We start from the raw sequence: 57,344 nt of genomic DNA on the forward strand, positions 1-57,344 counted from the left end.
CGGACAGCGCTACGTCCCACGGCGACGCTCGAGTGAACATCTTCAGGTGATCGCGGTCGTGAACTTCAAGGGCGGCTCTGGCAAGACCACAACGACAGCGCATCTCGCACAGCATCTGGCCCTGACCGGGCACCGCGTGCTGGCCGTCGATCTCGACCCGCAGGCGAGCCTTTCGGCGCTGCACGGGTTCCAGCCGGAATTCGACGTCGACGAAAATGAGACGTTGTACGCGGCGATCCGCTACGACGAGCACAGGCGGCCGCTCAAGGAGATCATCAGGAAGACCAACTTTCCCGGCCTCGACATCGTGCCCGGCAATCTCGAACTCATGGAGTTCGAACACGATACGCCACGTATTCTGGCGCAGGGCAACAAGGACGACTACGGCCGGATTTTCTTCGCGCGGCTGGACGAGGCGCTCTCCTCCGTCGCCGACGACTATGACGTCGTGGTGATCGATTGCCCGCCACAGCTCGGCTTTCTGACGATGAGCGCGATCTGCGGGGCGACGGCGGTGCTTATCACCGTGCATCCGCAGATGCTCGATGTCATGTCCATGTGCCAGTTCCTGCAGATGCTGGGCGAGGTCTTGAACACCCTGAAGAGCGCCGGCGGCAACATGAACCTCGATTGGCTCCGCTATCTCGTCACGCGCTACGACCCGGCCGACGGGCCGCAGACGCAGATGGTTGCGTTCATGCGCTCCATGTTCAAGCAACATGTCCTGACCAATTCGATGGTCAGAAGTGTCGCCATTGCCGACGCCGCACTCACCAACCAGACCCTATACGAGGTCGACCGAAGCCAGTTCACCCGCGCAACCTATGACCGCGCCTTTGAATCCATGGAAGCGGTCAATGCGGAGATCGTTGAAATGATTCACAAAGCCTGGGGGCGTTGAGATGGCGCGCAAGAACGTTCTTTCGAACCTGATGGCACCGGCATCGGACAAAGTGACATCGACAAATCCTTCCCATGAAGAGCCCGCGCGTCAGCATGTTAGCTACAAGGGCCTCGGCGCACTGGGTGCCGTGACGCGCAGCATCGACGCACTTGCCGCCAAGGCGGATGCGGCCAAGGAAATGGAAGCCAAGCTGACGGCCGGCGAGGTCGTTATCGAACTCGAAGCTGACCAGATCGAAGACTCCTTCATCTCGGACCGGCTGGTGCATTCGGACGAGCAATTCCAGGAACTCGTCGAAGCGATGCGCATCCGCGGACAGGATTCGCCCATCCTCGTGCGCCCGCACCCCGAGAAGAACGGCGTTTACCAGATCGCCTTCGGCCACCGGCGCGCAAAAGCGGCCCGGTTGCTCGGCCGGCCCGTTCGTGCCGTCGTCAAGCTGCTTACCGATCGCGACCATGTCATCGCGCAAGGCCAGGAAAACAGTGCGCGTGCAGACCTGTCCTTCCTCGAGCGGGCAACCTTTGCCGGTGAACTCGAGGCACGCGGATTTGACCGCGAGACGATCATGGCCGCACTCAGCGCCGACAAGACGACCGTGTCGAAAATGCTTTCGGTGGTGAACCGCATTCCGAAGTCGGTCAGGGCCAGCATCGGTCCGGCGCTGGCCATTGGCCGCGACCGTTGGCACGAATTGGCGACGCGGTTCGACGAGTCGACCAACGAAGACAGGGCAATCGAGTTTCTGGGCCGCGAGCGGGTGCAAGGCCGAACGCCGGAAGACCGGTTCAATCTCGTCAGCAATCACCTGACCCAAAAAGAGGCACCGGAGACAAACAAACCCGCGGCCGAGGAATGGTCGCGCAAGGATGGCGCCGTTCGCGCCAGCATCAAGACCAATGGCCGCCAATACACGATCGCGCTGAAGGCCGCAGAAGCAGCCGCGTTCGGCCTTTACATCACCCAGAATCTGGACCGTCTCTACGAAGCGTTCCGCACGGAAGCCAAACAAGAATCGGAAGATTGATCCGCGGCGAATTCTCGCCTTGTTCGATATCGTTGCTGATGGCGCTCGTGCGGACGCTGGGGCGCCGCTAAAGCGGCGGGCCGATATGGGGCACGTTGATACCGCAAATTGCGGCCTGGAAACCGCATGTTAACCATGGGCTTATTAATTATGAGGGAGAAGATAAGGAACTCGATTCTATGCCCTCACCTGCCCCGGTCCAGCCACGCCGCCCTTCGATTGCCGCCGAAACCAGACCGGTCGTTCCATTTCCCGCTGAACGCCGGACGGCTCATGTCCGTCGCTGCGCTGGAGAACTAGGCGAGCTGAACGGCGAGGAAGCACGTCGCTATTGGCAGAAGGTTTGCCGCGAACTTGCGGACGAAATGCGCAAGTTCGGCTCGTGCGAAAACCAGGCACGCGAGGCCGTGTTCGCTTTCCAGGACGAAGTACAGCAGGAACTCCAGCGCAAGCATGCCGCAGGAGGCGCTTGATTTTCCCGAAATGGAAAGCTCGCGCTTGTTGAGCCGAGCTGATGCGGGGCGCCTGGGCGGGTTTTGCCATTCCCGTGCGCCACATCATCCATGGTGATTGCGGCAGGCTTTGGTGCCATCGATCATAGATCGGCCGCTTGACGCCAATTCGACATCCGAAAAAATCCCAAGGCATTCTTTTTCCATCCCAGAAAAGGATGGTGGGCAAGCCGCCGCGCGCAAAGGATGATCTCCGCTCGCCGCCGCCCAACTCTTCCCCTTCTCGAAAAGGGTCGCTAAGGATCAATAACGTTGATCAAAGGGGGACAGCCATGACAGAGACGGTTGCACAGGATATCCAGCGGCTTGAAGAACAGGAGCGGCTTCTTCGCTTCAGCCGGTTCAGCCCGGACGACGCGTGGGCGCTGGGCAATCAGCTGCGCGAAACGGCCCTGTCTATCGGTGCCGGCGTAGCGATAGACATTTCGCTACGGGATCGTGTGCTGTTCCATTGCGCACTCCCCGGCACCAACACAGACAATGTTGAATGGATAAGACGCAAGCGGAACACCGTGTTTCGGCTTTGGCATTCATCCTATCTCGTCGGACGGCGTCTGGCGCTTTCCGGGCGCGGACAGGAAGAAGCGCATAACCTTCCGTTGACGGACTTTGCGGTGCATGGCGGCGGCTTCCCGCTTTTTGTCGCGGACCTCGGTTGTGTCGGCGCCGTCACGGTTTCCGGCGTACCACAACGCGTCGACCATGCGATCATCACCGACGCGATCGCTGCTTTCCTGAAGGTCGACCTCGGCGACAGCCGGCTGCCCGACTGAGCCCCTCCCCTAGGAAAGAAGCGAGCCGCTCACTAAAATAGGTCACCGGCCTCTGGTCGGTGACGAACGGAAGAGGAGCCGTCTTTCTGTGAAGCTGCGTCATGCTCTGGCCTTCGCGGTCTTGCCGATCGTTATCCTCCTTGCCGTGTTGCAAGGGGGGGCGCTGCTCACGCGCAGCTACATGGATGAAGCGTCGTCACAGGCCGGTTCCGCGTTGCGCCTTGCGGTGGCAGCACTTGCCGGCCATCTCAGCCGATATGAGCCGTTGCCTGCCCTGATCGCCGATCACGACGATATCGAGGCGCTGCTCCAGTCGCCGGAGAGCCCTGCCCTACGGCAAACGGCAAACGAATATCTCAAGGAAATCAATCGACTGCTGGAGTCGTCCGATATCTATGTCATGACGCCGGATGGCAATACCGTCGCCGCCAGCAACTATGGCATGCCCGGAACCTTCGTCGGGCAGAACTTCAACTACCGCCCCTATTTCCAGGATGCGATTGCGGGTCGGCAGGCACGGTTCTACGCGCTCGGCACGACATCCCTGAAGCGGGGTTACTATTTTTCCTCCCCGGTAGAAGTGGCGGGAAAGATCCTTGGCGTCATCGTCTTCAAGGTCGATATCGATTCAATCGAGGGTTCCTGGCGCGGCGGTGAGTACAAGATCTTCGTCGCCGATCCCGAAGGCATCATCTTCATGACCGGCAGTCCGGAATGGCTCTATTCCGGCATCCTGCCTCTGGATGCACCGCGCCTCGCCCGCACGCAGACATCCCGACGTTATGCCGAGGCCGAGTTGAAGCCTTTGCCCGCGACGGAATCCGTTTACTACGGTCAACATTTGATGCAGATCCCCGGAAATGGAACGACGCGGGAATATCTGCGCCTGTCTCACTACATGCCGGAAGCCGACTGGACCGTGAATGTTCTTCTCGACACCGCATCGGTCAGAACGCAGGCGCGCACCGCGTTGATCGCGATCCTCTTGTTCATCTGCCTCGCCGCGCTGGGTGCCGCGGTGCTCTGGCAGCGTCGTTCCCGCGTAGAGGAACGGTTGCGATTGCAAGAAGAGACCCGGAACGAGCTGGAGCGACGGGTCGAGGAGCGCACGGCGGACCTCGCGCGGGTCAATGAGCAGATCGAGCTTGAAATCGCCGAACGGCGGTTGACCGAGCAGGAACTGCGCAAGACGCAGGGCGACCTGATCCAGGCCGGTAAACTCGCGGGCCTTGGCCAGATGTCAGCAGCGCTTTCGCATGAATTCAACCAACCGCTTGCTGCCGCCAAAAGCTACGCAGACAGTGCCGCGCTCCTCATCGACCGTGGCCGTGTGCCGGAGGCGCAGGACAATGTGCGCCGCATCTCCAGCCTTATCGACCGCATGGCATCGATAAGCCGCCACTTACGCAACTTCGCGCGCAAACCGAACGAGAAGCTCGGCCCGGTTCCCCTCCCCGACGTGATTGCGGATACGCTGGAGATTGTCGCGCCGCGGCTCAAGTCGGCAGATGCCGAACTTGTTGTCGAACTGTCGGGCACGGATCTTACCGTTAAAGCCGGCCCCGTGCGGCTCCAGCAGGTCCTGGTGAACATCGTCAGCAATGCTGCGGATGCGGTCGAAGGATTGAAAAATCGCAAGATTGTCCTCTCGGCATTTCGATCGGAAAACGGTGTTGTCGTCGAAGTGCGCGACCGCGGCGCCGGTGTGCCGGCGGCCATTGCCGAACGCATCTTTGACCCCTTCTTCACGACAAAGGGCGTTGGCAAGGGATTAGGCCTTGGCCTCTCAATTTCGTATAACATTATCAAGGACTTCGGTGGGAACCTGACCGTCTGGAACCACCCGGACGGCGGGGCTGTCTTCTCCATTGTTCTCGAGGCTTCGGCACCATCGCGGGAGGCGGCAGAATGAGTGGTTCGCGTATTCTTCTGATCGACGACGAAGAGGAAATGCGCCGATCCTCGGCCCAGGCATTGGAGCTCTACGGATTGGAGGTCGATACGTTTTCCAGTGCCGAGCGGGTGCTGGAACTCGTCGGTTATGCCTTCGACGGCGTCGTGGTCAGCGACATTCGCATGCCCGGCATGGATGGAATGACATTGCTCCAGCGCATTCGCGAGGTCGATCCGGAGGTGCCGGTCATTCTCGTGACGGGCCATGCCGATGTGCAACTGGCGGTCAGCGCCATGCGGGCAGGCGTCTATGACTTCCTTGAAAAGCCGTTCACCGCACAGCATCTGGCCGGCATCATTCGCCGCGCCATGGACCGCAGGAGCCTTGTGCTGGAAAACCGCCGCCTGCGGGCGGTCGCCGGCAAGCGGGACGATATCGAGGCGCGGCTGCCCGGTCGTACGCAGGTCATGGTGGATTTGCGCTATCGGGTGCGAGCAATCGGCGCGACGGATGCCGATACGCTGATCATCGGGGAGACGGGGGCCGGCAAGGAAGTGGTGGCCCGTGCCCTTCATGATATCAGCGCACGCGCCGACCGCCCGTTCATTGCCATCAATTGCGCAGCCCTCCCCGAAAACCTTATCGAGAGCGAACTGTTCGGGCACGAAGCTGGCGCCTTTCCGGGGGCACTGCGCCCGCGTTACGGCAAGTTCGAACACGGCCGCGGCGGCACAATCCTTCTCGATGAGATCGGCTCCATGCCGTTCGACCTACAGGCAAAATTCCTGCGTGTCCTGCAGGAGCGGGTCATTACGCGGCTGGGCTCGAACGAGCCTGTGCCGCTGGATGTGCGTTTTATCGCAACAAGCAAGGTGAACCTGGAAGCCGAGGTGGCCGCCGGCCGGTTCCGGGCGGACCTGCTTTATCGTTTGAACGTTGCGACGATGCATGTTCCATCGTTGGCGCAGCGGCGGGACGATATCCCCCTGCTCTTTCTCCAGCTCGTGCGCGAGGCGGCGGCGCGCTATGTACGAAACGACGTCGATGTGCCTGCCGAACTGATGACCGAAATTGCCGGGCGCAGCTGGCCCGGCAATGTGCGTGAGCTTCGCAATGCCGCTGATCGGCTTGTGCTGGGGCTGGATGCCGGTGTGGAAAATGCGCCCGTTGGCATCGGTCCGCAGCGCCTCTCGGATAAGGTGGCAGCCTTTGAACGCGGGCTGATTGCCAGTGCTCTGGCGGCCCATGGTGGCAGTCTGAAGCCCGTTTACGAGCAATTGGGCGTCTCGCGAAAGACGCTTTACGAGAAGATGCAGAAATACGGCCTCGACAAGAACATCAACATGGCGGCGTTTCAGGACGACATGTGACACCCTGATGGGTGGAAATCCACCCAAGCCGAAGCCACTTTGTTCCCAAACCTACCCACCAAGGCAGTTTACTGCGGTAAATTCGGGCCGGCGAATGCGGCCGTCGCTTGCTCTTGAGGCCGACAAAGCCCCTGTTGAGACATCCAGGACCGGCGCGGGAGGAGCCACGCCGGCTGGCCAATTCATCGGGAGGATTTGATGAAGACCATGAAAACCCTGTTTGGTATTTCCGCTGCGTTTGCCGTATCGCTGCTCGCCACCTCTGCCCTTGCCCAGACCTATCCGGAACGCACCATCACCATGGTGGTCCCCTTCTCTGCCGGCGGCCCGACCGATACCGTGACCCGCCTCGTTGCCGAAGCCATGTCGAAGGATCTCGGCCAGCAGATCGTCGTCGAGAATGTCGGCGGCGCTGGTGGCACGCTGGGTGCCGGTCGCGTGGCGAGCGCCGACGCGGATGGCTACACCCTGCTGCTGCACCATATCGGCATGGCGACGAGCGCCACGCTCTATCGCAAGCTTGCCTACGACACGCTGAACGCCTTCGAATATGTCGGCCTCGTCACCGATGTGCCGATGGCAATCGTCGCCCGCAAGGACCTCGAGCCCACCGACCTCAAGGGCCTGATCGACTACATGAAGGCCAACAAGGACACCGTGACGGTAGCAAATGCCGGCATCGGCGCGGCCTCGCATCTGTGCGGCATGATGCTGATGAGCGCGCTCCAGACGCAGTTCGTCACCGTGCCCTACAAGGGCACAGGCCCGGCCATGACCGATCTCCTTGGCGGCCAGGTCGATGTCATGTGCGACCAGACGACGAACACGACGAAGCAGATCCAGGGCGGAACGATCAAGGCCTATGCCGTAACCTCCCCCGCGCGTCTCGGCAACCTGCCGGATATTCCGACGGCCGAAGAGGCAGGCCTGCCCGGGTTCCAGGTCGGTATCTGGCACGGCATCTACGCACCCAAGGGCACGCCGACCGAAGTGACGGAGCGGCTTTCCAAGTCCTTGCAGCTCGCGCTGAAGGACCCGAACGTTGTCGCCCGGTTTGCCGAGCTTGGCACCGTTCCCTCGGCGGAAGCAGACGCAACGCCGGCCGCCCTCAAGGCGAAGCTGGAGGGTGAAATTGCCCGTTGGAAGCCGGTCATCGAGGCGGCTGGGCAGTTCGCCGACTAAGACAATCCCGGGTGAATGCAAGGCGACTTTCCGCCCGGAATTTGCGGAGACAAGGCTTGCATGGATCGGACCGTGGCGGTGTTGACCGCCGTCACGGTCTTTGACGTCTGCGCGGCCCATCCGGTCGCTGGAGGAGGGGATCCCATGAAACAACTAGAGTTCGACAGCACCAACGCGATCTGCGGCCTGACCTTTATCGCGCTTGGCGGCTTCTTCGTTTACCAATGCCTCAACCTGGAGCTTGGCACCGCATTCCGCATGGGGCCTGGCTTCTTCCCGCTGATCCTTGCGGTGATCCTGACCGGTCTCGGCGCGATCGTGCTGGTGCAGGCAACGCGTGTGAAGGGCGACCCGATCGGGCCGATGGCCTTGCGCGGGATGCTTTTCATTCTGCCCGCACCGATCTTCTTCGGGCTTACGGTGCGCGGTCTCGGCTTCGTCCCGTCGCTGTTCTTCACGGCGCTTATTGCAGCCTTCGCTTCGACGCGGATGAAACCGCTTATGGCGCTTCTGCTTGCAATCGGCATCACGGTCTTCTCGGTCGCGGTGTTCAGCTACGGACTCGGCCTGCCGTTCGAGCGGTTCGGCCCGTGGACGCGGCTCTAGGAGGCTCTCATGGATCTCATTAGCAACCTGGCGCTTGGCTTTTCCACCGCCGCCTCACCGGCCAACCTGGCCTTCTGCCTGATCGGCGTTCTGCTCGGCACGCTGATCGGCGTTCTGCCCGGCATCGGCGCAACGGCGACGATCGCCATGCTCCTGCCGATCACCTTCCAGCTGGAGCCGGTCTCCTCGCTGATCATGCTCGCCGGCATCTATTACGGCGCGCAGTACGGTGGCTCCACCACCGCCATCCTGATCAACATGCCGGGCGAATCCTCGTCCGCCGTGACGGCCATCGACGGCTACCAGATGGCGCGCAAGGGCCGGGCAGGGGCAGCACTTTCCATCGCTGCACTCGGCTCCTTCTTCGCCGGCACGGTATCGACCTTCCTTGTCGCAATCTTCGCCATACCGCTGACCGGCATCGCGCTGAAATTCGGCGCGGCCGAATACTTTTCCCTGATGGTCGTCGGCCTCGTGTCGTCGATTGCTCTGGCGCACGGCTCCATCGTCAAGGCGCTTGCCATGGTGGCGCTGGGCCTTTTGCTCGGCCTTGTCGGTACGGACATCTATACGGGCACGCCACGCTTTACCCTGGGCATCCGGGAGTACGCCGACGGGCTTAACTTCGTGGCCGTTGCGGTGGGTGTCTTCGGTATCGCGGAAATCCTGCGCAACCTCGAAGGCGAGAAGACCCGCACGGTCCTGATGGCAAAGGTCAGCGAGCTCTGGCCGACAAAGGATGATTTCAAGCGGATGGTCGGCCCCGTTCTGCGCGGCACGGCGATCGGCTCGGCGCTTGGCATCCTGCCGGGGGGCGGGGCGATCCTCGCGGCATTCGCCTCCTACACGGTCGAGAAGCGCATTTCCGACCGGCCGGAGGAGTTCGGCCAGGGTGCGATCGCCGGCGTTGCCGGGCCGGAATCGGCCAACAATGCCGGTGCACAGACGTCCTTCATCCCCCTGTTGACGCTCGGCATTCCCGCCAACCCCGTCATGGCGCTGATGGTTGGCGCGATGATCATCCAGGGTATCGTTCCCGGCCCGAACGTCGCCGTCGAGCAGCCGACCCTGTTCTGGGGCATCATCGCCTCGATGTGGATCGGCAACCTGATGCTGGTGGTACTGAACCTGCCGCTGATCGGCCTTTGGGTGAAGCTGCTGACGGTGCCCTACTACGTGCTGTTCCCCATCATCATGGCGTTCTGCTCGATCGGCGTCTACAGCGTGAACTCGAACGTCTTCGACCTCTATGCGGTCGCATTCTTCGGGCTCGGCGGCTACCTGCTGGTCAAGCTGCGCTGCGAACCGGCGCCGCTGCTGCTTGGCTTCGTGCTCGGCCCGCTGCTGGAAGAGAACCTGCGCCGCGCCATGATCCTGTCGCGTGGCGACCCGACGACCTTCGTGACGCGCCCGATCAGCGCCATCCTGTTGGTGATTGCCCTGGCAGTCCTGGTTGTCGTCTTCCTGCCGTCGGTCAAGGCGAAGCGCGAACAGGTTTTCCAAGAAGAAGACTAAGAAGAAGAACCTGCGGGGAAGGGAAGGGGCGGTGTCAAACCGCCCCTTCTCGCATTTTAGCGATATTGCATTGCCGCGAAATTCCCGCTAAAAAACTTGATAAAATTAGGAAGGAATAGTTCGCCGGATGACGTTCCAGCCGCGCATGCAGAACAGGATCGAAGGCTTTTCCGTGGTCGGCGGCCTCAATCGCCGGCACTGGAACGGGATCGTCGCCGATGTCTGGGATGTGGAATGCGCGGCCTATGCCGGCGGCTATTATGTCGGCCGGGACCCGCGTCTCTTCATCCTGCTGGACAAACGCGGCCCGGGTGCGTCCCGCATCCGCCTGTCACAGGAGGGGCCGGAAAGCGCCGCGGATTGGCAGCGCTGCCCGATTGCCTATATCCCCGCTGACTTCGAGATGTGGGCGGACCTTGCCGATCATCGGTTCCTGCGTCATCTCGACCTGCATTTTGACGTGGAAACGATCAGCAAGCGCCTCGCCGAAGACCTCGATCCGGAGCGTCTGGCGACACCGCAACTCTTCTTTTCCGACCCCCGCCTTCTCTCGCTTGCGCAGTTCATTGCTGCCGAATGCACCAATCCGCAGCCGCTGCATGATCTCTACGGCGACGGCCTAGCGCTTGCGCTGATTATCGACGTCATGAAGCTTGCCAAGGCGCCGGGCCGCAAGCGCAGCCGGCTTGCCGGCTGGCAACTGCGCCGCGCCACCGATTTCATTGAAGAAAACTGCCTGCGCAACATCAGGCTCGAGGAACTCGCCAACCTGATCGGGCTGTCGCAATCCCATTTCAGCCACGCCTTCAAGGCCTCGACCGGCGTGGCCCCGCATCAATGGCAGGTCAATGCCCGGCTGCGCCGTGCCAAGGACTTGCTTTTGCAGGGCGAACAACCACTGACCGCAATCGCCGCCGAATCCGGTTTTGCCGACCAGGCGCATTTCACCCGCGTCTTCCGCAAGAATTTCGGCACGACGCCTGCCCATTGGCAGAAGACGCAGCTCGCCTGAATGAAGGCGGGACGGGCGGATGTTCAGCGCCCGGAAAATTGCCCAAGAACGTTCAATTTTCGGCGAATGCGACAATCCCGACAATTAAATTTGAGTTAACCACTCATCTTATCGTTATCGGGGTGCCTGCGACGGGGCAGGCGTGAGTGGGGTATCCGTAAAATGAAGACGAAGCCGAAGAGAGAACGGCAGTTCAAGCTGACGCTGGCGTGCGGTACGGCCACAATCGCCCTGCTGGCGCCGCTTGCCGCGATCGCCCAGGATGCGAGCAAGCCGACCCTGCTGCAGGAAATCCGCGTCGAAGGGACTGACTCGAACACCGGCGTCGAACCGGTGCGCGGCGTGGTGGCGAAATCCACGCGGACCGGCAGCAAGACCGCGACGGCTCTCAATGAGATCCCCCAGTCGGTAACGGTTGTCGGTCGCGAGCAGATCGACGATCAGAGCCCACAGAAGATCGACGAGGCCCTGCGTTATGTTGCAGGCGTGAACCCGTCGACCTATGGCACGGATTCCGACACCGACTGGCTCTTCATCCGTGGCTTCCAGGCCGACCAGACCGGCATGTTCCTTGATGGGCTCTCCCTGTTCCAGACAGGGTTCGGCACGTTCCTGGTCGATCCCTTCTTCCTCGAACGGATCGAGGTCATCAAGGGCCCGAGCTCAGCGCTCTATGGCGGCGCCAGCCCAGGTGGCTTCGTCAATTTTGTCAGCAAGCGGCCGACGGACGAGCCGCTACGCTACGTCGAGACCGGCATCAACAGCTTCGGCAACGGCTATCTTGGGCTGGATTTCGGAGACAAGCTCGGCGACAACGATGCCGTGAACTATCGACTGACCGGAAAGATTTCGGGTGGCGGCTGGGAAACCGACAAGTCGGACGACTTCCGCGGCACGATCGCGCCCAGCATTACGTGGAAGCCGGACGAGGATACCAGCCTTACCATTCTCAGCTCGTATCAGAACGTCGACCTGACGCATACCAGCACGGGCTTCCTGCCGTATGAAGGTACGGTCGTAGACAGGGATGGCGTCGGCCGCATCCCGCGTGATCTGTTCTATGGTGACGAGAGCCACGACATCTACGAGCGTCAACAGGCGATGATCGGTTACGAGTTCGAACATACGTTCGACAACAACTGGACGGTTCGCCAGAACCTGCGTTACGCGAGCGTCTCTCTCAAGGAAGATGCTCTGTACACCAACGGATGGTCGTTCACCGACCCGACGAAGCTGGCCCGCTACCGTTTCGCGCACGATACGGACGTCGGCATCTTCACGGTCGATAATCAGCTCGAAGGTGAATTTGCCACCGGGCCTCTTGATCACACTCTGCTGCTTGGATTGGACTATCGCCATTATTCACTCGATCACACACAGGCTGTTGGATATAGGACGGACGATGGTTTGGACCTAGGCCCCCTTAACCCGGTTTACGGAGGGGTTGACATACCGGGGCTCAACAACCCCTATCTTGACCAGGATTTGAAGCGGGATCAGCTTGGGATTTATGCGCAGGATCAGATCAAGTTTGGCGATGGGTGGATTGCGACACTCAATGGTCGCTACGACTTCGTATCGACCGAAGTCGCTAACTACGACCATGCGACCAAGACGTTGAAGACTACTGACAGCGAAGAGGGTGAGTTTACGTGGCGGGCCGCGCTTGCCTACGAATTTGCAAACGGCCTGACGCCTTACCTCAGCTACTCGACGTCCTTCAATCCAACGACATCAACGGATGAAAAAGGCCGCCTGCTGCAGGCAGAAACAGGCAAGCAGTGGGAAGCTGGTGTCAAATATCAGCCGGATTTCATGGATGCTCTTATTACGGCAGCCTATTTCGACATAACGCGACAGAATGTATCCAGCACGATTACCGATCCGGATACTGGAATTCCAACGACGTCTGCCATCGGCGAGGTGAAGGCCCGCGGCTTCGAGACCTCGATCCAGGCGAATGTCACGAGCGGGCTTCAACTGATCGGCGCTCTGACCTATATCGACATGGAGGTCACGAAAGCGACAGGCGGATCGTTTGACGGTACGCCGGCTGGCAATACGCCGATCCAGGTTCCCGATCTCACTGCATCGCTGTGGGCCGATTATGCGTTTCAGGGTGATACGCTCGAAGGGTGGAGTGCCGCTGCGGGGCTGCGCCATATCGGCAAGTCTTGGGCGGACCGTGAAAATACGCGCAAGGTTCCGTCTGCGACGCTTGTCGATGCCGCTATCCGTTACAAGAAAGACAATTGGGGCGTTGCACTCAACGTCTCCAACCTTTTCGACAAGGACTACGTTGCGTCTTGCCAGGGACTAAACTCCTGCGGCTATGGCGCGGGACGCACCTTCATGCTCAAGGCAAGCACCTCCTGGTAACATCTTCGACGGCCGAAATGTCGGGCATCGCTGAGCATTAGACATAAAGACGCGCCAGGCTCTCTGGCGCGTCTTTTTGTTTTCAAAGAACCATAGAATAGACGTCTACCGCCACCCCAGGGCCGGGGCGACGTGCTTCAGAATCGCCTCGATGACATGGGCGTTGTATTCGACGCCCAGCTGGTTCGGTACGGTGAGCAGAAGCGTGTCCGCTTCCTTGATCGCCTCATCCTCGGCAAGCTGCTTGATGAGTTCTTCCGGTTGGCCCGCATAGGAGCGGCCGAAGATCGCCCGGGTCTTGTCGTCGATGAAGCCGACCGAATCCTCTTCCTTGCCGCCGCGGCCGAAATAGGCGCGGTCCCGGTCGTCGACGAGCGCGAAAATGCTGCGGCTCACGGAAACACGCGGCGTGCGGCTGTGGCCAGCTTCCTTCCAGGCCCCGCGATAAGCGCGGATCTGCGCCGCCTGCTGGACGTGGAAGGGTTCGCCCGTCTCATCGTTCTTCAAGGTCGAACTTTGCAGGTTCATGCCGTGTTTCGCAGCCCAGACGGCGGTGGCGTTCGAGCTTGCACCCCACCAGATACGCTCGCGCAGGCCTTCCGAATGGGGCTCGAGGCGCAAAAGACCGGGCGGATTGGGAAACATCGGCCGCGGGTTCGGTTGCGCAAAACCTTCGCCCTTCAGGATATCGAGAAACACTTCGGCGTGGCGGCGGCCCATGTCGGCGTCGCTCATGCCGTCCTGCGGCTCAAAACCGAAATAGCGCCAACCATCGATGACCTGCTCGGGCGAGCCGCGGCTGACGCCAAGCTGTAGACGTCCGCCGGAGATGAGATCGGCGGCACCAGCGTCCTCTGCCATGTAGAGCGGGTTTTCATAGCGCATGTCGATAACGGCCGTGCCGATCTCGATCCTCTTCGTCCTGGCGCCTATGGCTGCCAGCAACGGAAACGGGGAAGCGAGCTGGCGCGCAAAGTGGTGTACCCGGAAGTAGGCCCCGTCAGCGCCAAGCTCTTCCGCCGCGACGGCAAGGTCGATCGACTGCAGCAAGGTGTCACCCGCCGAGCGGGTTTGCGATTGAGGGGAGGGGGTCCAGTGTCCGAAGGACAGGAAGCCGATTTTCTTCATGAATGTCTGCCTCGACGCATGGCGTCCTTAGGAGTGTGATGGCCGGAAGATGGGATATCGAAGCCGGCTTGAAAAGGCGCGCTCCGCGAACGCAGTGTTCACCGATCGATGCTGAACGGGCGATCCGGTGCAAAGCCTTCCCGCGATTGCCGATTTCGATTTGCGCTTCGACCGGCACCGTTGAAGAGCAAAACTGGACGTTCTATCATCATAATCTGGGCGTTTAGGACCGGTCGAGGTGATGGATGAGGCGCGGCGATCGCACGCCATTTCCATCTAGCGGACATTAACTATGATATAGTGTCCGTTTGACAATTCGTTTACCATGAATTCAATGCGTTATGATCTTTCAAAATTGCCGCTGCACAGCCTGTTACCCCGCATCTGCGGCGCGACGGCTGCATTGGCGCGCCTCGACGAGCGCCTCGCCCATTCGCCGGTTGGCGAGGGCTGGATCGAGCGCATGCATTTCACCGATGCCTGTGCCTCGCTGTGGATAGACGGTGAACTTGTTCATCTCGAGGATCTTGTGCTGCACGATGACGGCCACGATATCCGCACGCCGACCCACGAACTCACAATCGCCCGCGATGTATTACGCACACGCCGGCGCATTGTCTTGCAGCCGCCGGATTGGGCGCTCGGCATAGAAAGCATACGCAGCCTGCGCGGCTTAGGTGGTGCTGACCCGATAGGGGATAGGCAGAAGGCATCTGCGCCTCTTGCTGGCGATGACCCCGTGGCTCGGGCGAAGGAAGGGGAACCGGACATGTCCGATCCCCTGGCGAGGGAACTCGCTGCGATGGATGCCGTGCTGGCACGATCAGACGCCGTCTTGTCGGGCGCCAGCGTTCCGCCGCGACGGGGTGGCCGGGAGAAGGACCCTCTCGTCTACGATCTTGATTGGGACGAGGATGCACGGCTGGAGGAATGGCGCGTTGCCGTCGATGAAAGCAGGGAATTGCCCCCGGCCCTGCGCGCCGTATTGCTGCTCGATGCCTGGAATACCCTGCAGGTCCTGCAGCATGCTCCATGGCTGGGGCGCCTTCTCGCGGCAGCCTGCCTGCGCGAAGCGGGCCTCACAACGGGGGCGCATCTTGCAGCCGTCAATCTCGGCATGAAGACCATCCGGCGCGAACAGCGTGTGCACCGCGACCGGGATACCCGCCTTGCCGCTCACCTCGATGGGGTGACGGCCGCGGTGACTATCGGCATGAAGGAGCATGATCGCCTGATCCTCGCGCGTCAGATGATGGAGCGTCGCCTTGTTGATCGTCGGACGTCCTCAAGGCTGCCGGACCTTATCGATCTCGTGCTCTCCCGCCCGATGGTGTCAACGGGCATGGTCGCGAGGGCACTCGGCGTGACACCCCGGGCGGCGCTGCGGATCGTGGAGGAACTCAAGTTGCGGGAGTTGACGGGCAGAGGACGTTTTCGCGCGTGGGGCGTCTTGTAAGGGATGAGGTTCCTGCCGCCGGCGGAATGCTCCAGGTGGCAGGCGGCAAGTGGTGCGCCTTCTGCATAGCTGCATTGCACAATAAATGTTTTCCAAACGGTCAAAAAACGAGCATAGTACCCTTAGTTGATGCACATGGCGGTCTCCTCCCAGTCCGCTGCATCAGCTGTTCCCCTCTGGAGGTTTAAATATCTCCACACTTCATGGGCCTCGGTTTTCCGGTGGCCCATTTTTTTTGATTTCGCGCGGAACTCGATCGCGATCGCCCGCACGCCCCTCTAGTTCACCATGAAGCGCGAGCTGAACGGCAGGCTTGCAGCCCCGATCGCCTTTGGCGCGGCGGATGTCTTGCCGACCACCGCATCGATGGTGGGGATTTCCCGGCGAATGAGATCGCAGAGCGCTTCGCAGGCCGCAGGGGGAATGAACGAGGAGAGCACGACGGTCTTCAACTCGATGAAATGCAGAAGCGACTGGACCGATCGGACGAGGCTTTGCGCGCAGGCCTGCTGCCAGGCGTCAAAGGCTGGCCCCATCGGCGGCCAGGCCTGGGATGGCGTCCAAAGCTTTTCCACCGCCGCATCGCCGGCTGGCAGGGTGCGTTCGAGCGCGAGCATGCCGACATCTTCGCTCAGCGGCGAATTGCCGTTGTAGATCTGGTGATTGAGCACGAGGCGGCTGTGCAGGCGGGCGCCGAGATAGAAGAACAGGAAATCCTGCAACTGTCGCGCGGCACCGAACAGGCTTTCACCACCGGCTGCTGCGGTGATGTCGTTCTGCACGAAGACCGGAAGGCCAAGCTCCGCCTCCATAAATCGGTGCAGGATGGCATGGTCTGGGCCGGCCTCAAGCGGTGGCGTCGGCAACGCCAGCCCAATGCCCGCAATGCGTCCCCGCCGGCTGTCTGAAAGGCTGGCAATCGCATTGCGGATTTCCAGTGCCAGCCCCTCCGACGCGTCGAAGACGCCGGCGGCCCTGTGCGGCATCACATGCTGGTGTTGTACATTGCCGATGAAGTCGACGACGACGATGTGGCTGTTACGATAGCCGACGCTGACACCGACGGAGTAGGCACCCTCCGGATTAAGCATGATGGGTGTCGTCGGTGGTCCGACGCGGCCTTTTTGCGCCTCGCCGCGCATGACAAGGCCTTCCTGCTCGAGCGAGCGCACGATCACCGAGATCGTCTGGGCCGAAAGGCCGGTCTTCTCGCCGATTTCAAGTCGCGTCGTCGCCTCGTTCTGCAAAAGCAGCGAGAGCACGAGACGCTCGTTGTAGCTGCGCACGCTCAGCGAATTGAGGCCGCTCGCGCGGTCGGCGATGCGAAGCGGATTGGGGGGCGCAAATCGCATGTCAGGCAAGGGGGCGATCCTTCCCGCAAAGGGCGGCGTCGTTCCGGGTGGGGGTGCGCCTACGCATCTGGCCACCCGATTGCCGCCACTTCCTGCGCCAGGGCCTCCCCGAGGCGGCGGTGAGCCTCCCCGTCGATATGGAAACCATCCGCCGGCGAACATTGGCAGGCCGTGCCCGCATCGAAGAAATGCACCTCCAGCGAATCTGCCATGATTTCAAATTCGAGCGCCAGCTTGCGGGATTTTTCCTGCGCGCCGGAGAAGATCGCCTCCCATTCCCGCAGGTCGTCGAGCATCGGCGGCGGCGCCACGATCATGATCTCCGGATCATGACCCGCGGGCCCGGGCGAAAGCTCCCGGATATCGTGCACGAGGCAGCCGATGCCCATGGCGACCTCCGAGGGCGGCATGTTGAACCGCCGCTTCAGGTCGTTGGTTCCCAGCATGATGATGATCAGATCGAGCGGCGCATGGCTTTGCAGGCAGGGGCGCAGATAGGTTCGGCCGTTCTTCAATGCCCCTTCGATCGGGTCGTCATGCACCGTCGTGCGGCCGCTGAGCCCCTCCTCGATGATCTGCCACCCGGCACCGAGCGCGCCCTCCAGCACGCCGGCCCAGCGCTCTTCGCGGCGATAGCGCTCAAGCGGCCCGCGACCCGGAATCTGGCCGTAGGTGTTCGAGTCCCCGAAACATAGAACGGTCCGCTTCACTGTCTCCTCCACCGTGCCGGCTGATCGCATCTGCGGCGCAGACTTCGCATCCGGGCGGGCGATTTGCAAGGATCGCTAATTATTCATTCAGTCTGAATAACTATTGACAGCACAAAGCGCCAGTGATTTTGTGTCGGCCGGAGGAGAGCTTCAGGTCGTTTCAGGCTGCGAGCGAGTGCGTGACGAAGGTCACGGGCTGCCGATATCGCATGCCTTTTCGCCCGCCTTCCTTTCGTTTGAGGCCTGCTTTTGGAGGAAAAGTATGAGCAGCATCATCAGGAAAATCGGCATCACGGCCCTGTTGGCCGGCGTGGTCTTTGCCCATAGCAGTCTGGCGCAGGAGGTGCCCCTGCTCGACGGCGTGACGACCCGGGCAGAAAACAACCCAAGCGTCGAAGAGGGTAAGTACAAGAAGGATGCCCCCTGGGTCATCGGCATGAGCAGCTTCGGCGTCAATGCAAATACCTGGACGGTGCAGGTGGCGCACGAAGCGCAGGCCGCCGCCGACCGCGATACGCGTATCACCAAGTTCGTTCTGCTCGATGCCGGCTTCGATCAGAAGAAGCAGGTCGCCGATATCGAGGACCTGATCGCCCAGAAGGTGGATGCGATCATCGTCCAACCGGTCACCTCAACCTCGGCCAATGCCAGTATCGAGAAGGCCGTAGAGGCGGGCATTCCGGTCGTGCTTCACACGGGCCGCATCGAATCCGACGCCTACACGACGGAGATCCAGGGCGGTGCCGAGCATTTCGGCAAGGTGATGGGCGACTTCCTCGTCAAGGAACTCGGCGGACAGGGGAATATCTGGGTGCTGCGCGGCCTGGCAGGCCACCCGGAGGACACCAACCGCTACAACGGCCTCAAGCAATCGCTCGAAGGCACCGGGATCAAGATCACCGCCGAGGAACATGGCGACTGGCAATACGACAAGGCCAAGAAGGTCTGCGAGACGCTCTATCTCAACGATCCGAATGTCGCCGGCATCTGGTCGTCCGGCGCGGACATGACGCGCGCCTGCGTCGACGTGTTCAAGCAGTTCGGCGCCACGATCCCGCCGATTTCCGGCGAGGGCAACAACGGCTTCTTCGGCCAGTGGATCGCCGACAATTTCAAGTCGATCTCGTCGGAATACAGCCCTGCCCAGGGTGCAGCGGGCATCCGCGCCGCCGTCGCGCTGCTGGAAGGCAAGGCGCTCAAGAAGCACTACGACTACAACCCGCCGGGCTGGGACCTCGAAAAGGTCAAGAAATACTACCGTGACGATCTTTCGGCCAATGTCTGGTGGCCGTCGGAACTCTCCGAAGAGCAGCTCAAGCAGTTCTACGCCAAGCAGTAGCGTGTGCTGCAGGGAGGCAGGCGGATCGCCTGCCTCCGGTCGCGGTTGGGAGGGGCCAGTGACGCATCTCATTGAAATGTCCGGAATATCCAAGGCGTTCGGCGGAAGTGCTGCGCTCAGGAACGTGTCGCTGGCGCTCGCACCCGGCACGGTGCATGCCCTGATGGGCGAGAACGGCGCCGGGAAATCGACGCTGATGAAAATCCTGGCCGGCGTGCACCAGCCGGACAGTGGCGAAATCCGGCGCGCCGGCCGAACGGTCAGCTTCGCCAATCCGCGCGCAGCCCTTGCCGCCGGCATATCCACGGTGTTTCAGGAACTCTCGCTGCTGCCCAACATGACGATTGCAGAAAACCTGTTTCTCGGCCGCGAGCCCATTGGCCGCTTCGGCGGCATCGACCGGCGGCGGATGCGCGAGGAGACGAAGGGAGCGCTTGCCCGCCTCGGCCTCACGCTCGATCCGGATACATTGGTGTCGGAACTTTCCATCGCCGAACGGCAGTTCGTCGAGATCGCCCACGGCATCGATGCGGACGCCGACATCTTCATCCTCGACGAACCGACCGCCGCGCTCAACGCGGCGGATGTCGAGGTGCTCAACCGCCACATCCGTGCGCTGCGCGATGAGGGCAAGGCCGTGGTCTACATCTCCCACCGCATGGACGAGATTTTTGCGATCTGCGACGTGGTGACGGTGCTGAAGGACGGCCAGCTGGTTGGCACGCGACCGCTCACGGACATCACGCCATCCGCTTTGATCGCGATGATGGTCGGGCGTGAACTGGAAGCCCTTTTCCCCGAACGCAGCGATGCTGCCGGAGACGCGGCCCTGTCGATTTCCGGGCTACGGCTGGAGCCGGATTCAAGGCCGTTTTCACTTGTCGTTCGCAAGGGCGAGATCGTCGGGCTCGCCGGGCTCGAAGGACAGGGACAGCAAAAGGCTTTGCGCGCCCTGGTCGGGCAGTTCGCGCCGGTCGAAGGCTCATTTTCCCGTCAGGGCGAAACCATGCGCCTTCCGATGCCGAAGGAAAGCGGCGTGCGGCGATGGCAGGCTCGCGGCGGCGCCTTCGTGCCGGAGGACCGCAAGGACGAAGGATTGTTCCTCGGTCATTCGGTCGGCCAGAACATTGCCATGGCGCTCCATGGCGGACGATCCGCGATCCAGCCGGCAAAGCGCTATCGTGATGTCATCGCGCAGACGATGCAGCGATTGGGCGTCAAGGCAACGGGTCCGGCCGCGATAGTCGGTGCGCTCTCCGGCGGCAACCAGCAGAAAGTGCTGCTCGGCCGCTATCTTGCGACCGACGCCGATCTCCTCCTCATCGAGGAGCCGACGCGCGGCGTGGACGTTGGCGCCAAGGCGGAAATCTACCGCATCCTGCGGGATTTCGCCAAGGCGGGCGGCGCGGTGCTGGTGCTCTCCCGCGAGACGCTGGAGCTGATCGGCCTTTGCGACCGCCTCTATGTCATCCACGGCAACACCATCGTGTCCGAAATGCAGGCCGGCGAAGTGACCGAGCACGGCATTCTCGACGCGGCTCTCAGCACATGACGGAACGGAATCCCCAATGACACCTTCCCCTTCCGCCACTCTGGGCAAACTGCTCACCGGCCGCGGCAGCCGGCAGGGCCTTTGGCTGCTGCCGCTTCTCATCACCGTGGCCATGATCCTCTGGCTGGCCGCAACGACCAGCCAGTTCAGCCAGTTGAGCAATCTTGCCAACCTCGTTGCCCAGGGCATGCCGCTCCTCATCACGGCGGTCGGGCAGATGTTCGTCGTGCTAGTTGGCGGGCTGGATCTCTCCATCGGCTCCGTCGTCAGCTTCACGACGGCCTTTCTGGCGCTCGACCTGCCGGCCGGCATCACCATTCCCGGCGTCTTCATCTTTGCCGCGCTGATCGGCGCCACCAACGGCTACTGCGTCACGCGGCTCAATGTGCATCCGATCGTCGCGACGCTTGCCACGCAATATGTCGTGCTCGGCATCACCCGCGTGCTGCGGCCGGTATCGGGCGGGTCCGTGCCGGAGGTCGTACGCTGGGCGGTGGACGGATCGGTGGCTGGCGTTCCGTTTCCAGTCTTCTGGGGCATTGTGACGATCCTGATCGCCTGGAAACTGCTCTACGGTTCGCGCTACGGGTTGCATCTCTTTGCCATCGGCGGCGGCGTTGCATCCGGTTCGACCGATGCCGCGCGCAATTTCGGCATCCCCGCCAGCCGCAACATTCTCCTGGCCTATGTGGTCTGCTCGTTGTTTGCCGCGCTGGCCGGCGTCTTCCTGGCTGGGCGCATCGTCTCGGGCGATCCGAATGTCGGCCTGTTCATGGAACTCGATGCAATCACGGCGGTGGCGATCGGCGGCACGCAACTGTCCGGCGGCGTCGGCAGCCTGCATGGAACGATCATCGGGGTTGCGGTGCTGGCGCTCCTCTCCAACGGCATGAACCTGCTCAACGTCACGCCTTTCGTGCAAACGGCAATCAAGGGCATTCTGCTTATCGCCGTCGTGGCGCTTCAGTCGCGCAAGAAGATTGGACTCTGACCCATGTCGGCCCTCGTCAACTCTCCCCTCCTGCGCCGGATTTCCAAGGTCCCGCCATCCTATTACCTGCTCGTCATTCTGCTTGGGATCCTGTTCGTCGCGCGTCCACAGATGCTCAATTCCAATGTGCTCGGCGTCTTCGCGCGCCAAGTCGTTCCGCTCGGCATCCTCGTGCTCGGCCAGTTGCTGGTCATGCGGGTGAAGTCGATCGACCTGTCCGGCGGCGGCGTCATCCTGCTGATCAACTATTGCATCTCGTCCGGCATTTTCCCGGGCGCCTCGCTCGGCTTCCATGTCGGGCTGGCGCTTGCGATCGGTCTCTCGATCGGCCTCTTCAACGGCGTGATGGTGGCCCGGCGCCGCGTTTCGGCGGTCATCGTCACGCTTGCGCTGAGCATCGTGCTCGTGGGCTTCGTGCAATATCTTTCGAGCGGCAAGCCGCCGGGCGATGTCCCGACCGTTTTCAACGATCTGTTCAACACACGCTTTCTCGGGTTGCCGAGCCCCGTGATCTTCTGGATCGGCCTCACGGCGCTGATGGCGCTGCTTCTCTCGCAGACGGTCTTCGGACGTTTCGTCACCGCCGTTGGCGAGAGCATGCCGGCCGCCCACTTTTCCGGTGTGCCGGTGGAGCGCACGGTGATCCTCGCCCATACGCTCGCCGGCCTGATGGCGGCCATCGCCGCCCTCGTCCAGACCGCGTCCATCGCCGTCGGCAGCGTGCGCGTCGGGCTCGACCTCCCGATCCTCTCGGTCGCCGCCACCATTCTGGGCGGCGTCGTCTTCGGGCGCGGCGAGGGGGGTGTCTGGGGTCCGTTTTTTGGCGTGCTGTGCTTCGCCTTCCTCTTCGTCGTGATGACGATGTTCGGCGTCGGCGACGCCGGCAAGCTTGTCGCCCAGGGGCTGATCATTCTGCTTGCGGCCATTTTCTACGGCCTGCGCGCCGAAAAATAACAATCAACCAGCCATTCAAGGAGGTCGTTAATGGCGGAGAAACGTTCAATCCTGTGCTTCGGGGATTCACTGACATGGGGCTGGATCCCGGTGAAGGAATCCGCACCGACACTGCGCTATCCCTATGAGCAGCGGTGGACCGGCGCCATGTCAGCACGGCTCGGCGCGAACTATCATATCATCGAAGAGGGGCTCAGCGCCCGCACCACCAGCCTCGACGATCCGAATGACGCAAGGCTCAACGGCAGCGCCTATCTGCCGGCGGCACTCGCCAGCCACCTGCCGCTCGATCTCGTCATCCTCATGCTGGGCACCAACGACACGAAATCCTATTTCCATCGTACGCCCTACGAGATCGCCAACGGCATGGGCAAGCTCGTCGGCCAGGCGCTGACCTCTACCGGCGGCGTCGGTACGCCCTATCCCGCACCGCGCGTGCTCGTCGTTGCTCCGCCGCCGCTGGCGCCGATGCCCGATCCCTGGTTCGAAGGCATGTTCGGTGGCGGATATGAAAAGTCGAAGGAGTTGGCCGGGCTCTACAAGGCGCTCGCGGCTTTCATGAAGGTCGAGTTCCTGGCCGCTGGCGAGCACGTCTCAACCGATGGTGTCGATGGCATCCATTTTTCTGCGGAAACCAACATCCGGCTCGGAAACGCGATCGCGGCGAAGGTCGAGACGCTGTTCTGAGATAAGCCACTCCGGCGCCTCCCTTGTCGGAGTGGCTTTATGCTTTGCGTGCCGGCTATGCCAATCAAGGCATCCGGATAACGGCGATCCAGGAAAAGCCGCGATGCAGTCTTTTCGCTTCGCTGCGTCCGGCATGGGCATCGGCCAGTTCGGCGGCAAAGTCGAACAGGTCGGCGCGCGGCGTCACATGGTGCCAACCGAGCCAGGTGGTCACGGCGCTTTTGAACCAGCCAGGCAAGCCCTGCATGTCGCCAAAATCGGCGATATGCAGCTCCCCACCCGGGGCGAGGCGGGCAGTGGCCTCCGTGACGACCTTCTGCCATTGCGGGATCATTGATACGGCATAGGAAATGAAGATGCGATCGTAGCTGCCCTGGCCGAAAGCCACTTGCGGGTCGAAAGCGGCGGCGTCCGCTCTGGCGAGGCGTATCCTGCCGTCGAGGCCGGCGCCCGCGACGGCCTTTTCCGCTGCCGTGAGCATTTCCTGGGAGATGTCGATGCCGTGGAAACGGGCCTCGGGATAAAGCCCAGCCGCTTTCACGAGGTTGCGCCCGGTGCCGCAGCCGATCTCCAGCACCGAACCGCCCGGTACTGGTCGGAGGCCGGCAAGCAAGGGGTCTCGGCCGAGCAGGTAGTATTTTCGCGTGGCATCATAGATGCCGAACCGCCGCTGCCAGCGGTAGATGCGGTCCATCAGCAGCGCATGATCGGATAGCGCGTTCATCGGCGCTCACCCCTTGAATTCATAGAGGTGGAAACCGCCGTAGATCGACGAGCGATCCTTGTCGTGCAACGCACGCGATTCCGCGGCGTGGTAGGCCCAGCGGTCGAGAATTGTGTCGGCGACACGGCCGGGCAGCAGGCTTTCCGCGGGCGCCGTGCGGAAGATGACGCGTGCGCCGGGGGCGGCGGTGCGGGTGATCTCGCTCCACAAGGCGTTGAGCTGCGCATCCGTCATCCAGTCCTGCGCATCGAGCAGGATGAAGCGATCAACGGATTCGGGGGCTTTTGCCGCGAGAAACTCGGTCAGCGACGTGTTGGTGATGGAGATGCGGCCGGCGCGGCTTCGGACCGCTTCAAAATTCTGCCGGGAGAGATAGGGCGGCAATGGCGCAAGCTCTCCGCTGCCATACCCGCGCCCGAAGGCCTGCCAGGCAAAATAGTTTTCCGAGAGCGGGAAGCCGCAGGCGAGCTTTTCGACGCGCTGGCGCAGGATCGACGCCATGTCGCTGCCGGCACCCGAAAGCGCCTCATATTGCTGCGGCGGAATGCCGAGCCCGAAGAGCGAGCTTTTCCGCCCCGTCGCCCAGCGGACCAGGCGCTTTTCGAAGAGCGGTGCCAGCGTTTCGTCGAAGAAGCGCTTCTGGTCCTCGATCGTACGGGCCTTGAGCAGGCCGCGGGGATCGGCGCCGTAAAGACGGGCCATCGTATGGCCTAGGCCGATGAAGCCGCCGAGCAGGCCGTGGCGATAGAGGTGGCGGTGGAAGATGGAGATACGGCGGCGGCCGGTGACGGTCCGGCTTTCCCAGTAGTCGCGGGTTTCCGCATCGAGATGGGGCCTCAGATAGTGCTGGTAGGCGTCGAGGTTCCGGCGATCATCGCCCTGGCCGTAGAACCGGTAGAACGTCTCGTAGTCCGGCAGGTGGGCGGCGGCAGTCAGTTTCAGGCGGTTGAAACAGACATGCGCCGGGTTGAGGTCCACCGCCTCGATGCGGGCGGGATCGGCGACAAGATAGGAAAGTGCATTGCAGCCGCCGGACGCGATGGTGACGATGCTGTTTCCCGGCGCGATCTTCAGCGCAGCCATGTCGACATCGGGATCTTCCCAGATCTGCGCATAGACGAGATTCCGGAAAAGCCGGGAGAAGACATATTCGGACATTCCGGAGGCGGAGAGCAACGGATTGCGGCGAACGGCGCGGTTGAGGCGCTTGCCGACCCCCTCTTTGCGCGCTGCGGTCGGGGAGGGAGCGGGAGAGATCACCGTTTCGATCATCAGGGTTTCCTACGCTGGAATGTCCGTCCTCACCCATCGACGCGACGGGCTGGACGGCGGCGAACTGCGGATGCCTGTGCGGTGAAGTAATCGATGCGAAATCGGTCTGGTCGGTTCCCATCTCGATCGTCACGATCACCGAGCGGCATGGGGCAGCGTTTCAACAGATCGCCATGACACCCGCATGACATCCGCCATTCTGTCCACAGGTCGGTGCCCGATGCATTCTCTTTGGAACGGTGCGACGGCCCGCGCTATCGCTCAGCGCAGGAAGATCAGGCCCATGCCAATGACGACGAGGGCGGCACCAGCCCAAGCCCCACCGGCCGGCCGCTCCCCGGTCTTCAGCCACAGCATCGGCAATATCATCACCGGGGAGGTGGCCGAGAGTGTCGAGATGATGCCGACCTTGCCGCCCGACAATGCAAAGAGCAGCAGCGTCATGCCGATGGCAAGCGCGAGCACACCGGTCAATGCGGTCATTGCCGCGACTTTGAGCGTGAGCGGCCCTTTCGGCTTGACGGAGGGGATGGGCAGTTGGGTCAGGACGCTGAGGCAGAGCGCGGCAATGCCGACGCGCAGCAGCGAAGCGACGAAGGGGTCGATGCCGCTCTCCATGACAGGGCGCACGAGGATGGAGCCGATGGCCTGGCCCGTCGCGGCGCCCAACCCCAGCAGGACGCCGATCGACAACGGCCCCTTGATCGTTTCCCACTCATGTATCTGCGCCCGCCGCTTGCCGAAGAGAATGGCGAGGAACACCCCTGTGGCCGTCAGCGCGATCCCCGCCATGGCGGGGACCGGCAGGGCTTCGCCCAGTACCAGCCAGCCGAGCAGAGCGGCAATCGGCGCATTCAGCGCGAAGAGGATTCCGGAGCGGCGCGGGCCAAGCCGGTTCAGCGTGGCGAAGAGCAGCGTGTCGCCAACGAAGATGCCGATCAATCCGGACAGCAGCAGCGGGCCGATGCTCGCCGCATCCAGCTCCCGCCATGTACCGGTCGCCAACACATAGAGGGCAAGAAGGCCGGTGACGAAGATCTGGCGGACCCGGTTGAAGGCCGGCGCGCCGAGATGGCCGGCAGGCCCCGCCGAGATCAGCCCCGTCAGGGCCCAGCAGGTCGCGGCACCGAGCGCGGCAAGTTCGTGAATTGGCATTGTGTTCCGATCGGTCGATTATATGCTGGTGGACATTGCATGTCCGTGATTCGCGTTAAAGCGCGCACAGACGGCTCGCGTCCAGTGCCATGTCTGTTGAATGAACAGAGTGCTTGGAAGATTTGCTGCCTTCAGTATCCAAGCTTGCATTCACTTTCTGTTTACAGCGAAGGCGGGAACAAATTTCTGCTGCATTCCGTTTAAAAAACAGGACGGCAGACGCGAAAAAAGCTATACTGTTCGATGACCGCAGGAGCGTTCCATGAGAACCACTGGCAGCGATGTTTTCGACCTCTTTTCAAAAACTTATGCGAGCACCGCGCAGGAGGAGCTGAGCCTCCAGGAGTACCTGCTGGCGTGCCGTGACGATAAAAAGATGTATGCCACCGCGCCGGAGCGGATGGTGACGGCCATCGGCGAACCGCAGCTCATCGATACCAGTGCCGACGAGCGCCTCGGCCGGATATTCGGCAACCGAACCATCAAGATTTACCCCTCCTTCTCCGATTTCTACGGCATGGAAGACACGATCGAGCGGATCGTCGGCTACTTCCGCTATGCCGCGCAGGGGCTCGAAGAGCGCAAGCAGATTCTCTACCTGCTGGGTCCGGTGGGGGGCGGAAAGTCCTCGCTCGCCGAACGCCTCAAGAAGCTGATGGAAGACCAGCCGATCTACACGCTCGCCATCGACGGCAAGATCAGCCCGGTTTTCGAATCACCTCTCGGTCTCTTCAGCCGCGAGCGCATGGGCGATCTGCTGGAGGACAAATACGGCATCGCCAAGCGGCGGCTCACCGGCCTCATCTCGCCCTGGGCGACGAAGCGGCTCGACGAGATCGGCGGCGATATTTCGCGGTTCAGCGTCGTCAAGCTCATGCCCTCCCGCCTGCGCCAGATCGCCATTGCCAAGACCGAACCCGGCGACGAGAACAATCAGGACGTCTCGACCCTGGTCGGCAAGGTGGATATCCGCCAGCTCGAAAACTTCAGCCAGGCCGATCCAGACGCCTATTCCTTCAGCGGCGGTCTCAACCGCACGACCCAGGGCCTGCTCGAATTCGTCGAAATGTTCAAGGCGCCGATCAAGGTGCTGCATCCGCTGCTCACTGCCACGCAGGAGGGCAGCTACAACGGCACGGAAAACTTCGGCTCTTTCCCCTATCAGGGCATCGTGCTTGCCCATTCCAATGAATCGGAATGGCTGCATTTCAAGCACAACAAGAACAACGAGGCCTTCCTCGACCGTATCCTGGTGGTCAAGGTGCCCTATTGCCTGCGCATCACCGAGGAGCGGCAGATCTACGAAAAGCTGCTGCGCGAGAGCGAGCTTTCCGCCAGCCCCTGTGCGCCGGAAGTGCTGGAAAACCTCAGCCGCTTCACCGTCGCCACGCGGCTGACCCCGCATGAAAATTCGCCGACCTATACCAAGATGCGCGTCTATGACGGCGAGAACCTCAAGGACACCGATCCCAAGGCCAAATCGCTGCAGGAATACCGGGATGCCGCCGGGGTCGACGAGGGCATGACCGGCATCAGCACGCGGTTCGCCTTCAAGGTACTGTCCGAGACCTTCAACTACGATACCAAGGAGGTCGCGGCCGACTCGGTCCATCTGATGTACATACTCGAGCAGGCGATCCGCCGCGAGCAGTTCTCCAAGGAAGTCGAAGCGAACTACATCGATTTCATCCGCTCGGAACTGGCGAGCCGCTACGCCGAATTCATCGGCCACGAGATCCAGAAGGCCTATCTGGAATCCTACAGCGAATATGGCCAGAACCTGTTCGATCGCTACATTTCCTACGCCGATGCCTGGCTGGAAGACCAGGATTTCAAGGATCCCGACACGGGGCAGATCCTCAATCGGGAAATCCTCGACAGCGAGTTGTCGCAGATCGAAAAGCCTGCCGGCATCGCCAATCCCAAGGACTTCCGCAACGAAGTCGTCAAATTCACCCTGCGTGCCCGGGCCCGCAATGGCGGGCGCAACCCGGCCTGGACGAGCTACGAAAAACTGCGCGAGGTCATCGAAAAGCGCATGTTCGGCCAGGTCGAGGACCTGTTGCCGGTCATCAGCTTCGGTTCGAAGAAGGACAGTGCCACCGAAAAGCAGCACGCCGAATTCGTCGACCGCATGACCGAGCGTGGCTATACCGTGCGGCAGGTCCGGCGGCTGGTCGATTGGTATATGCGCGTCAACAAGGCTGGCTGACACCGAAACGGGAGTCGGCCCATGCCGAATTTCATCGATCGCCGGCTGAACCCCAAGGACCGCAGCCTCGGCAACCGGCAACGTTTCCTGAAGCGGGTGCATGACGAGTTGAAGCGCTCGATCCGCGATCAGGTCCGCTCCGACAAGATCGCCGATGTCGATACCGCCCATGGCGTGCCCGTGCCAAAGCGCGGTGCCGACGAACCCAGTTTCCGCAACGCCTCAAACAGCGGCGAACGGCATCACGTCCTGCCTGGCAACGAGAGTTTTTCGGCGGGCGACCGGATCGGCAAACCGGATGCTGGCGGCGGCCAGGGTGGCGGTCGTGGTACCGGGCGTGGCGAAGGCGACGACGATTTTCTCTTCATCCTGTCGCGCGACGAGGTGCTCGATCTTTTCTTCGAGGACCTGGAGCTTCCCGACATGGTCAAGCTCAACCTCAAGGAAACGGTGACCTACAAGCCGCGCCGCGTCGGCTTCACCACGGCGGGCACGCCCAGCAACATCAATGTCGGGCGCACGATGCGCAACAGTTTTGGCCGGCGCATTGCGCTCCACCGCCCGAGTACAAAGGAATATCAGGCGGTCGCCGACGAGATCGCGGCGCTGGAAAACGAGCCGACCCCTTCCCAGCCGCAGCGCCGGCGGCTTGCGGCGCTGCGCGAAGAGCTGGAGGCGCTGGAGCGGCGGCGCAAGCGCATCGCCTATGTCGATCCCGTCGACGTGCGCTTCAACCGCTTCGAACGCCAGCCTCTGCCAAATGCCTGTGCTGTGATGTTCTGCCTGATGGACGTTTCGGCCTCGATGGGCGAACGCGAAAAGGATCTGGCGAAACGCTTCTTCGTTCTCCTGCACCTTTTCCTCAAGCGCCGCTACGAGCGCATCGACATCGTCTTTATCCGCCACACGGACGAGGCGCACGAGGTTGACGAAGAAACCTTTTTCTTCAGCAAGCAGAGCGGCGGCACGGTGGTTTCGACGGCGCTCGAGGAGATGCAGCGGATCATCCTGGATCGCTACCCGTCGAACGTCTGGAACATCTACGCCGCCCAGGCCTCCGACGGCGACAACGCCACGGGCGACTCCGAGCGCTGCGCGGCACTTCTGCGCGACGACCTTATGAAACTCTGCCAGTACTATGCCTATGTCGAGATCATCGACGAGCGGGAGAGCGAGATTTTCGGCGCGACAGACAACGGCACCTCGCTCTGGCGTGCCTATCGCAAGGTCGACGGCGCGGTGCCGAACTTCCAGATGACCCGCATTGCAAGACCAGCTGACATCTACCCGGTCTTCCGCAAGCTCTTTGCCCGGCACAAAGCCGTGCAACTCAGCCGGTGAAGGGCGGGAACATGGCAAAACGGCCCCCTTCCTCCCTGCTGTTCAGTGGTTCCGAATGGAATTTCGCAACGCTTTCGCGCGCCTATGAGGCGATCGAGGAGATCGCCATCGGTGAGATGGGGCTGGATGTCTATCCCAACCAGATCGAAATCATCTCCTCCGAACAGATGCTCGACGCCTATTCCTCCATCGGCATGCCGCTGATGTATCAGCACTGGTCCTTCGGCAAGCGTTTCGTGTTCGAAAGCCATTTCTACCGCAAGGGACGTCGGGGGCTCGCCTACGAACTGGTGATCAATTCCAATCCCTGCATCACCTATCTCATGGAAGAAAACACCATGCCGATGCAGGCACTGGTGACCGCGCACGCCGCCTTCGGCCACAACCATTTCTTCAAGAACAACTATCTCTTCCGCCAGTGGACCGATGCAGGTGCGATCCTCGGCTATATGGATTTCGCCAAGAAATACATCGCCCGGTGCGAGGAGCGGCACGGTATTGCCGCGGTTGAGGAAATCCTCGATTCAGCCCATGCGCTGATGGATCAGGGCGTGTTCCACTATCGCCGCCCGCCCCGGCTTTCGCCGGCAAAGGTGACGGAGCGGACGCGCGAAAGGCTGGAATATGAGGAACAGACCTATAGTGATCTGTGGCGAACGCTGCCGACTTCCGCAGGCAGCGTCGGCATAGAGGAAGCAGAGAAAGAGGCGCAGGAGCGCAAGAAGGTCCTGAACCTTCCGGAAGAGAACCTGCTCTATTTTCTGGAAAAACACAGCCTGATCCTGGAACCCTGGCAGCGGGAAATCCTTCGGATCGTTCGCGTCATCGCGCAGTATTTCTATCCGCAGGGCCAGACCAAGGTGATGAACGAGGGCTGCGCGACCTTCGTGCACTACACGATCATCAACCGGCTGTTCGACCAGGGCAGGATGAGTGAAGGCGCCATGCTGGAACTGCTTGCGAGCCATGCCAATGTGGTGTTCCAGCCGGGCTTCGACGATCCACGGTTTTCCGGCATCAACCCCTATGCGCTGGGTTTTGCGATGATGCAGGATATCGAGCGCATCTGCATGACACCGACCGCGGAGGACAAGGACTGGTTTCCCGACATCGCCGGCAATGGCGACGGGATGGGCACGCTGATCGACGCCTGGGAGAACCACCGCGACGAATCCTTCGTCCTGCAATATCTGAGCCCGGCGCTGATCCGCAAATTCCGCCTGTTCCACCTCTCCGACCTCGCCACCAACCGTTTCTGCGAGGTCGCTTCCATCCATGACGAGCGCGGCTACTCGGCCGTGCGCGCCGCACTCGCGCGCAACTACGATCCCAGCACCCACCGGCCGGACATTCAGGTGGTGGACGTCGATCTTCTGGGCGACCGCCAGCTTCGATTGCGCCACAGGATCCGCAACGGGGTCCTGTTGGACGAGGCCGAGCGCGACAGGACCCTCGCCCATATCCGCCGCCTTTGGGGCTACGGCGTCAGCCTGGCTGGCGTGGATACCGCGACCGACAGGGTTCTCTACGAATGCTCTTCAGCGCAGGCATAAAAAAACGCCTCGCAGACTGCGAAGCGCTTTGGGGATGCCGACCACGGAAACGTGGCCCGCCTATCTTTTCGGCACGCGCTTGAGCGCATGCCGGGATGGCTTAGCCGAGGACCAGAAGGCCTGCAACGGCAGAGCGGATGTTGGCGCGCGAGATGCCGAGATCCTGCAGGGCGCGGTCGTCGAGGGCGCTGAGTTCGCGGACGGCACGGCGTTCGGCGGCGTTCTTCTTGAGCTTTGCGAAAACGTTCATGATCAACTCCTTTGTGTTGAGCTGTAGATAGGGAATTGTCTGCCCAGAAAAAATGCATATGCGCGCAGTGTAGGCATGCGGTTTTTGCATGGCGTCGCCTGGTGGTGCCGCACGGCGGCCGCTGCACAATTTTTGACCAACAAAAAACGCCCCGCAAATGCGGGGCGTTCTGTAGGCCGATCGGTGAACGCTGCCGTTTTCCGGCGCGTTCAGGTTTCCATGCGGGAGTTAAGCCGCCTGGCGGTTTTCGATGTCGGTCGGAACCGTGGAGATCGTCTTCAAGATCTGCGAAGCGATCTGGTAGGGGTCGCCCTGCGAGTTCGGGCGGCGGTCTTCCAGATAGCCGCGGTAGTCGTTGTTGACGAAGCTGTGCGGAACGCGGATCGAGGCGCCGCGGTCAGCCACGCCGTAGCTGAACTGGTGGATCGAGGCGGTCTCGTGCTTGCCGGTCAGGCGCATGTGGTTGTCGGGGCCATAGACGGCGATGTGATCGGCACGGGCTTCGGCGAAGGCTGCCATGAGGTCTTCGAAATAGGCCTTGCCGCCGACTTCGCGCATATATTCGGTCGAGAAGTTGGCATGCATGCCCGAGCCGTTCCAGTCGGTGTCGCCGAGCGGCTTGCAGTGGTATTCGACGTCGATGCCATACTTTTCGGTCAGGCGCTGCAGCAGGTAGCGGGCGAGCCAGATTTCGTCGGCGGCCGTGCGCGAACCCTTGCCGAACACCTGGAATTCCCACTGGCCCTTGGCCACTTCGGCATTGATGCCTTCATGGTTGATACCGGCAGCAAGGCAGATGTCGAGATGCTCTTCAACGATCTTGCGGGCGATGGTGCCGACATTGCTGAAGCCGACGCCGCAATAGTACGGACCCTGCGGAGCGGGGAAGCCGGCATCCGGGAAGCCGAGCGGGCGGCCGTTCTGGTAGAAGAAATATTCCTGCTCGAAACCGAACCAGGCGCCGTCGTCGTCGAGAATCGAAGCGCGTGTGTTGGACGGATGCGGCGTCTTGGCGTCGGGCATCATGACTTCGCAAAGCACGAGAACGCCGTTTTTGCGTTCCGGGTCGGGATAGGAGGCTACCGGCTTCAGGACGCAGTCGGAGCTCGAGCCTTCGGCCTGCAGGGTCGAGGAGCCGTCGAAGCCCCAGAGCGGAAGCTGGTCGAGCGTCGGGAAAGCTTCGAATTCCTTGATGAGGGTCTTGCCGCGCAGGTTCGGGGTGGGCTTGTAGCCATCGAGCCAGATGTATTCGAGCTTAAACTTAGTCATTTCGTTCTCTCACGTGACGCTGGTTCCAAAGCTGTCAGCCATTTCAAGACCTGACCGACAGCCGCTGTCTGGTAAAAAGCATTAATCGTGCCAAGTCGAAATCAGGGTCGAAAATGGTCAGAAAATCGCCGTTCGGCTGCTGGCGGGCATCTGCGTCACGAGGCGGGCGCGCAAGAATGAAGCGGATTGCATAAAAAATAGGCAAAATGGGGTGGCCTTTGAGGCAATGAGGCAGATCGCAAGTAGCGTCCTCGACTTCCGGATTCGAGAGCGTTCCACGCCGGAGGGCTGAGATTATGGTTAATGAAAGATTACGACGACTGGGAGGAGACGGGCTGGCGCTCGGCGTCTCTCTTCACGGCGACGCCCCGGCGGGCCGCAAGCAGGGAGATGGCAACGCTTGCCAGCATCAGTCCGACCGCGCAGAGCACGACGGAGCGGAAACCCTGGCTGCCGTAAACTTCGCCCAGGCTGATCGTACCGGCGAAGAGCGCAAAATAGGTGACGGCGCTGTTGAGGCCCATGATGGCGCCCCGTTGCCGGGGATCGAGCGAGGTCAGGCGCATGATGAGCACGTTGAGTCCAAGATGGTTGGCCAGCCCCCAGACCGCCATCAGGGCGAGAAGGCCGACAAAGCTGCCTGAGAGTGCGAACATCAGGAGAAAAATTGCCGTGACCAAGATCATGAGAATGGAAAGCAGCAGCGGGCGGGCGATATGGGCATCGATAAAGCGATCCAGCAGCACGGCGGCGCCGAAGCCGATGCCGTAGAGGATCGTCGCCAGGCCGTTTGCGCTGACCGGCATACCGAGATCGGCGTGCAGGTGATCGCCCAGATAGGCGTAGACGCCGTAGAAGGACGCCATGAAGCAGGCGCAGATCGCAAGAAGCGGCAGGACACCTTTCACCTTGAGAGCCGAAAGCGGCGTTTGCAGCCCACCCGCAGCGCCTTTCGTGTCCGTGCGCCGGGCGAGTGCGCCGGCGGCAAGGAGGGCGGCGCCGGCGAGGATGAAATAGAAGGCACGCCAGCCCATCGTGTCGGCAATCAGGGCCGAGAGCGGCACGCCGCCCACCATGCTGAGGGTCCAGCCGGTGAGCACGATGCCGAGCGTGCGGCTTTCATGCCCGGATGGACCAGACACCGCCGCCAGCGTGTAGATTGCCGGCAAGGCCACCCCGGCGGCGATGCCAAGGCCGAATTGCGCAGCGATCAGCATTTCCGGGCCGACGGCTGCCCCCGCGCCTGCAAAGCCGAACACCATCAGCAGCATGGTGATGGCCAGCATACGCTGCGGCCCGATGCGGTCGATCAGTTGACCAAGGGCAAGCGCGCCGCCGGCCGTGCCGAGACCGAAGGCGGCCGAAGCGATCATCACTGTCTGCACGCTGGTCCCGAGAGCATCTGCCATGGCAGGCGCAATGGGACCAAGTGCCAGCGAATTCGACCCGATGAGACCGATACAGCCCGTCAGTGTCCAGACGATGGACGGTATAGCCGATAAGGGCATGCCGGGCGTTTGTTGATTACTGTTCTGCATAAAGCTAGAATAGGCGAACAAAATTCGGCAGCAACGAAGGAATTGAGGGCCATGGAAAAAACAGATGACATTCGGCGGAATGCGCGCCCGATGCCGCCATCCGACGCCATGGATCGAAAGCTGTTAGCCGAATTGGTGGAGGACGCGACCCTGAGCTACGCAGAGCTGGGCAAGAAGGTGGGCCTTTCCGCGCCGGCGGCGCATGAACGCGTCAAGCGCTTGCGCCAACGCGGCGCCATTCGCCGGGTCGCGGCGCTGATCGATCCGCAGGCGACGGACAAGACACTTCTCGCCTTCGTTCACGTCGATACGGCCGGCTGGGGCAAGACGACTGCGCTGATGGCGATCCAGCGGTTCCCCGAAGTCGAGGAGGTTCATTCGGTAACGGGCGATGCCTGCATGCTGCTGAAGGTTCGCACGGACGGCGCGCAGTCGCTCGAGCGGTTGCTCGGCCATCTCTATGCCACGCCGGGGGTGAAGGCGACGCGCAGCTACGTTGTGTTGTCGACCTATCTCGAAAGGCCGGTCCAGGCTGAAAAGACCGAAGACTGGCCGCCCTTCGATATTCCGGGCTGACAGGTCACTCGTAACGACGCTGGATACCCCCGACCGTCAGACGGCAGGAGCAGGCTTGGCCTCCAGGGTTTTCTGCCGATCGGCATAGACGCGGGCAAGCCAGGCGCAGACCATAAGCTGGATCTGGTGGAAGAGCATCAGCGGCAGCACGATCGCGCCTATCGACTGGCCGGCAAAGATGACGCTTGCCATCGGCACGCCGCTGGCGAGGCTCTTCTTCGAGCCGCAGAAGACAGCGGTAATTCGGTCTTCGCGGTTGAAGCCGAGCAGTCTGCCGCCGAGACTGGTGATGACGAGGACCACCGCAAGCAGCAGGCTGTCGATGACGAGGAGGAGCGCGAGATCTTCCACCGCGAGCCTCTGCCAAATCCCCTCCGTCACCGCCTCAGAGAAGGCGAGATAGACGACCATGAGGATGGAGCCACGGTCGAAGGGCGTCAGCAGCGTCTTTTTCGAGCGCACCCAGTTTCCGATGAAGGGTTGCAGCACCTGGCCGGCAATGAACGGCAGGAAGAGCTGAAGCATGATCTTCCAGACCATGTCGAAGGACACGCCGACATGGCCGCCCGCTGAAAACAGCAGCGCGACGAGGGCGGGCGTCAGGAAAATCCCGAGAATGTTCGACGTCGAGGCGGCGCAGATCGCGGCCGGCACATTGCCGCCGGCAATCGAGGTGAAGGCGATCGACGACTGCACTGTCGATGGCAGGACGCAGAGGAAGAGCAGGCCAAGATAGAGCGGCTGGTCGATGAGCCAGGGCGAGAAGAGACCAAGGCCGAGGCCGAGCAGCGGGAAGATGGCGAATGTCGTGACGAGAATGAAGAGTTGCAGGCGCCAATGCAGGAAGCCGGCGATCACCACATCGGTGGAGAGGCGCGCACCGTGCAGGAAGAACAGGAGGGCGATGGCGATGTTGGTGGCGACGCTGAACCACTCCCCCGCCACGCCGGAGATCGGCAGTAGGGAGGCGAGAATGACCGCACTTATAAGGAGCCAGGTGAAGGTATCGGGAAGAAGACGTTTCATCTCTGCACGTATCGTTGAGGTCTCGACAGGCCGGTATTTTTAGCTATCCTATTTCTCGATGCAAACAATAAGGCTTATCATGGATCGTGATATGCTTGATCTCGTCCAGCTGCGCAGCTTCGTCATGGTCGCCCAGACGAAAAGTTTTACGCTTGCCGCAGAACGATTGAAACTCGGCCAATCGACGGTCAGCCAGCACCTGCAACGGCTGGAGCGCGGGCTGGGGCGGCGGCTCATCGACCGCGACACCCATCTGGTCCGGCTGACGGCGGACGGAGAGGCGCTGTTGCCGCATGCCCGCCAACTTCTCGCGCTCGAGCGCCAGGCGGCCGCACAATTCGAGATGGATGCGCCGCGCGGACCGTTCCGCTTCGGCATCTCCGAGGACCTCGTCAGCGGCCAGTTGCCAGGGCTGTTGGAAGATTTTATCGCCGACTATCCCTCCGTCGATCTCCAGCTTTCCGTCGCGCTCTCCAAGACATTGGCCGAAATGCAGGACCGCGGTGAACTCGATCTCGTCATGGCCAAGCGCCGGATCGGCGAACAGCGCGGCGATGCCATCCTGCGCGAACCGCTCGTCTGGCTTGCCAGCGACCCGGAGGCGATGCTGGCAAAACCGGTCCTGCCGCTCATCGTGTTCCCGCCGCCGAGCCTGACGCGCCTGCTTCTGATGGAGGCGCTGGACCGCAGCGGCACGCCGCGGCGCATCGTCTGCTCGTGCCAGAGCCTCAGCGGCCTGACGGCAGCGGCGCGGGCCGGCATGGGGGTGCTTGTCCAGCCGCGCAGCCTGGCGCCCGCCGGCCTTCGCGAGATTGTCCCGCCGGCTTTGCCCCCCTTGGAGGATGTGGAGTTCGTGCTGGTGACAGCGCGTTCGGCCGACCACGCCACCGTCACCGCCTTTTCACGCAAGGTGCGCGACCGGTTCGGCAAGGGCTTTTCCCTACGGCAGGAAACATCCTGATACGGCGCGCGACCGCAAGCCCGCCAGAGACGACACTGATACCCGGAGGAAACAACAAAATGCGCAATTTCGAAAAGCCGACGCGATCCGTCGCGGTATCCCGACAGGCGATGGCTGCGACCTCGCATCCGTCGGCCACCCTTGCGGCGCTCCAGATCATGGATGCCGGCGGCAATGCCATGGATGCGGCTATCGCCGCCTCGGCCGTGCAATGTGCCGTCGAGCCCGGCTCGACCGGCATTGGCGGCGATTGTTTCGTGCTTTTCGCGCCGAACGGCTCCGACCGGGTCATCGCCTACAACGGATCGGGCCGCACGCCGGCGGCGCTGACACTCGACTGGTTCACCGAGCGCGGTCTTGACGAAGTGCCCCGCCAGTCGCCCGCGTCGGTGACGATTCCAGGTGCCATCGATGCGTGGACGCGGCTCCATGCCGATCACGGCCGCATGCCCTTTGCCGACGTGCTCGCACCGGCCATCCGGTTTGCAGAGGACGGTTACGGCATCAGCCCGCGCGTTCACCGTGACTGGTTGTTGGAGGAGACGGTCCTGGCCGCAGACCCGACCGCCTCTCGCATTTTCCTGCCGGCCGGGCGGGCGCCGCGGGTCGGCGAGGTTCACCGCCAGCCGGAACTTGCCGCGACCTTGAAGCGTATCGCAGCCGAGGGCCGCGATGGCTTCTATACCGGTCCTGTCGCCGAGGACATGGTCACCTACCTGCGCTCGCTCGGTGGGCTGCACACGACGGAGGATTTTGCTGGCGCGCAGGGCGAATACGTCACGCCCGTCACCACCGATTTTCGTGGGTATACGGTGCACGAATGCCCGCCGAACGGGCAGGGCATCATCGCACTCCTCATCCTCAACATCCTGAGCCGCTTCGATGCCACGGGTGACCCGCAATCGCCCGACCGGCTCCATATCGAAATCGAGGCGACACGACTTGCTTATGCCGCGCGCGATGCCTGGATCGCCGATCCGGACAAGGCGGACGTGCCGATGAAGGACATTCTCTCGGATGACCTGGCCGACCGGTTGGTGGCAATGATCGACCTGCGCCATGCCCTCACCGATCTGCCCTCCTTCGACATGCCGCTGCACCGCGACACGGTGTATATTTCCGTCGTGGATCGCGACCGCAACGCCGTCAGCTTCATCAACTCGGTGTTCTATAGCTTCGGCACCGGTCTGGTCGCGCCGCGCTCGGGGGTGGTGCTGCACAACCGGGGTCAGAGTTTTTCGTTGAAGCCTGGCCACCCCAACGTGGTGGCACCGCTGAAACGCCCTCTACACACGATCATTCCCGGGATGGTGACGCGCGGCGGCCGGGCGGAGATGCCTTTCGGCGTGATGGGCGGCTACTATCAGGCGATGGGCCACGCCCATCTTCTTTCCAAGGTCTTCGATTACGGCATGGATCTGCAGGAGGCGATCGACCTGCCGCGGGTGATGCCTCGCCCGGACGGAACACGCGTGGAGGCCGAATGCACGCTGCCAGCGGCGACGGCAGATGAGCTGACGCGCCGCGGCTTTGACCTCGTTCCAACAGAGGACCCGATCGGCGGCGCTCAGGCGATCCGCATAGATTGGGAAAACGGAACGTTGATCGGCGGCTCGGAGTCGCGCAAGGACGGCATCGCGCTCGGTCTTTGAAGGGACGCCTGTCAGGCGGAGCCGGTGATGCGGTTGAGGACGCGGTCCAGTGCCAGCTTCAAAGCGTCCGTTCCGCCCTTGCGGTCGAAATCCTGGAAAACCTGCTCGTTCAGGCCGCCCTTAGTGGCGAACTCGTGGCTTAGCGCGATGAAGTCTGTCCCTTTGTCGGCGAGAAGCGTCGTCTCTGAGAGGCTGGAAAACAACGGAGCGAGATAGGCCCGGCCCTTTTCCTCCGGCAGGCCGTTTTCCGCCAGCCATTCGGTCGCGCGGTGCATGATGCCGAAATAGGTGGCCATCAGGGCGCTGACCGCGGCGAGCAGATCGTATTCCGCTTTCGTCTCGCATTCGACGGCGTTGCCGAGCACGTTGAAGACCGCGGCCGTATTCGCGTCCGGCGGATAGACGGCAGTAACGCCTTTGCGCCGTGCGACGAAAGGCAGGGGAATCGCCTGGGAGAGGCGCACATCCGCGCCGATCCAGTCGAGCAAAGCGGACCGGCCGGTGGCAGCGACAACGCTGATCACCGTCTGGCCATCGCGAAACCGCAAGGGGCGAATGACCTCTTCGGCAATCTGCGGGCGGATCGCCAGCACGACCGTATCGCAGCCGTCGACGATCGCCTGGTTATCGCCGGCGACGAGCACGGCCGGGAAATCGGCGGCGAGCCTGGCCGAAATGTCGGCGCTACGTTGGGACACCATGACATGCGGCACGGCCGCAGGCTCCGCGAGAAGGCCGCGCACCATGGCGTCGGTGATGGCGCCGGTTCCGATGAATCCGATTTTCTGGGGCAGGGGCATGATCATTCCGCAGCAGCAAGGGGGCCGAAAGAGACTTCGGTGGTGTAGTTTTCGCGCAGGAACGCGATGAAATTGTCCTGGAACTGCCGCGTGTGGGCGTGCGCCAGCTCGTCGGCCAGTTCGACATTCTTGGCGCGGATCGCTTCCAGCATCAGCTCGTGTTCGTCCGTCAGAAGGTAGCCGTCGCCGGTGCGCTCCAGATATTCGAAATGCAGATGCAGCATGCGCTGGCCCTGGTTGAGCAGTCGCTCGTAGAAGGAGGCGAGATAGGCGTTCTTGCCGGCATAGGCGACAGCCATGTGGAACTGCTTGTTGGCCTCCGACATTTTCAGGTGCTGGCCGGTCTTCACCGCCGCCTCGAATTCCTTCTGCCGCTTGGCGATGATCTTCAGGTCCGCATCGGTGCGGAGCGCCGCGGCAAGCCGGGTGTTCATGCGCTGGGCAACGTCGAGTGCCTCGACATACTTCGGAAAGCTCGCCACCTCGATGGGTGCGACGATGGTGCTGCGGTTGGAGAGCGTCACCACCAGGTCTTCGCCCGCCAGCCGGATCAGCGCCTCGCGCACCGGTGAGCGCGACATGTCGAAGCGTTCGGCCAGCGTCGTTTCGTCGAGCAACTGGCCGGGCGGCAGGATCAGCGCAAGGATCTCGTTGCGCAGCGTATCGTAGACGCTTTTCCAGCCGGTGCCGCGCACCCGTTTCATTTCAATTTCGTCAGACACTTACGTCCCTTTCCGCATTTCACGGCCATTGGGCCAGAAAAACCGGCGCGCAGCAATCGTAAAATTTCCGCTTGACTTTGTCGACACGCAGACGACATAAATTATCCAGTCGACACGGAGCCGACATAAAAAGACCAAATGAACGGCCAAAGCCGACGGGTGGAACCGCGCTATTCCAGCGCTCAAAATGGGGAATACACATGCTTTCGAAAGTGATGACGTCCGCTCTGCGGGCGACGGCCGCGCTCGCCCTGGTGGCGGGTCTTTCGACCACGACCGCCTCGGCCCAGACGGCCGAAGGGTATTGGCAGGGTGTCCAGAACAGCGGCACGCTGCGCTGCGGCGCCGCCGTCGCCCCGCCCTATGTGATGCGTGATCCGGCAAGCGGCGAGTATTCCGGCTTCTTCGCCGATCTTTGCCGCGAGTTTGCCGACGTGCTGAAGGTCAAGCCGGAATTCGTCGATACGACCTGGGACAACATCGTCGCGGGCCTCCAGGCCGGCAAATGGGACGTGTCGCTGGCACTGAACCGCACGCCAGCCCGCGCCATGGCGGTGCAGTTCTCCATTCCGGCGATGGAGTACCAGATCTCGCTTGCCTACAACAAGGACAACCCGAAGGTTCCGGCCGGCGCTGCCGCGGTCGCCGATATCGACAAGGCGGATGTCACGCTCGCCGTCATGTCCGGAACCGCGCAGGACAAGGCGATCTCCGCTGCCGTCAAGAATGCGACGATCCTGCGCCTGCCCGGCAATGACGAGACACGCCTTGCGGTCGTCTCCCGTCGTGCGGACATCCTGGTCGATGCCTCCGACACCAACCAGCTCTTCACCCAGTCGAACCCGGATTGGGCCGTCGCGCTCAACCCGACCCCGGCGCTTGCCAAGCAGGGCGTCGCCTTCGGCCTGCCGCACCAACTCGTCGCCTCCGATGTCGAGGTGGTCAACATCTTCCTCGAAGAGCGGGTCGCGACCGGCCACGTGGATGCCCTGATCAAGAAGGCTGTCGACGACGTGCTCAAGGCTTCCAAGTGATCATCGGGAGGCCGGGTTCGCCCGGCTTCCCGCCAATGCCCCGGCTGGAGAATCCGCATGACCGCCGCATCTGCTCCGCTTGTTTCCATACAGTCGCTGCACAAGAGCTACGGACCGCACATTCAGGTGCTGAAGGGTCTCGATATCGAGATGAAGCCGGGCGAGCGCGTCGTCGTCATCGGTCCTTCGGGTGGCGGCAAGTCGACGCTGCTGCGCGTGATGATGGGCCTTGAAAAGATCGACAGCGGCGCCATCACCTTCGGTGGCAAGCCCTACATCTCCTCACCCGGCCTGGAGGCGAAGACGGTCATCGACACCGAGGTGCGCCGCTCCATCGGCATGGTGTTCCAGCACTACACGCTGTTTCCGCATTTGAGCGTCATCCAGAACCTCGTGCTCGCCCCGTGCAAGGTGCGCGGCGAGAAGAAGGCGAGCGCCACGCAGCGGGCGCAGGCTTTGCTTGAACGCTTCGGCCTCGGCGCCAAGGCGAATGCCTTCCCCGCCCAGCTTTCCGGCGGGCAGAAGCAGCGTGTCGCTATTGCCCGCGCTCTGATGCTCGATCCGAAGCTGATGCTGTTCGACGAGGTGACCTCGGCGCTTGATCCGGAACTGGTGGCGGAAGTGGAGCAGGTCATCCTGCAGCTTGCGAACCAGAACCTGCCGATGATGATCGTTACCCACGACATGTGGTTCGCCAAGAACATCGCATCGCGCGTCATCTTCTGCGCCGGGGGCGTGGTCGTCGAGGATGGTCCGCCCGAGCAGGTGCTGGGCGCGCCGCGCGAGGAGCGCACGCGTGAGTTCATCGACCGCGTCTTCCACATCAAGCAATAGGGGGTGGCGGTGAACTATACATTTGATTTCAACGCCGTCTCGCTTGGCCCGCTGATCGAGGGGCTTGTCGTCACGCTGGAGCTGACGGTCGCAGCCAATCTCATCGGCGTCATTCTCGGCTTTCCGCTGGCGCTTTTGATCATGAGCCGCATCGCCGTCATCCGCTGGCCGGCGACGCTCTTTGTCGAGTTCTTCCGCTGCACGCCGGCGATCGTGCAGATCGTCTGGTTCTTCTATTGCGTACCCATGCTGTTCAACGTCTTCCTCGGCTCGATGACGATGGGCATCCTGGCGCTCGGCCTTAACCTGATGGCCTTCAACGCCGAGGCCTATCGTGCCGCTATCCAGGCCGTGCCGCGCGAGCAGATCGATGCCGGCATCGCGCTCGGGCTCAATCCGTTCCAGCGTGTGTTCCATATCGTGCTGCCCAATGCGCTGCGCGCCTCCATTCCCGTGCTTTTGACCAATGGCATCGTCATCTTCCAGCAGAGCGCGCTGGTCGCCATCGTCGCGGTGCAGGACCTCATGTACCAGGCGAAAACGCTGGCGACCGAGACCTACCGGCCGATCGAGACCTTCACCATTGCGGCGCTGATCTATTTCGCGGTGTCGTTCCCCGTCACGCAGGTCGTCGGCTGGCTCGAACGCCGCCGCCAGATCCTGACGACCTAGGAGGAAAACATGGCGCTCGATTTCTCCGTTCTCCTCCGCTTCCAGGAAGCACTCGCCGTCGGCCTCTGGACGACGATCAAGCTGACGCTGATCTGCGTCGTGCTCGGCTGCTCGCTCGGCTTCCTTGTCGGTCTTGCCCGAACCTCGTCGAGCATCATCGTCCGCGGCATCGCCAGCGTCTATGTCGAATTCTTCCGCGGAACGCCGGTGCTGATCCAGCTGTTCTGGATCTTCTTCTGCCTGCCGCTGGTCCTCGGCGTCGAACTCTCGAACCTCGCCTCCGGCGTCATTGCGCTCACGCTCTATATGGGCGCCATCACCAGCGAGACGTTTCGGGCGTCGCTGAAGTCCGTCGGCCGCGAGCAGTTGGACGCCTGCATCGCGCTCGGCCTGCCGCGCCACGTTCAGGTGGTCAATGTGATCCTGCCGCAAGCGGTACTGCGCGCCATTCCAACGCTGCTGTCAAACTGCGTCAGCCTGTTCAAGGAAAGCGCGCTCGTCTCGGCCGTCGGCATGGCCGACCTGATGTTCGTCGGCCAGAATATTTCCAACAACACGGCCCGCCCCGTCGAGGTGCTGACCATTGTCGCCCTCATCTACTTCGCCATCGCCTTTCCGCTGACGCGCGCCGTCACGCTCGTCGAAGGCCGCATCCTCAAGAAACTCGCCATCTAGGAGAAAGACCATGAAACTGTCCGGCGTCATGCCCGCCCTCATCACCCCCTTCGACGCCAACAACCGGGTCGATTTCAAAGCATTCGAGAAGCATCTTGCCAGCCTGCGCGCTGCCGGCGTCACCGGCTGGGTGCCGATGGGCTCGACGGGCGAATACTTTTCGCTGTCGAACGAAGAGCGCGAGGACGTGCTGACATTCGTCAAGGATTTCGCCATCGAGGGCGAGACGCTGATCGCCGGCACCAACGCACCAGCCACCCGCGAGGTCATCGAGAACACGCTGCGCGCCCGAGAAATCGGCTACGACACAGTGCTGCTCGCCACGCCCTTCTACACACGCCCGACGCAGGAAGAGCTGCTTGCCCATTACCGCGCCGTGCTCGATGCCACCGACATCAATCTCATCATGTACAATTACCCGCCGAAAGACGGCGTAGAAATCGGCTTCGATCTGATGGATGCACTCGCCGACGACCCGCGCGTCATCGGCATCAAGGAGAGCTCGGGCGTGCTGCAGCGCGCCGTCGATATCCATGCCCGCTACAACGGCCGTATCGATCTCATCTCCGGCTCGGACGATATCGCGCTCGACTTCATGTTCTGGGGCGCCGATTGCTGGATCTGCGGCCCGGCCAACTGCATGGCGGACGCCTGCGTCGAACTCGACAGGACCTTCCGTTCGGGTGACCTTGCGAAGGCACGGGCGAAGATGACGGTGCTCTACCGCGCCATGAACATCCTGGAGAGTGGGAAGTTCGTGCAGAAGATCAAATATGGCTGCGAGCTCCAGGGCACGCTGGTCGGCACCTGCCGTGCGCCGCTCGGCGAACTGACCGAGCAGGAAAAGGCCGATTTCCGCGCGGCCATCGCGCCGATCCTCAACTGACAAGACTGAGCCGGAGGCCATCGCCTCCGGCACCCCTTCGCAGGAGCATATCCGTGTCATCCATCGCCGTCGTCGGCGCCGGCATCATCGGCACCACCATCGCCTATGCCCTCCAGCGCCGCGGTTTCTCCGTGACGCTGGTCGACCGCGATGCGCCCGGCACGGGCGCCTCCTACGGCAATATGGCGAGCATCGCAGTCACCGAGTTCATGCCCGCCTCGCGTCCCGGTGTCTGGGCGCAGATGCCGAAATGGCTGCTCGACCCCGAGGGGCCGGTGCGCATCCGTCCCGCCTATATGCCGAAGCTCGTGCCGTGGTTCCTGCGTTTCCTTTCGGCCAGCCGGCCCTCCAGGCTGCGCAAACTTGAAGCGGCGGGTGCGGCGCTGTGTTGCCGCGTCCATGAGGATCTCGATGCCCTGTTGAAGGAGACCGGCCTCACCGGGATGCTAAGTGCTGAAGGTTGCCTCAGTCTCTATGCCGACGAGGCGGAATTCCACGCCGATCGCGAACACATCGAAATCCTCGAACGCTTCGGCTTCCGCCACGACGTCCTCGGCGGCAATGCCATCCGCGATCTCGAACCGGCCTTGACGACGAAGATCGCCAAGGCCGTGCGCTTTCCCGACAATCGCTCCATCGCCGATCCCTACAAGCTGGTGATGGCGCTTGCGGCACAGTTCCAGGCCCTGGGCGGCGTGATTCAAACCGGCGACGTTGCCGGCTTCGAGGAATATGACGGGAGCGTTTCGGCTCTGAGGCTGGCCGATGGCCGCCGTCTTGCTGCCGATCGTGTCGTGCTGGCGGCCGGCGCCTTTACCGGCCGCCTGTCGAAACTGCTCGGCGAGCCGATCCCGCTCGAGACCGAGCGCGGCTATCACACGCAGATCATGGCGCCCAGCATTTCCATGCGCCACTCGATCATCTGGCCCGCCCGCGCCTTCATGGTAACGCCGACGGCGGGCGGCATCCGCGTCGGCGGCACGGTGGAGATGGCTGGCCTCGATGCCCCCCCGGATTACCGCCGCGCCAAAATATTGGTGAAGCGCGCGAAGGAAGCGCTGCCGGATCTCAAGGCCGACCAGACCACCGAATGGATGGGCCATCGCCCGGCGCTGCCGGATACGGTGCCGGTCATCGGCCCCTCGGCAAAGCGCAGGAACGTCTTGTATGCTACCGGCCACGGCCATCTTGGCCTCACCTATGCCGCCACGACCGGCCGGCTGATCGCCGACCTCGTGACGGGCGCCGCACCGCCCATCGATCTCAAACCCTACCGCGTCGACCGTTTCTGAAAGGACTACCCATGCGAAGCGAACTCTATATCGACGGGACGTGGAAGCCGTCTTCCGACGGCAAGACCCTTGAGGTGATCAACCCGGCGACGGAAGAGGTGATCCACCATATCGCCGCCGCCACGGCCGAGGATGTCGACACAGCCGTCAAGGCCGCCCGCCGGGCCTTCGACAAGGACGGCTGGCCGCAGACATCAGGTGCCGAGCGCGCAAAATACCTGCGCGCCATCGCCGCCGGCATCCGCGCCAGGCAGACCGAGATCGCCCGCCTCGAAGTCATCGACAACGGCAAGCCTTTCCCGGAAGCCGACTGGGATATCGCCGATGCTGCCGGCTGCTTTGACTTCTATGCCGACCTCGCCGAGCAGCTCGACACCAATCCGGAAGAACCCATTGCGCTTCCCGACGATCGCTTTACGTCCAAGGCAGTGCGTGAGCCGATCGGTGTCGCCGGCGCCATTATCCCATGGAACTACCCGCTGCTGATGGCGTCATGGAAGGTTGCCCCGGCGCTCGCTGCCGGCTGCACCGTGGTGCTGAAGCCCGCTGAAATCACTTCGCTGACCGCGCTGGAACTCGCGGACATCGCCGACGAGGCCAGCCTGCCGCCCGGCGTGCTCAACATCGTCACCGGTGCGGGCTCCATTACCGGACAGGCGATCATCGATCACAGCCAGGTCGACAAGCTCGCCTTCACCGGTTCCGGCCCGGTCGGCTCGAAGATCATGGCCGCCGCGGCCCGCGACATCAAGCGCATAAGCCTCGAACTCGGCGGCAAGTCGCCCTTTGTCGTCTTCGATGACAGCGATATCGAAAAGGCCGTGGAATGGATCTTCTTCGGCATCTTCTGGAACCAGGGCCAGGTCTGCTCCGCCACCTCGCGCGTGCTGGTGCAGCAAGGCATCTACGACCGACTGCTGGCGCGGTTGATCGAGGAGACGAGCCGCATCCGCATCGGCAGCGGCCTTGAGGACGGCGTGCTGCTCGGCCCGCTCGTCTCGAAGAAACAGTACGAACAGGTCCTTGCCGCCATCGCGGCAGCGAAGTCCGCGGGTGCAACAATCGCCTGTGGCGGCACCCGGCCGGAAGGCTTCGACAAGGGCTATTACCTGCGCCCGACCATTCTGACCGACGTGCCGCTCGACAGCGCCGCCTGGAGGGAAGAGATTTTTGGCCCCGTCGTCTGCCTGCGCCCCTTCACGTCGGAAGAGGAGGCCATCGCACTCGCCAACGACAGCCGCTTCGGCCTCGCCGCCGCCGTCATGTCGGCGGACGATGCGCGTGCCGAGCGCGTGGCGAAAGCCTTCCGCGCCGGTATCGTCTGGATCAACTGCTCCCAGCCGACCTTCACCGAAGCGCCCTGGGGCGGCTACAAGGAATCCGGCATCGGTCGCGAGCTCGGCCGCTGGGGTCTCGACAACTATCTGGAGACCAAACAGATCACGAAATATGTGAGCGAAGATCCCTGGGGCTGGTACATCAAGTAAGGACCGGCGCCATGCACTTCGAAAAATCTCTCGACCTGCTGCTCGTCCACTGCCAGGGCGAGCTCGGCCATGTGCTGATGGGCGGCGCACCGGAGATTCCCGGCGCCACGATGCTCGACAAGATGAACCATATCAACACGGTGGACGACAGCCTCCGCCGCTTCGTCACCTTCGAGCCGCGCGCCCATGTTGCCCAGTCGGTGAACCTCATCGTTGCGCCGACGCGGGACGATGCGGATGCCGGCTTCATCGTGCTGCAGGCCGATCGGGCGCATCCGATGTCCGGCAGCAATTGCATCTGCGTCGTCACGGCGCTTCTCGAAAGCGGCCGGATAGCGATGCGCGAGCCGGAGACCATGGTTCGCCTCGATACGCCGGCCGGCCTGATCGTGGCGCGGGCGCGCTGTGACGGCGGACGTTGCCTTTCCGTCAGCCTCGACAACGTGCCGAGTTTTGCCGAGGTTCTGGACCACACCATCGATACACCCTGGGGCCGCATCACCGTCGATATCGCTTTCGGCGGTGTCTATTATGCGCTGGTGGACGTCGGTCAGGTCGGTCTCGCCATCGCGCCGGACAACGCCCGGGCGCTCGCCGAAGCCGGTATCGAACTGAAGCGGGTTCTCGCCGATCAGGTGAAGGTGCGGCACCCGACGCTGACCGGTGTCGATGAGATCGCCTATGTCATGTTCCGCGACCGCGAGCCTGACGGCGCGATCCGCACCTGCACCACGCTCCAGCCAGGCCGTGTCGACCGGTCACCTTGCGGCACGGGAAGCTCCGCCAATCTCGCCGCGCTGTTTGCCCGCGGCGAGGTGTCGGTGGGCGATGCCCGCATCTCCCGCTCCATCATCGGCGGAGAATTTCTGGCCGAGGCGATCGGCGAGACGGAGATCGGCGGGCGCCGCGCTGTGCTGCCGCGCATCACCGGCCGCGGCTATGTCTATGGCCGCTCGCACCTGCGTCTCGACCCCGACGATCCTTTCGCCGCCGGTTTCGCGCTGTCGGATACGTGGGGGCCGCAGGTCGGTCTGTTGAGGTAGAACCATGGAAAAGCCATTGCAGGGACAGACCGTTCTTGTCACCGGCGCATCGGGCGGCATCGGCGCCGCCATCGTCGAACGGCTGGCAGCGGAGGGCGCCCGGCCGATCATTCACTACGGACGGGATAGGGCGGGTGCCGAGGCGCTCCTTGCCCGCATCAACGGCAACGGCTTGCTGGTGCAGGCCGATCTTTCCGCGGCTGACGGCCCGTTTGCGCTTTTGCGGGAAGCGTTCGCTGCCGCCGGGCGTATTCATGGCCTCGTCAACAATGCCGGTATCCGCACGGAGATTTCCATCGACGCTTCGCCGGAGGACTGGAAAGCCGCGTGGCAAAGGGAGTTCCAGATCAATTTCTTCGCCGCCGCCGATCTCTGCAAGGAAGCCATCCGCCACTTTAAGGCGACGGGCGGCGGGCGCATCGTCAATATGGCGAGCCGTGCCGGACAGCGCGGCTATGCGGCCGACGCCATGCCTTATGGTGCGACCAAGGCGGCCCTGGTGAACCTCACGAAATCCATCGCCCGCAGTTTCGGCGCAGATGGCGTCACAGCCGTCGCCATCGCGCCCGGTTGGGTGCGCACCGACATGGCAGAAGACTTCATCGCCAAACATGGCAAGCAGGCAGCGGTCGCGGACATCCCCGTCGGCGAGATGGCGTCGCCTGCCGATGTGGCCGAACTCGTCGCCTTCGTACTGCGCCCCTCGCAGGCCTCGTTGAACGGCGCGACGCTCGACGTCAACGGCGGCAGCTATATCCGGTAATATCAGGAGGATTTTCCATGAAGCGTTTCGAGAACAAGGTCGCGGTCGTCACGGGTGCCGGCGGCGGCATCGGCTCGGCGATTGCGCGACGGCTGGCCGCCGAGGGCGCGCTGGTGGTGGTGACGGATGTCAACGGCGAGGCCGCGGCGACTGTGGTGCAGGACATCGCGGATGACCATGGCCGAGCAGTGGCGATTGCTGCGGATATTGCCAGGAAGGACGCGTGCTTCGGCCTTATCGAAGAGGTTTTTGCGCTCGAAGGCCGGATCGACGTGCTGGTCAACAATGCCGGCATCAACCGGCGCGGCAATCTTCTTTCGCTGTCGGACGAGGACTGGGCGACGAGTTTCACCGTCAACCTGGATTCGATGTTCCACCTCTGCCGCGCCGTGTTGCCGCACATGATCGCTGCCGGCGGCGGCGCGATCGTCAACACCGCCTCGCAATGGGGCCTCTATCCCGCGCCGAACCACATCGCCTACAACACGACCAAGGCGGCGGTCGCCGCCTTCACGCAGAATCTCGCCCGCGACTATGCGCCGGACAAGGTGCGCGTCAACGCCGTCTGCCCCGGCGAGATTCACACGCCGATGCTCGAGGCCGGCGTCAAACGCTCCGGTCGCACCATCGCCGATCTCGACAGGCTCGTTCCCTTCGGCCGCATCGGCAAGCCGGAAGAGGTCGCGGCCCTCGTCGCCTTCCTTGCGTCCGAAGAGGCCGCGTTCATGTGCGGCTCATTGGTGGAGATCACCGGGGCGCAGGCTGTCGCTTGAGGGATTGGCGCCATTGCGAGGGAACTAAACCGCAGCGATCGGTTTGTTAGCCGGAAGCCTGGCCATATCGAATATCGCCGCATTGTCCTGGATTTCGCGCAGGCCCCTGTAAGAGGCGTGCCGCAGACTGCCGCTCCCGGTCCAGCCGCGAAACGCGATATCTGCGATCAAAGTGGGCTGCGCGAAAACGAGATTCTCACCCGTGATCGGCACCACCGGTTTCCTCGTCTTGAGCTTGTCGAGCATCTGGCGGAGAGAGGTCGCCTCCTTCGCATCAAAGCCGGCGTCGACAGCACCGACAGGGACCCAGTCAAGGCCTTCTCGCCCGGCGAGAAGGAGGCTGCCGATGCCTGATGGCGCCGATGGCGAATGTTCGTAACCGATGATGATGAAGCTTTCAGTCCGAAGGCATGCGATCTCAAGCCAGTCGCCGGTGCGGCCGGAGCGATAAGGGCGGTCACGACGCTTGGCGATGATCCCCTCGAACCCCAGTTCGCAGGCCTGCGCCAGCAGCGCGCTGCCGTTGCCAGTGGCCTGTTCAGAAAGACGGATGGCCGTGGTGCTGCGGTCCGCGGGAACAAGCGCCTCCAGAGCGTGCCGGCGGGCGGAGAGTTCCGTCTCCGTCAGATCGTGGCCATCCAGATAGAGAAGATCGACGGCATAGAAGATTGCCTCGCTCGAAGCCCGTGTACCACCGCGCCCGCCGAGCGAGCGTTGCAATGCCTCAAAGTCCGGGCATCCGTCACTATCCAGCACGACGGCCTCCCCGTCGAGGATGGCGGAAAACGTGCCGAGGTCCCGGGCCGCCGCCACAATGGAAGGGAAGCGATGTGTCCAGTCGTCACCGTCGCCTGTGATCACCCTCACACCGCTCGGATCGATATGCACGGCGATCCGGCAGCCGCCCCATTTGACTTCATAGACCCAATCCGATCCCTGCGGTGGCGATGGTTTCGAGCGGGCAAGACAGGGCTTGATCCGGTCGGGCATGGCGTCGAAGGGCAAGCTCGGCTGGTCCGGGTCGTGTTTTCGCAAGGGACGAGACTGAAGAGCGTCGCTGGACTCGTTGAGCAAGGGGACGGTCTGTCCGCGTTTGGATGTCATTCGTCGCCTCGCTCCCTGCATTCGCCACGAAGATCCTAGGCAGCGCGCTTATAGCCTTCATGACATGGTGCGCTGGAGGGCATTCGACAATGTCCCGGGGCGGTTTGAGCTTCCCGAACCGCGAATTGCAGCTGCCTGCCGGTCCAAAACCAACCGGCGGCGGCGGCAACTGTCGGGAGTGTCGTTCTCACGGGTTTTCCCCGTCGGCCTTGCTGGAAAACGCGCGTCGAACGATGCCGTGACGCTGGAGTTTGTCGTAGAAGGTCTTGCGCGGGATACCCAGCGCCGCGATCGTCTCCTGCACGTCGCCGCCATGGGCGGAGAGCGTATCCCGGATGATCTCCGCCTCCAGCCGTTCCAGCCGCTCCGGGAGCGTACCGGGGGTATCGAGCACCGGTACAGCGGGTGCGAGGGGCGTCGGCATCAGGCCCAGCACGGTGCGCTCGGCGAAATGGGACAGTTCACGCACGTTGCCGGGCCAGTCGTGATCGGCAAGATGCCGGAGGACGGCGGCGGAAAGGAGTGGCGCTTCACGCTGAAAACGTCGTGCCGCCCGCTCGGTGAAATAGCTGAAGAGAAGCGGAATATCCTCCCGGCGTTCGCGCAGTGGCGGGATGGAAAGCGAGATGACGTTCAGACGATAGTAGAGATCCTCGCGAAAAGTCGCGCGTTGTGCCGGGTCGGCAAGGTCGACCTTCGCAGCCGCGACGATGCGGATATCGACGGGTCGCACCTCGTTAGTGCCGAGCGGCGTGACCTCGCGCATTTCGAGCACGCGCAGTAGCTGGACCTGGGTCGAAAGCGGCATGCTTTCCAGTTCGTCGAGAAAGAGCGTGCCGCCGCTCGAGTGCTCGATCCGGCCGATGCGCTTTTTCTGGGCGCCGGTGAAGGCGCCCGGTTCATGGCCGAACAGCTCGCTTTCGATCACCTGTTCCGGCAGCGCGCCGCAATTGAGGGCGACGAAATTGCCCTTGGAGCGGCGGCTCCAGCCGTGCAGCAGGCGTGCCACAACCTCCTTGCCGCTGCCCGTTTCGCCGGTCACCAGGACGTCGACATCCGTGTCGGCGATCTGGCGCAGCGTCTGGCGCAGACGGTCCATCACCGGCGTCTGGCCGATCAGTGGAAAGTCATCCTCGGCCTGCCGGGCTGCCTCCCTGAGACGGCGGTTTTCAAGGACGAGGCCGCGCTTTTCGGCGGCGCGGTGCACACATTGGATCAGCCGCTCGGCAGGGAAGGGTTTGGTGATGAAATCGTAGACGCCATCCTGGATCGCCTTGACGGCCGTCGGAATGTCGCCGTGGCCGGTGACGAGGATAACAGGAACTTCCGGGTCAAGCCCGCGGATACGTTCGAACAGCTGAAGCCCGTCCATGCCGGGCATGCGAATATCGGAAACGATCACGCCGGCGAAAGTCCGGTCGATGCGCGCGAGCGCGTCGGTGGCGGCGCCGAAGGGCGTGACGTCGAAGCCGGCCAACTCCAGCGTCTGGGCCGTCGCGTGCAAAAGCTGCCGGTCGTCGTCGACGAGGAGGACGGGCGTCGTCATGGCAGAACCTTTCGCAGATGGACCCTGAAGCAGGCCCCGTCCCCATCCGTCTCGACCTCAAGCCGTCCGCCATAATCGGAGACGATGTCCTTGGCGATGACGAGGCCGAGCCCAAGGCCCTTTTCCTTGGAGGTGTTGAAGGGTTCGAAGAGTGATCCCAGAATGGCCGACGAAATGCCGGGTCCGTTGTCGGCTACCGAAATGGCGACGTCTCCATCGGTGACCGCGATGGAAACGTCCACCCGCCCATCCGCCCTGTCCGCGACGGCTTCCAGCGCGTTCTGGAAGAGATTGATGAACACCTGTTCGAGCCTGAGCCGGTTGCCCAGGACGGCGAGATCCTGTGGCATGGGGGCAATGATCAGACGTTCGAGGCGGCCGGTGAAGCGGCTGCGCAGCAGCATGATGGCGCCGTCGATGACCTCCTGCAGCACGACCGGTTCCTCACCGGAGCGGCCCTTGCGGGCAAGCGCCTTCAGGTCCTCGGTGATCGTCGCGATCCGGTCCGTGAGGTCGGCAATAAGGCCGAGGTTTTCGAGCACCGGCTCGGGTTTGCTGCGGGCCAAAAAGACCTTAGAATTGTCGGCATAGGCGCGGATGGTAGCGAGCGGCTGGTTGATCTCATGCGCGACGCCGGCGGCGACCTGGCCGAGAATGGCCAGCCTGTTGGCCTGCACGAGATCCTGCTGCACGGATTGCAGTTTCGTTTCGGTTTCCCGATGCTCGGCGATTTCGACTTGCAGGCGGTCGCGCGCAAGGCTGAGGTCCATGGTGCGCTCGATAACGCGGCGCTCCAGTTCGTCGCGGGCCGCCTGGGCTCGGGCGGCGTTGGCAAGCGATGTCTGGCGACGGCGCAGCCAGATCGCCGCCGCAATCGTGATCGCGCCGATGGCAATAAGGGCGAGGAGCTGTGCCTCCCGCATGCCGGCGGTAACCGTGCCGGCGACCGGTACGAGATATTCGAATTGCCACGGCGTCGAGACGACCGGCGCAGTGATGCGCAAATAGGTTTCCGCGCCGCCGCCTGGCTGCACGGCGCGAAGCAGGCCGTCCGCGGACCTCTCGAAGGGCAGCGGCGTGAGTGGCGCTTCCCCGAATTGCAGGCTCTCACGAATGGCGGCAAGGTTTTCCGCCGGCAACGGTTCGGTCGTCATAAAACGCCAGGAGGGGATGCTGGTAATCAGCACCACATGATCTGCATCGACGATGTAGGACGGGCGCTGCGTCTCGTGCCAGTCGCGCTCGAGCTGGTCGAACTCCATCTTGACGACGACGACGCCAAGCGGAGCTGCGGCCGGGCCGATCCGGTGCGAGATATAGAGGCCGGGCCGTTTGCTGACCGAGCCGAGCGCAAAATGCTCGGCCGTGCCGTCCTTCATCGCACGCGAGAAATAGGCACGAAACGAATAGTCGTTGCCGACGAAACTCGTCGGTTCGCGCCAGTTGCTCGCCGAAATCGCGACACCCTTCGTGTCGATGACATAGATCACCGCAGCACTGGTGCCGACCACCAGCTCTTCCAACTTGCGATCGAGAAAGGCACGCCGGGCAGGATCGGGCCCGGCCAGTGCCTCGGTGACGTCCCGATCGCGTGACAGCAGGAAGGGGAGTGCGCGCGGGCGTTCCAGCACGGCGCGCAGAAGCGCGACCTTGAGACCGGCATCGGCGTGCCCCTGTTCCTCCAGCGCCGAAAGCGCGGAGGACCGGCCATAGATGCCGGCCGCATAGAGCGCTGCAATCGCGATCGAAAGGAGAGCAAGGGCGAAAACGATCCACTGCCGCCGTGCCGCGCGGGAAAGATCTGCCGCTGTGCGGGTCGGTGAGGGCGCCTCCATTTGTGATTTTGAGCATAAAGCCGCACGAGACTCAATGCGCCCTGTGCGGAAATTCGCACAGGGCGCGAGGATGCTTTCGCGCGTTGAAAAAATAACCAATTTTTTACAAAGGCTTATCCTGCGCTTCGCAACTTGGCACGCCCCTTGCTGAACATGTTTCAGTTTCAGCAAGTCACCCCGGGAAGAGCCGGTTTCCGGTTGGGGTGCGAACGGAGGAAGCCATGCACATTTCGTCTGTCGACACGCAACCGCGTGCTCCCCTGCCATTCTACCGCCACCTCTATTTTCAGGTGATCGTCGCCATCGTCGCCGGCATGCTGCTCGGCCATTATTATCCGGAATTCGGTGCCAGCCTGAAACCGTTCGGCGATGCCTTCATCAAGCTCGTCAAGATGATCATCGCGCCGGTGATCTTCCTGACTGTTGCCACCGGCATTGCCGGCATGTCGGACCTGAAGAAGGTCGGCCGCGTCGCCGGCAAGGCGATGATCTACTTCCTCACCTTCTCAACGCTGGCGCTGGCCATCGGCATGCTGGTCGCCAATGTGGTGCAGCCGGGCGCCGGCATGCACATCGATCCCGCCTCGCTCGATGCCAATGCGGTGGCGACCTATACGAGCAAGGCGCATGAATCGACCATCACCGGCTTCCTGATGAACATCATTCCGCAGACCATCGTCGGTGCCTTCGCGGAGGGCGACATCCTGCAGGTGCTGTTCTTCTCGGTGCTGTTCGGCATCGCGCTCGGCATGGTCGGCGAACAGGGTAAGCCTGTCGTCGATTTCCTTCAGGCGCTGACGAGCCCGATCTTCCGCCTGGTCGCCATCCTGATGAAGGCGGCCCCGATCGGCGCCTTCGGCGCCATGGCTTTCACCATCGGCAAATACGGCATCGGCTCGGTCGCCAACCTCGCCTTCCTGATCGCCACCTTCTACATCACCTCGCTCCTCTTCGTCTTCGTGGTGCTGGGCGCCGTCGCCAGATACAACGGCTTCTCGATCCTGGCGCTCATCCGCTACATCAAGGAGGAGCTGCTGCTCGTTCTCGGCACCTCGTCCTCCGAAGCGGCGCTGCCGGGCTTGATGCAGAAAATGGAAAAGGCCGGCTGCAAGCGCTCGGTCGTCGGCCTCGTCATTCCGACCGGCTATTCGTTCAACCTCGACGGCACCAATATCTACATGACGCTCGCAGCCCTCTTCATCGCACAGGCGGTCGATATTCCGCTGTCGTTCGGTGATCAGCTGCTCCTTCTGCTCGTCGCCATGCTGAGTTCAAAGGGTGCCGCCGGCATCACCGGCGCCGGCTTCATCACGCTTGCCGCCACGCTCTCGGTCGTGCCCTCCGTGCCGGTTGCCGGCATGGCGCTGATCCTCGGCATCGATCGTTTCATGTCGGAATGCCGCGCTCTGACCAACTTTGTTGGCAATGCCGTCGCCACCATCGTCGTCGCCCGCTGGGAAAACGAACTGGATGAGGCGAAGCTGAAGGAAGTGCTGAGCGGCACCGCGCCGGAAACGCTGATCGGGGAAACCGCTCTCCAGCCGGCCGAGTGATCGTCCAGCAACGGGATCAATTCGGAGGCGCCGCTCTTTCAGCGGCGCCTCTTTTTATGTTTGCCCACATCAGCCACCGCTGGATTTCTAGCTCTCTTGCGCGGCGAACATCGGTCCGCCCTTGTGGGCGGGAAAGCCGTAGCCGTTGATCATGACCAGATCGATATCGCCGGGCCGCGCGGCGATACCCTCGGAGAGCAGCGCCTTCCCTTCATCGACCATCGCCGTGAGGAGACGGTTCATGATCTCCGTCGCCGTGAAAGCCCGCGGAACGATGTTTTTCGCCGCCCGCGCCGCTTCGATCACCGCGGTCACCGCGGGATCGATCGTGCGCTCGCCGTTCAGGTAGACGTACCAGCCAAGGCCATTCTTGCGGCCGAGGCGTCCCGCTTCGCAGAGCCTGTCGGCGATCTCGACATAACGCTCCGCGGGATCGCGGGTTGCGGCCAGCCGTTTTCGGCGTGCCCAGGCGATTTCGAGGCCGGCCATGTCGTTGACGGCGAAAATGCCCATCGGGAAGCCATAGGCCTCAAGCGCAGAATCGATCTGGTGCGGCAGGGCGCCGTCCTCGAGCATGAACTCCGCTTCGCGGCGATAGGCGGAGAAGATGCGGTTGCCGATAAAGCCCTCGGTGACGCCGCAGACGATCGCAAGCTTGCCGAGGCGCTTGACGAAGTTGAGTGCGCTCGCCAGTACGTCGGGCGCGGTTTTCGCGCAATCGACGACTTCCACGAGCCGCATGACATTGGCGGGCGAGAAGAAGTGCAGGCCGACCACGCGGGACGGATCGGCCGTTGCGGCCGCAATCGTATCCGGATCGAGATAGCTCGTATTGGTTGCCAGAATGGCGCCCGGTGCGACGATGTCGTCGAGCCTACGGAACAGCTCTATCTTGACGGAAAGGTCATCGAAGACGGCTTCCACGACGAGATCGGCCGTCGCAAGCGCCTTCGCCTCGGCGGTCGCTTCGAGCCGGGCAAGGCACGCCTCGCGCTCGTCCGCCGTCAGGCGCCTTGATTGCACGGCCTTGGCGAAAATACCGGCGATACGCTCACGCCCAATGGCCGCGGCCTCTGGAGTCTGCTCCAGCGCGATGACGTGGTAACCGCTGGTGAGCGCCGAGACCGCAATGCCGGAGCCCATCAGCCCCGTGCCGACCACCCCGACCGTTTCGATCCGCCGCGGCGACACATCGGCGAGCGTTTCGACCTTCCCGGCGGCGCGTTCCGCAAAGAAGACGTGTCGCAGGGCCGACGATTCCTCGGAATCGCGCAAACGCAGGAATGTGGCGCGCTCCTCCGCCAAGCCCCGTTTGAGAGCGAGGTGGCCTGCCGCCTTCACGAGGCGAACAGCTTCGACGGGGGCGGACTGGCCGCGGCTTTTGGCAACGACCTTTGCCTCCGCCATATCGACAGCGGCGGCATCCACGGCGGGAACGGTGATCCTGCCGGTG

General features: G+C 62.6%; 50 protein-coding genes (2 of these 50 running past the window's edge). 34 read left to right on the forward strand and 16 right to left on the reverse strand.

Annotated features, from left to right (window positions below; genetic code table 11):
• From repA to AC1RT2_RS15065, 11 genes are all read left to right on the forward strand, one after another.
• Positions 1–901: the 3' portion of a plasmid partitioning protein RepA gene (gene repA, locus AC1RT2_RS15015; protein WP_493103503.1), read on the forward strand. The gene continues 311 nt to the left of window position 1, outside the view; the window shows 901 of its 1,212 coding nt (coding positions 312–1,212); the start codon falls outside the window, past its left edge; it ends in the stop codon at positions 899–901.
• Between the two features lies 1 nt (position 902).
• Positions 903–1,931, forward strand: coding sequence for a plasmid partitioning protein RepB (gene repB / locus AC1RT2_RS15020; protein ID WP_493103042.1), 1,029 nt, complete (start codon positions 903–905; stop codon positions 1,929–1,931).
• 179 nt (positions 1,932–2,110) lie between these two features.
• Positions 2,111–2,404: a DUF6074 family protein gene (locus AC1RT2_RS15025; protein WP_493103044.1), complete on the forward strand. Its 294-nt coding sequence runs from the start codon at positions 2,111–2,113 to the stop codon at positions 2,402–2,404.
• Positions 2,405–2,541: 137 nt separating this feature from the next.
• A complete protein-coding gene (locus AC1RT2_RS15030; protein ID WP_493103046.1) occupies positions 2,542–3,216 on the forward strand; it encodes a heme-degrading domain-containing protein in 675 nt (224 codons plus the stop codon).
• 88 nt (positions 3,217–3,304) lie between these two features.
• Positions 3,305–5,128, forward strand: coding sequence for a sensor histidine kinase (locus AC1RT2_RS15035; RefSeq protein ID WP_493103048.1), 1,824 nt, complete (start codon positions 3,305–3,307; stop codon positions 5,126–5,128).
• Positions 5,125–6,480 (forward strand): sigma-54-dependent transcriptional regulator, encoded by a 1,356-nt coding sequence (locus AC1RT2_RS15040; RefSeq protein WP_493103050.1) that lies wholly within the window; start codon positions 5,125–5,127, stop codon positions 6,478–6,480. The genes AC1RT2_RS15035 and AC1RT2_RS15040 overlap by 4 nt, the downstream gene beginning before the upstream one ends.
• 207 nt (positions 6,481–6,687) lie before the next feature.
• On the forward strand, positions 6,688–7,662 hold the full coding sequence (locus AC1RT2_RS15045; RefSeq protein ID WP_493103505.1) for a tripartite tricarboxylate transporter substrate-binding protein: 975 nt from the start codon (positions 6,688–6,690) through the stop codon (positions 7,660–7,662).
• Between the two features lie 144 nt (positions 7,663–7,806).
• Positions 7,807–8,268 (forward strand): tripartite tricarboxylate transporter TctB family protein, encoded by a 462-nt coding sequence (locus AC1RT2_RS15050; RefSeq protein ID WP_493103052.1) that lies wholly within the window; start codon positions 7,807–7,809, stop codon positions 8,266–8,268.
• 9 nt (positions 8,269–8,277) lie between these two features.
• Positions 8,278–9,783: a tripartite tricarboxylate transporter permease gene (locus AC1RT2_RS15055; RefSeq protein ID WP_069062186.1), complete on the forward strand. Its 1,506-nt coding sequence runs from the start codon at positions 8,278–8,280 to the stop codon at positions 9,781–9,783.
• A gap of 127 nt (positions 9,784–9,910) precedes the next feature.
• Positions 9,911–10,795 (forward strand): helix-turn-helix domain-containing protein, encoded by an 885-nt coding sequence (locus AC1RT2_RS15060; protein ID WP_493103054.1) that lies wholly within the window; start codon positions 9,911–9,913, stop codon positions 10,793–10,795.
• A gap of 162 nt (positions 10,796–10,957) precedes the next feature.
• Positions 10,958–13,174, forward strand: coding sequence for a TonB-dependent siderophore receptor (locus AC1RT2_RS15065; RefSeq protein WP_493103056.1), 2,217 nt, complete (start codon positions 10,958–10,960; stop codon positions 13,172–13,174).
• Between the two features lie 105 nt (positions 13,175–13,279).
• Here the strand turns inward: AC1RT2_RS15065 and AC1RT2_RS15070 are convergent, their stop codons facing one another.
• Positions 13,280–14,302 (reverse strand): LLM class flavin-dependent oxidoreductase, encoded by a 1,023-nt coding sequence (locus AC1RT2_RS15070; RefSeq protein ID WP_493103058.1) that lies wholly within the window; start codon positions 14,300–14,302, stop codon positions 13,280–13,282.
• A gap of 325 nt (positions 14,303–14,627) precedes the next feature.
• Here AC1RT2_RS15070 and AC1RT2_RS15075 point away from each other — a divergent pair, with 325 nt between their 5' ends.
• Positions 14,628–15,758, forward strand: a complete 1,131-nt coding sequence (locus AC1RT2_RS15075; protein ID WP_493103060.1) for an RHE_PE00001 family protein — start codon at positions 14,628–14,630, stop codon at positions 15,756–15,758.
• Between the two features lie 278 nt (positions 15,759–16,036).
• On the opposite strand, the gene AC1RT2_RS15080 is transcribed toward AC1RT2_RS15075, so the two are convergent.
• Positions 16,037–17,110, reverse strand: a complete 1,074-nt coding sequence (locus AC1RT2_RS15080) for an ROK family transcriptional regulator (RefSeq protein ID WP_493103507.1) — start codon at positions 17,108–17,110, stop codon at positions 16,037–16,039.
• Positions 17,111–17,169: 59 nt separating this feature from the next.
• Positions 17,170–17,820, reverse strand: coding sequence for an SGNH/GDSL hydrolase family protein (locus tag AC1RT2_RS15085; RefSeq protein ID WP_493103062.1), 651 nt, complete (start codon positions 17,818–17,820; stop codon positions 17,170–17,172).
• Positions 17,821–18,082: 262 nt separating this feature from the next.
• Here AC1RT2_RS15085 and AC1RT2_RS15090 point away from each other — a divergent pair, with 262 nt between their 5' ends.
• The 5 genes from AC1RT2_RS15090 to AC1RT2_RS15110 are packed head-to-tail and all read left to right on the forward strand — an operon-like array spanning position 18,083 to position 23,343.
• The gene (locus AC1RT2_RS15090; RefSeq protein WP_493103064.1) at positions 18,083–19,159 is read left to right on the forward strand and encodes an ABC transporter substrate-binding protein; all 1,077 of its coding nucleotides are present in this window, start codon (positions 18,083–18,085) and stop codon (positions 19,157–19,159) included.
• Between the two features lie 58 nt (positions 19,160–19,217).
• Positions 19,218–20,711 carry a sugar ABC transporter ATP-binding protein gene (locus tag AC1RT2_RS15095; protein ID WP_493103066.1) on the forward strand — a complete coding sequence of 498 codons (1,494 nt, stop codon included), beginning with the start codon at positions 19,218–19,220 and terminating at the stop codon, positions 20,709–20,711.
• Positions 20,712–20,727: 16 nt separating this feature from the next.
• On the forward strand, positions 20,728–21,702 hold the full coding sequence (locus tag AC1RT2_RS15100) for an ABC transporter permease (RefSeq protein WP_493103068.1): 975 nt from the start codon (positions 20,728–20,730) through the stop codon (positions 21,700–21,702).
• A gap of 3 nt (positions 21,703–21,705) precedes the next feature.
• Positions 21,706–22,656 carry an ABC transporter permease gene (locus AC1RT2_RS15105; RefSeq protein ID WP_493103071.1) on the forward strand — a complete coding sequence of 317 codons (951 nt, stop codon included), beginning with the start codon at positions 21,706–21,708 and terminating at the stop codon, positions 22,654–22,656.
• A gap of 30 nt (positions 22,657–22,686) precedes the next feature.
• Positions 22,687–23,343: an SGNH/GDSL hydrolase family protein gene (locus AC1RT2_RS15110; RefSeq protein ID WP_493103073.1), complete on the forward strand. Its 657-nt coding sequence runs from the start codon at positions 22,687–22,689 to the stop codon at positions 23,341–23,343.
• A gap of 64 nt (positions 23,344–23,407) precedes the next feature.
• On the opposite strand, the gene AC1RT2_RS15115 is transcribed toward AC1RT2_RS15110, so the two are convergent.
• From AC1RT2_RS15115 to AC1RT2_RS15125, 3 genes are all read right to left on the reverse strand, one after another.
• Positions 23,408–24,067 carry a class I SAM-dependent methyltransferase gene (locus AC1RT2_RS15115; RefSeq protein WP_493103075.1) on the reverse strand — a complete coding sequence of 220 codons (660 nt, stop codon included), beginning with the start codon at positions 24,065–24,067 and terminating at the stop codon, positions 23,408–23,410.
• Positions 24,068–24,073: 6 nt separating this feature from the next.
• Positions 24,074–25,339 (reverse strand): BtaA family protein, encoded by a 1,266-nt coding sequence (locus AC1RT2_RS15120; RefSeq protein WP_493103077.1) that lies wholly within the window; start codon positions 25,337–25,339, stop codon positions 24,074–24,076.
• A gap of 261 nt (positions 25,340–25,600) precedes the next feature.
• Positions 25,601–26,494 carry a DMT family transporter gene (locus AC1RT2_RS15125; RefSeq protein ID WP_493103079.1) on the reverse strand — a complete coding sequence of 298 codons (894 nt, stop codon included), beginning with the start codon at positions 26,492–26,494 and terminating at the stop codon, positions 25,601–25,603.
• Positions 26,495–26,756: 262 nt separating this feature from the next.
• Here AC1RT2_RS15125 and AC1RT2_RS15130 point away from each other — a divergent pair, with 262 nt between their 5' ends.
• The 3 genes from AC1RT2_RS15130 to AC1RT2_RS15140 are packed head-to-tail and all read left to right on the forward strand — an operon-like array spanning position 26,757 to position 31,600.
• On the forward strand, positions 26,757–28,706 hold the full coding sequence (locus AC1RT2_RS15130; RefSeq protein ID WP_069062172.1) for a PrkA family serine protein kinase: 1,950 nt from the start codon (positions 26,757–26,759) through the stop codon (positions 28,704–28,706).
• 21 nt (positions 28,707–28,727) lie between these two features.
• On the forward strand, positions 28,728–30,047 hold the full coding sequence (locus tag AC1RT2_RS15135; protein ID WP_493103083.1) for a YeaH/YhbH family protein: 1,320 nt from the start codon (positions 28,728–28,730) through the stop codon (positions 30,045–30,047).
• A gap of 11 nt (positions 30,048–30,058) precedes the next feature.
• A complete protein-coding gene (locus AC1RT2_RS15140) occupies positions 30,059–31,600 on the forward strand; it encodes a SpoVR family protein (protein ID WP_493103085.1) in 1,542 nt (513 codons plus the stop codon).
• A gap of 100 nt (positions 31,601–31,700) precedes the next feature.
• Here the strand turns inward: AC1RT2_RS15140 and AC1RT2_RS15145 are convergent, their stop codons facing one another.
• The 3 genes from AC1RT2_RS15145 to AC1RT2_RS15155 all read right to left on the reverse strand — a co-directional run bounded on the left by AC1RT2_RS15145 (position 31,701) and on the right by AC1RT2_RS15155 (position 34,657).
• Positions 31,701–31,850: a DUF1127 domain-containing protein gene (locus tag AC1RT2_RS15145; protein WP_083243217.1), complete on the reverse strand. Its 150-nt coding sequence runs from the start codon at positions 31,848–31,850 to the stop codon at positions 31,701–31,703.
• 228 nt (positions 31,851–32,078) lie between these two features.
• A complete protein-coding gene (locus AC1RT2_RS15150; RefSeq protein WP_493103087.1) occupies positions 32,079–33,119 on the reverse strand; it encodes a glutamine synthetase beta-grasp domain-containing protein in 1,041 nt (346 codons plus the stop codon).
• A 311-nt stretch (positions 33,120–33,430) separates the two neighbouring features.
• Positions 33,431–34,657 (reverse strand): MFS transporter, encoded by a 1,227-nt coding sequence (locus AC1RT2_RS15155; RefSeq protein WP_493103089.1) that lies wholly within the window; start codon positions 34,655–34,657, stop codon positions 33,431–33,433.
• A gap of 51 nt (positions 34,658–34,708) precedes the next feature.
• Between AC1RT2_RS15155 and AC1RT2_RS15160 the strand changes: the two genes are divergently transcribed.
• The gene (locus tag AC1RT2_RS15160) at positions 34,709–35,233 is read left to right on the forward strand and encodes an Lrp/AsnC family transcriptional regulator (RefSeq protein WP_493103091.1); all 525 of its coding nucleotides are present in this window, start codon (positions 34,709–34,711) and stop codon (positions 35,231–35,233) included.
• A gap of 36 nt (positions 35,234–35,269) precedes the next feature.
• On the opposite strand, the gene AC1RT2_RS15165 is transcribed toward AC1RT2_RS15160, so the two are convergent.
• A complete protein-coding gene (locus AC1RT2_RS15165) occupies positions 35,270–36,259 on the reverse strand; it encodes a bile acid:sodium symporter family protein (protein WP_493103093.1) in 990 nt (329 codons plus the stop codon).
• A gap of 91 nt (positions 36,260–36,350) precedes the next feature.
• Between AC1RT2_RS15165 and AC1RT2_RS15170 the strand changes: the two genes are divergently transcribed.
• Positions 36,351–37,220 carry a LysR family transcriptional regulator gene (locus AC1RT2_RS15170; protein ID WP_493103095.1) on the forward strand — a complete coding sequence of 290 codons (870 nt, stop codon included), beginning with the start codon at positions 36,351–36,353 and terminating at the stop codon, positions 37,218–37,220.
• A 59-nt stretch (positions 37,221–37,279) separates the two neighbouring features.
• Positions 37,280–38,872 carry a gamma-glutamyltransferase gene (gene ggt / locus AC1RT2_RS15175; protein WP_493103097.1) on the forward strand — a complete coding sequence of 531 codons (1,593 nt, stop codon included), beginning with the start codon at positions 37,280–37,282 and terminating at the stop codon, positions 38,870–38,872.
• A gap of 11 nt (positions 38,873–38,883) precedes the next feature.
• On the opposite strand, the gene AC1RT2_RS15180 is transcribed toward ggt, so the two are convergent.
• Both AC1RT2_RS15180 and AC1RT2_RS15185 read right to left on the reverse strand, forming a co-directional pair.
• Entirely contained in the window at positions 38,884–39,672 is a 789-nt protein-coding gene (locus AC1RT2_RS15180) for a pyrroline-5-carboxylate reductase (RefSeq protein ID WP_493103099.1), read from the reverse strand.
• Positions 39,673–39,674: 2 nt separating this feature from the next.
• A complete protein-coding gene (locus tag AC1RT2_RS15185) occupies positions 39,675–40,394 on the reverse strand; it encodes a GntR family transcriptional regulator (protein ID WP_069062163.1) in 720 nt (239 codons plus the stop codon).
• A 200-nt stretch (positions 40,395–40,594) separates the two neighbouring features.
• Here AC1RT2_RS15185 and AC1RT2_RS15190 point away from each other — a divergent pair, with 200 nt between their 5' ends.
• Genes AC1RT2_RS15190 through AC1RT2_RS15235 form a run of 10 tightly spaced genes read left to right on the forward strand, consistent with a single transcriptional unit; the run spans position 40,595 to position 49,853 of the window.
• Complete coding sequence (locus AC1RT2_RS15190; RefSeq protein ID WP_493103101.1) at positions 40,595–41,428, forward strand: substrate-binding periplasmic protein; 834 nt, start codon at positions 40,595–40,597, stop codon at positions 41,426–41,428.
• A gap of 57 nt (positions 41,429–41,485) precedes the next feature.
• Complete coding sequence (locus tag AC1RT2_RS15195; protein WP_493103104.1) at positions 41,486–42,262, forward strand: amino acid ABC transporter ATP-binding protein; 777 nt, start codon at positions 41,486–41,488, stop codon at positions 42,260–42,262.
• 9 nt (positions 42,263–42,271) lie between these two features.
• Positions 42,272–42,934 (forward strand): amino acid ABC transporter permease, encoded by a 663-nt coding sequence (locus tag AC1RT2_RS15200; RefSeq protein WP_069063652.1) that lies wholly within the window; start codon positions 42,272–42,274, stop codon positions 42,932–42,934.
• Between the two features lie 9 nt (positions 42,935–42,943).
• Entirely contained in the window at positions 42,944–43,609 is a 666-nt protein-coding gene (locus tag AC1RT2_RS15205; RefSeq protein WP_493103106.1) for an amino acid ABC transporter permease, read from the forward strand.
• Positions 43,610–43,619: 10 nt separating this feature from the next.
• Positions 43,620–44,495: a 4-hydroxy-tetrahydrodipicolinate synthase gene (gene dapA, locus AC1RT2_RS15210; protein WP_493103108.1), complete on the forward strand. Its 876-nt coding sequence runs from the start codon at positions 43,620–43,622 to the stop codon at positions 44,493–44,495.
• A 53-nt stretch (positions 44,496–44,548) separates the two neighbouring features.
• On the forward strand, positions 44,549–45,787 hold the full coding sequence (locus tag AC1RT2_RS15215) for an NAD(P)/FAD-dependent oxidoreductase (protein ID WP_493103110.1): 1,239 nt from the start codon (positions 44,549–44,551) through the stop codon (positions 45,785–45,787).
• A gap of 11 nt (positions 45,788–45,798) precedes the next feature.
• Positions 45,799–47,274 carry an aldehyde dehydrogenase family protein gene (locus AC1RT2_RS15220; protein WP_493103112.1) on the forward strand — a complete coding sequence of 492 codons (1,476 nt, stop codon included), beginning with the start codon at positions 45,799–45,801 and terminating at the stop codon, positions 47,272–47,274.
• A gap of 11 nt (positions 47,275–47,285) precedes the next feature.
• Positions 47,286–48,317 (forward strand): proline racemase family protein, encoded by a 1,032-nt coding sequence (locus AC1RT2_RS15225; protein ID WP_493103114.1) that lies wholly within the window; start codon positions 47,286–47,288, stop codon positions 48,315–48,317.
• Between the two features lie 4 nt (positions 48,318–48,321).
• Positions 48,322–49,080 (forward strand): SDR family NAD(P)-dependent oxidoreductase, encoded by a 759-nt coding sequence (locus AC1RT2_RS15230; RefSeq protein WP_069062156.1) that lies wholly within the window; start codon positions 48,322–48,324, stop codon positions 49,078–49,080.
• Between the two features lie 17 nt (positions 49,081–49,097).
• Positions 49,098–49,853: an SDR family NAD(P)-dependent oxidoreductase gene (locus AC1RT2_RS15235; RefSeq protein WP_493103116.1), complete on the forward strand. Its 756-nt coding sequence runs from the start codon at positions 49,098–49,100 to the stop codon at positions 49,851–49,853.
• A gap of 24 nt (positions 49,854–49,877) precedes the next feature.
• Here the strand turns inward: AC1RT2_RS15235 and ligD are convergent, their stop codons facing one another.
• The 3 genes from ligD to AC1RT2_RS15250 all read right to left on the reverse strand — a co-directional run bounded on the left by ligD (position 49,878) and on the right by AC1RT2_RS15250 (position 54,338).
• Complete coding sequence (gene ligD, locus AC1RT2_RS15240; protein ID WP_493103118.1) at positions 49,878–50,957, reverse strand: non-homologous end-joining DNA ligase; 1,080 nt, start codon at positions 50,955–50,957, stop codon at positions 49,878–49,880.
• A 187-nt stretch (positions 50,958–51,144) separates the two neighbouring features.
• Positions 51,145–52,503 carry a sigma-54-dependent transcriptional regulator gene (locus AC1RT2_RS15245; protein ID WP_493103120.1) on the reverse strand — a complete coding sequence of 453 codons (1,359 nt, stop codon included), beginning with the start codon at positions 52,501–52,503 and terminating at the stop codon, positions 51,145–51,147.
• Complete coding sequence (locus AC1RT2_RS15250) at positions 52,500–54,338, reverse strand: sensor histidine kinase (protein ID WP_493103122.1); 1,839 nt, start codon at positions 54,336–54,338, stop codon at positions 52,500–52,502. Before AC1RT2_RS15250 ends, AC1RT2_RS15245 begins: the two co-directional genes overlap by 4 nt.
• A 221-nt stretch (positions 54,339–54,559) precedes the next feature.
• On the opposite strand from AC1RT2_RS15250, the gene AC1RT2_RS15255 reads away from it, so the two are divergent.
• Positions 54,560–55,891 (forward strand): dicarboxylate/amino acid:cation symporter, encoded by a 1,332-nt coding sequence (locus AC1RT2_RS15255; protein WP_493103124.1) that lies wholly within the window; start codon positions 54,560–54,562, stop codon positions 55,889–55,891.
• An 87-nt stretch (positions 55,892–55,978) separates the two neighbouring features.
• Here AC1RT2_RS15255 and AC1RT2_RS15260 read toward each other — a convergent pair whose 3' ends face one another.
• Positions 55,979–57,344, reverse strand: the 3' portion of a protein-coding gene (locus AC1RT2_RS15260) for a 3-hydroxyacyl-CoA dehydrogenase NAD-binding domain-containing protein (RefSeq protein ID WP_493103126.1). 599 nt of this gene lie beyond the right edge of the window; 1,366 of the gene's 1,965 nt are visible here — the last part of the coding sequence; its start codon lies beyond the right edge, outside the window — the gene reads right to left on this strand; the stop codon is at positions 55,979–55,981.

It is taken from the genome of Shinella sp. GW821-FHT11G07 (assembly GCF_058808115.1).

Excerpts from the sequence above, each read along its gene's own strand:
- AC1RT2_RS15115 (WP_493103075.1), bottom strand. The coding sequence starts at position 24,067 with ATGAACGCGCTATCCGATCATGCGCTGCTGATGGACCGCATCTACCGC.
- AC1RT2_RS15140 (WP_493103085.1), top strand. The coding sequence starts at position 30,059 with ATGGCAAAACGGCCCCCTTCCTCCCTGCTGTTCAGTGGTTCCGAATGG.
- AC1RT2_RS15125 (WP_493103079.1), bottom strand. The coding sequence starts at position 26,494 with ATGCCAATTCACGAACTTGCCGCGCTCGGTGCCGCGACCTGCTGGGCC.
- dapA (WP_493103108.1), top strand. The coding sequence starts at position 43,620 with ATGAAACTGTCCGGCGTCATGCCCGCCCTCATCACCCCCTTCGACGCC.
- ligD (WP_493103118.1), bottom strand. The coding sequence starts at position 50,957 with ATGACATCCAAACGCGGACAGACCGTCCCCTTGCTCAACGAGTCCAGC.
- AC1RT2_RS15025 (WP_493103044.1), top strand. The coding sequence starts at position 2,111 with ATGCCCTCACCTGCCCCGGTCCAGCCACGCCGCCCTTCGATTGCCGCC.
- ggt (WP_493103097.1), top strand. The coding sequence starts at position 37,280 with ATGCGCAATTTCGAAAAGCCGACGCGATCCGTCGCGGTATCCCGACAG.
- AC1RT2_RS15165 (WP_493103093.1), bottom strand. The coding sequence starts at position 36,259 with ATGAAACGTCTTCTTCCCGATACCTTCACCTGGCTCCTTATAAGTGCG.
- AC1RT2_RS15170 (WP_493103095.1), top strand. The coding sequence starts at position 36,351 with ATGCTTGATCTCGTCCAGCTGCGCAGCTTCGTCATGGTCGCCCAGACG.
- AC1RT2_RS15055 (WP_069062186.1), top strand. The coding sequence starts at position 8,278 with ATGGATCTCATTAGCAACCTGGCGCTTGGCTTTTCCACCGCCGCCTCA.
- AC1RT2_RS15160 (WP_493103091.1), top strand. The coding sequence starts at position 34,709 with ATGGAAAAAACAGATGACATTCGGCGGAATGCGCGCCCGATGCCGCCA.
- AC1RT2_RS15090 (WP_493103064.1), top strand. The coding sequence starts at position 18,083 with ATGAGCAGCATCATCAGGAAAATCGGCATCACGGCCCTGTTGGCCGGC.
- AC1RT2_RS15220 (WP_493103112.1), top strand. The coding sequence starts at position 45,799 with ATGCGAAGCGAACTCTATATCGACGGGACGTGGAAGCCGTCTTCCGAC.
- AC1RT2_RS15255 (WP_493103124.1), top strand. The coding sequence starts at position 54,560 with ATGCACATTTCGTCTGTCGACACGCAACCGCGTGCTCCCCTGCCATTC.
- AC1RT2_RS15155 (WP_493103089.1), bottom strand. The coding sequence starts at position 34,657 with ATGCAGAACAGTAATCAACAAACGCCCGGCATGCCCTTATCGGCTATA.
- AC1RT2_RS15060 (WP_493103054.1), top strand. The coding sequence starts at position 9,911 with ATGACGTTCCAGCCGCGCATGCAGAACAGGATCGAAGGCTTTTCCGTG.
- AC1RT2_RS15150 (WP_493103087.1), bottom strand. The coding sequence starts at position 33,119 with ATGACTAAGTTTAAGCTCGAATACATCTGGCTCGATGGCTACAAGCCC.
- AC1RT2_RS15050 (WP_493103052.1), top strand. The coding sequence starts at position 7,807 with ATGAAACAACTAGAGTTCGACAGCACCAACGCGATCTGCGGCCTGACC.
- AC1RT2_RS15190 (WP_493103101.1), top strand. The coding sequence starts at position 40,595 with ATGCTTTCGAAAGTGATGACGTCCGCTCTGCGGGCGACGGCCGCGCTC.
- AC1RT2_RS15225 (WP_493103114.1), top strand. The coding sequence starts at position 47,286 with ATGCACTTCGAAAAATCTCTCGACCTGCTGCTCGTCCACTGCCAGGGC.
- AC1RT2_RS15245 (WP_493103120.1), bottom strand. The coding sequence starts at position 52,503 with ATGACGACGCCCGTCCTCCTCGTCGACGACGACCGGCAGCTTTTGCAC.
- AC1RT2_RS15045 (WP_493103505.1), top strand. The coding sequence starts at position 6,688 with ATGAAAACCCTGTTTGGTATTTCCGCTGCGTTTGCCGTATCGCTGCTC.
- AC1RT2_RS15235 (WP_493103116.1), top strand. The coding sequence starts at position 49,098 with ATGAAGCGTTTCGAGAACAAGGTCGCGGTCGTCACGGGTGCCGGCGGC.
- AC1RT2_RS15110 (WP_493103073.1), top strand. The coding sequence starts at position 22,687 with ATGGCGGAGAAACGTTCAATCCTGTGCTTCGGGGATTCACTGACATGG.
- AC1RT2_RS15075 (WP_493103060.1), top strand. The coding sequence starts at position 14,628 with ATGAATTCAATGCGTTATGATCTTTCAAAATTGCCGCTGCACAGCCTG.
- AC1RT2_RS15130 (WP_069062172.1), top strand. The coding sequence starts at position 26,757 with ATGAGAACCACTGGCAGCGATGTTTTCGACCTCTTTTCAAAAACTTAT.
- repB (WP_493103042.1), top strand. The coding sequence starts at position 903 with ATGGCGCGCAAGAACGTTCTTTCGAACCTGATGGCACCGGCATCGGAC.
- AC1RT2_RS15080 (WP_493103507.1), bottom strand. The coding sequence starts at position 17,110 with ATGCGATTTGCGCCCCCCAATCCGCTTCGCATCGCCGACCGCGCGAGC.
- AC1RT2_RS15145 (WP_083243217.1), bottom strand. The coding sequence starts at position 31,850 with ATGAACGTTTTCGCAAAGCTCAAGAAGAACGCCGCCGAACGCCGTGCC.
- AC1RT2_RS15135 (WP_493103083.1), top strand. The coding sequence starts at position 28,728 with ATGCCGAATTTCATCGATCGCCGGCTGAACCCCAAGGACCGCAGCCTC.
- AC1RT2_RS15065 (WP_493103056.1), top strand. The coding sequence starts at position 10,958 with ATGAAGACGAAGCCGAAGAGAGAACGGCAGTTCAAGCTGACGCTGGCG.
- AC1RT2_RS15040 (WP_493103050.1), top strand. The coding sequence starts at position 5,125 with ATGAGTGGTTCGCGTATTCTTCTGATCGACGACGAAGAGGAAATGCGC.
- AC1RT2_RS15180 (WP_493103099.1), bottom strand. The coding sequence starts at position 39,672 with ATGCCCCTGCCCCAGAAAATCGGATTCATCGGAACCGGCGCCATCACC.
- AC1RT2_RS15100 (WP_493103068.1), top strand. The coding sequence starts at position 20,728 with ATGACACCTTCCCCTTCCGCCACTCTGGGCAAACTGCTCACCGGCCGC.
- AC1RT2_RS15070 (WP_493103058.1), bottom strand. The coding sequence starts at position 14,302 with ATGAAGAAAATCGGCTTCCTGTCCTTCGGACACTGGACCCCCTCCCCT.
- AC1RT2_RS15205 (WP_493103106.1), top strand. The coding sequence starts at position 42,944 with ATGGCGCTCGATTTCTCCGTTCTCCTCCGCTTCCAGGAAGCACTCGCC.
- AC1RT2_RS15105 (WP_493103071.1), top strand. The coding sequence starts at position 21,706 with ATGTCGGCCCTCGTCAACTCTCCCCTCCTGCGCCGGATTTCCAAGGTC.
- AC1RT2_RS15195 (WP_493103104.1), top strand. The coding sequence starts at position 41,486 with ATGACCGCCGCATCTGCTCCGCTTGTTTCCATACAGTCGCTGCACAAG.
- AC1RT2_RS15120 (WP_493103077.1), bottom strand. The coding sequence starts at position 25,339 with ATGATCGAAACGGTGATCTCTCCCGCTCCCTCCCCGACCGCAGCGCGC.
- AC1RT2_RS15250 (WP_493103122.1), bottom strand. The coding sequence starts at position 54,338 with ATGGAGGCGCCCTCACCGACCCGCACAGCGGCAGATCTTTCCCGCGCG.
- AC1RT2_RS15230 (WP_069062156.1), top strand. The coding sequence starts at position 48,322 with ATGGAAAAGCCATTGCAGGGACAGACCGTTCTTGTCACCGGCGCATCG.